42 protein-coding genes (1 of these 42 running past the window's edge) are annotated in these 57,671 nt (G+C 66.7%); 14 read left to right on the top strand and 28 right to left on the bottom strand.

Features of this window, described 5'->3' with window-relative positions:
• The 9 genes from atpA to ACIQ7H_RS05530 form a co-directional block, all read right to left on the bottom strand.
• Positions 1-726: the 5' portion of a F0F1 ATP synthase subunit alpha gene (gene atpA, locus ACIQ7H_RS05570; protein ID WP_395789230.1), read on the bottom strand. 822 nt of this gene lie to the left of the window's left edge; 726 of the gene's 1,548 nt are visible here — the first part of the coding sequence; it begins with the start codon at positions 724-726; its stop codon lies beyond the left edge, outside the window.
• A 249-nt stretch (positions 727-975) separates the two neighbouring features.
• Positions 976-1,503, bottom strand: a complete 528-nt coding sequence (locus ACIQ7H_RS05565; RefSeq protein ID WP_395789228.1) for a F0F1 ATP synthase subunit delta — start codon at positions 1,501-1,503, stop codon at positions 976-978.
• A 2-nt stretch (positions 1,504-1,505) separates the two neighbouring features.
• Positions 1,506-1,973 carry a F0F1 ATP synthase subunit B gene (locus ACIQ7H_RS05560; protein ID WP_395789226.1) on the bottom strand — a complete coding sequence of 156 codons (468 nt, stop codon included), beginning with the start codon at positions 1,971-1,973 and terminating at the stop codon, positions 1,506-1,508.
• A 99-nt stretch (positions 1,974-2,072) separates the two neighbouring features.
• The gene (atpE, locus tag ACIQ7H_RS05555) at positions 2,073-2,348 is read right to left on the bottom strand and encodes a F0F1 ATP synthase subunit C (protein ID WP_395789224.1); all 276 of its coding nucleotides are present in this window, start codon (positions 2,346-2,348) and stop codon (positions 2,073-2,075) included.
• A 106-nt stretch (positions 2,349-2,454) separates the two neighbouring features.
• Positions 2,455-3,252, bottom strand: coding sequence for a F0F1 ATP synthase subunit A (atpB, locus tag ACIQ7H_RS05550; RefSeq protein WP_395789222.1), 798 nt, complete (start codon positions 3,250-3,252; stop codon positions 2,455-2,457).
• Between the two features lie 93 nt (positions 3,253-3,345).
• The gene (locus ACIQ7H_RS05545) at positions 3,346-3,720 is read right to left on the bottom strand and encodes a hypothetical protein (protein WP_395789220.1); all 375 of its coding nucleotides are present in this window, start codon (positions 3,718-3,720) and stop codon (positions 3,346-3,348) included.
• A 148-nt stretch (positions 3,721-3,868) separates the two neighbouring features.
• Complete coding sequence (locus ACIQ7H_RS05540; RefSeq protein WP_395789219.1) at positions 3,869-4,780, bottom strand: ROK family protein; 912 nt, start codon at positions 4,778-4,780, stop codon at positions 3,869-3,871.
• A complete protein-coding gene (locus ACIQ7H_RS05535) occupies positions 4,777-6,594 on the bottom strand; it encodes an alpha-amylase family glycosyl hydrolase (protein WP_395789217.1) in 1,818 nt (605 codons plus the stop codon). The genes ACIQ7H_RS05540 and ACIQ7H_RS05535 overlap by 4 nt, the downstream gene beginning before the upstream one ends.
• On the bottom strand, positions 6,594-9,050 hold the full coding sequence (locus ACIQ7H_RS05530) for a TonB-dependent receptor (protein WP_395789274.1): 2,457 nt from the start codon (positions 9,048-9,050) through the stop codon (positions 6,594-6,596). Before ACIQ7H_RS05530 ends, ACIQ7H_RS05535 begins: the two co-directional genes overlap by 1 nt.
• 222 nt (positions 9,051-9,272) lie before the next feature.
• Between ACIQ7H_RS05530 and ACIQ7H_RS05525 the strand changes: the two genes are divergently transcribed.
• Complete coding sequence (locus ACIQ7H_RS05525; protein ID WP_395789215.1) at positions 9,273-10,868, top strand: sodium:solute symporter; 1,596 nt, start codon at positions 9,273-9,275, stop codon at positions 10,866-10,868.
• A gap of 13 nt (positions 10,869-10,881) precedes the next feature.
• Here the strand turns inward: ACIQ7H_RS05525 and ACIQ7H_RS05520 are convergent, their stop codons facing one another.
• The 9 genes from ACIQ7H_RS05520 to ACIQ7H_RS05480 all read right to left on the bottom strand — a co-directional run bounded on the left by ACIQ7H_RS05520 (position 10,882) and on the right by ACIQ7H_RS05480 (position 21,482).
• Positions 10,882-11,910, bottom strand: coding sequence for a LacI family DNA-binding transcriptional regulator (locus ACIQ7H_RS05520; RefSeq protein WP_395789213.1), 1,029 nt, complete (start codon positions 11,908-11,910; stop codon positions 10,882-10,884).
• 82 nt (positions 11,911-11,992) lie between these two features.
• Positions 11,993-13,312: a sensor histidine kinase gene (locus ACIQ7H_RS05515; RefSeq protein WP_395789272.1), complete on the bottom strand. Its 1,320-nt coding sequence runs from the start codon at positions 13,310-13,312 to the stop codon at positions 11,993-11,995.
• A gap of 1 nt (position 13,313) precedes the next feature.
• Positions 13,314-14,675, bottom strand: a complete 1,362-nt coding sequence (locus tag ACIQ7H_RS05510; protein ID WP_395789211.1) for a sigma-54-dependent transcriptional regulator — start codon at positions 14,673-14,675, stop codon at positions 13,314-13,316.
• A gap of 292 nt (positions 14,676-14,967) precedes the next feature.
• On the bottom strand, positions 14,968-16,194 hold the full coding sequence (locus ACIQ7H_RS05505; protein WP_395789209.1) for an ABC transporter permease: 1,227 nt from the start codon (positions 16,192-16,194) through the stop codon (positions 14,968-14,970).
• Positions 16,195-16,202: 8 nt separating this feature from the next.
• Positions 16,203-17,513 (bottom strand): ABC transporter permease, encoded by a 1,311-nt coding sequence (locus ACIQ7H_RS05500; protein ID WP_395789207.1) that lies wholly within the window; start codon positions 17,511-17,513, stop codon positions 16,203-16,205.
• A gap of 14 nt (positions 17,514-17,527) precedes the next feature.
• Positions 17,528-18,229 (bottom strand): ABC transporter ATP-binding protein, encoded by a 702-nt coding sequence (locus tag ACIQ7H_RS05495; RefSeq protein ID WP_395789205.1) that lies wholly within the window; start codon positions 18,227-18,229, stop codon positions 17,528-17,530.
• 206 nt (positions 18,230-18,435) lie between these two features.
• Positions 18,436-19,704, bottom strand: a complete 1,269-nt coding sequence (locus ACIQ7H_RS05490; RefSeq protein WP_395789203.1) for an efflux RND transporter periplasmic adaptor subunit — start codon at positions 19,702-19,704, stop codon at positions 18,436-18,438.
• A gap of 145 nt (positions 19,705-19,849) precedes the next feature.
• The gene (locus ACIQ7H_RS05485; RefSeq protein ID WP_395789201.1) at positions 19,850-20,884 is read right to left on the bottom strand and encodes a FecR domain-containing protein; all 1,035 of its coding nucleotides are present in this window, start codon (positions 20,882-20,884) and stop codon (positions 19,850-19,852) included.
• Positions 20,874-21,482, bottom strand: coding sequence for an RNA polymerase sigma factor (locus ACIQ7H_RS05480; RefSeq protein ID WP_395789199.1), 609 nt, complete (start codon positions 21,480-21,482; stop codon positions 20,874-20,876). The genes ACIQ7H_RS05485 and ACIQ7H_RS05480 overlap by 11 nt, the downstream gene beginning before the upstream one ends.
• Before the next feature lie 281 nt (positions 21,483-21,763).
• On the opposite strand from ACIQ7H_RS05480, the gene ACIQ7H_RS05475 reads away from it, so the two are divergent.
• From ACIQ7H_RS05475 to ACIQ7H_RS05445, 7 genes are all read left to right on the top strand, one after another.
• A complete protein-coding gene (locus tag ACIQ7H_RS05475) occupies positions 21,764-24,073 on the top strand; it encodes a TonB-dependent receptor domain-containing protein (RefSeq protein ID WP_395789197.1) in 2,310 nt (769 codons plus the stop codon).
• Positions 24,074-24,183: 110 nt separating this feature from the next.
• Positions 24,184-25,422, top strand: a complete 1,239-nt coding sequence (locus ACIQ7H_RS05470; RefSeq protein WP_395789195.1) for a serine hydrolase domain-containing protein — start codon at positions 24,184-24,186, stop codon at positions 25,420-25,422.
• Positions 25,419-25,646: a hypothetical protein gene (locus ACIQ7H_RS05465; RefSeq protein ID WP_395789193.1), complete on the top strand. Its 228-nt coding sequence runs from the start codon at positions 25,419-25,421 to the stop codon at positions 25,644-25,646. Before ACIQ7H_RS05470 ends, ACIQ7H_RS05465 begins: the two co-directional genes overlap by 4 nt.
• A gap of 500 nt (positions 25,647-26,146) precedes the next feature.
• Positions 26,147-29,221: a two-component regulator propeller domain-containing protein gene (locus ACIQ7H_RS05460; protein ID WP_395789191.1), complete on the top strand. Its 3,075-nt coding sequence runs from the start codon at positions 26,147-26,149 to the stop codon at positions 29,219-29,221.
• Between the two features lie 293 nt (positions 29,222-29,514).
• Entirely contained in the window at positions 29,515-30,219 is a 705-nt protein-coding gene (locus ACIQ7H_RS05455; protein WP_395789189.1) for a TMEM175 family protein, read from the top strand.
• Positions 30,216-30,791, top strand: a complete 576-nt coding sequence (locus ACIQ7H_RS05450) for a DUF1415 domain-containing protein (RefSeq protein ID WP_395789187.1) — start codon at positions 30,216-30,218, stop codon at positions 30,789-30,791. The genes ACIQ7H_RS05455 and ACIQ7H_RS05450 overlap by 4 nt, the downstream gene beginning before the upstream one ends.
• Positions 30,792-30,906: 115 nt before the next feature.
• Positions 30,907-31,200: a patatin-like phospholipase family protein gene (locus ACIQ7H_RS05445; protein ID WP_395789185.1), complete on the top strand. Its 294-nt coding sequence runs from the start codon at positions 30,907-30,909 to the stop codon at positions 31,198-31,200.
• Here ACIQ7H_RS05445 and ACIQ7H_RS05440 read toward each other — a convergent pair.
• The 4 genes from ACIQ7H_RS05440 to ACIQ7H_RS05425 all read right to left on the bottom strand — a co-directional run bounded on the left by ACIQ7H_RS05440 (position 31,188) and on the right by ACIQ7H_RS05425 (position 35,119).
• The gene (locus tag ACIQ7H_RS05440; protein WP_395789182.1) at positions 31,188-32,345 is read right to left on the bottom strand and encodes a DUF481 domain-containing protein; all 1,158 of its coding nucleotides are present in this window, start codon (positions 32,343-32,345) and stop codon (positions 31,188-31,190) included. The two genes, ACIQ7H_RS05445 and ACIQ7H_RS05440, sit on opposite strands and share 13 nt — an antisense overlap.
• A gap of 5 nt (positions 32,346-32,350) precedes the next feature.
• On the bottom strand, positions 32,351-34,018 hold the full coding sequence (locus ACIQ7H_RS05435) for a mechanosensitive ion channel family protein (RefSeq protein WP_395789180.1): 1,668 nt from the start codon (positions 34,016-34,018) through the stop codon (positions 32,351-32,353).
• 163 nt (positions 34,019-34,181) lie between these two features.
• Entirely contained in the window at positions 34,182-34,640 is a 459-nt protein-coding gene (locus ACIQ7H_RS05430; protein WP_395789178.1) for a TfoX/Sxy family protein, read from the bottom strand.
• Entirely contained in the window at positions 34,637-35,119 is a 483-nt protein-coding gene (locus tag ACIQ7H_RS05425) for a GAF domain-containing protein (RefSeq protein ID WP_395789176.1), read from the bottom strand. The genes ACIQ7H_RS05430 and ACIQ7H_RS05425 overlap by 4 nt, the downstream gene beginning before the upstream one ends.
• Positions 35,120-35,225: 106 nt before the next feature.
• On the opposite strand from ACIQ7H_RS05425, the gene bioD reads away from it, so the two are divergent.
• Positions 35,226-35,906 carry a dethiobiotin synthase gene (gene bioD / locus ACIQ7H_RS05420; protein ID WP_395789174.1) on the top strand — a complete coding sequence of 227 codons (681 nt, stop codon included), beginning with the start codon at positions 35,226-35,228 and terminating at the stop codon, positions 35,904-35,906.
• Positions 35,907-35,939: 33 nt separating this feature from the next.
• Here bioD and ACIQ7H_RS05415 read toward each other — a convergent pair whose 3' ends face one another.
• The 3 genes from ACIQ7H_RS05415 to ACIQ7H_RS05405 are packed head-to-tail and all read right to left on the bottom strand — an operon-like array spanning position 35,940 to position 37,882.
• Positions 35,940-36,083 (bottom strand): DUF3096 domain-containing protein, encoded by a 144-nt coding sequence (locus ACIQ7H_RS05415; protein ID WP_395789172.1) that lies wholly within the window; start codon positions 36,081-36,083, stop codon positions 35,940-35,942.
• 54 nt (positions 36,084-36,137) lie between these two features.
• Entirely contained in the window at positions 36,138-36,956 is an 819-nt protein-coding gene (locus ACIQ7H_RS05410) for an ABC transporter permease (RefSeq protein ID WP_395789170.1), read from the bottom strand.
• Entirely contained in the window at positions 36,953-37,882 is a 930-nt protein-coding gene (locus ACIQ7H_RS05405) for an ABC transporter ATP-binding protein (protein ID WP_395789168.1), read from the bottom strand. The genes ACIQ7H_RS05410 and ACIQ7H_RS05405 overlap by 4 nt, the downstream gene beginning before the upstream one ends.
• 145 nt (positions 37,883-38,027) lie before the next feature.
• Here ACIQ7H_RS05405 and ACIQ7H_RS05400 point away from each other — a divergent pair, with 145 nt between their 5' ends.
• Genes ACIQ7H_RS05400 through ACIQ7H_RS05385 form a run of 4 tightly spaced genes read left to right on the top strand, consistent with a single transcriptional unit; the run spans position 38,028 to position 42,260 of the window.
• Positions 38,028-38,819 carry a ferredoxin--NADP reductase gene (locus tag ACIQ7H_RS05400; protein ID WP_395789166.1) on the top strand — a complete coding sequence of 264 codons (792 nt, stop codon included), beginning with the start codon at positions 38,028-38,030 and terminating at the stop codon, positions 38,817-38,819.
• Positions 38,820-38,858: 39 nt separating this feature from the next.
• On the top strand, positions 38,859-40,340 hold the full coding sequence (locus tag ACIQ7H_RS05395; RefSeq protein ID WP_395789164.1) for an alpha/beta hydrolase: 1,482 nt from the start codon (positions 38,859-38,861) through the stop codon (positions 40,338-40,340).
• A 1-nt stretch (position 40,341) separates the two neighbouring features.
• Positions 40,342-41,088 carry an ATP-binding cassette domain-containing protein gene (locus ACIQ7H_RS05390; protein ID WP_395789162.1) on the top strand — a complete coding sequence of 249 codons (747 nt, stop codon included), beginning with the start codon at positions 40,342-40,344 and terminating at the stop codon, positions 41,086-41,088.
• Positions 41,085-42,260: an ABC transporter permease gene (locus ACIQ7H_RS05385; RefSeq protein WP_395789160.1), complete on the top strand. Its 1,176-nt coding sequence runs from the start codon at positions 41,085-41,087 to the stop codon at positions 42,258-42,260. The genes ACIQ7H_RS05390 and ACIQ7H_RS05385 overlap by 4 nt, the downstream gene beginning before the upstream one ends.
• Before the next feature lie 221 nt (positions 42,261-42,481).
• Here ACIQ7H_RS05385 and ACIQ7H_RS05380 read toward each other — a convergent pair whose 3' ends face one another.
• The 3 genes from ACIQ7H_RS05380 to ACIQ7H_RS05370 form a co-directional block, all read right to left on the bottom strand.
• Positions 42,482-43,426, bottom strand: a complete 945-nt coding sequence (locus ACIQ7H_RS05380; protein WP_395789158.1) for a hypothetical protein — start codon at positions 43,424-43,426, stop codon at positions 42,482-42,484.
• Between the two features lie 617 nt (positions 43,427-44,043).
• Positions 44,044-56,514: a putative Ig domain-containing protein gene (locus tag ACIQ7H_RS05375; protein ID WP_395789156.1), complete on the bottom strand. Its 12,471-nt coding sequence runs from the start codon at positions 56,512-56,514 to the stop codon at positions 44,044-44,046.
• A 412-nt stretch (positions 56,515-56,926) separates the two neighbouring features.
• Entirely contained in the window at positions 56,927-57,061 is a 135-nt protein-coding gene (locus tag ACIQ7H_RS05370; RefSeq protein WP_395789154.1) for a hypothetical protein, read from the bottom strand.
• 274 nt (positions 57,062-57,335) lie between these two features.
• Here ACIQ7H_RS05370 and ACIQ7H_RS05365 point away from each other — a divergent pair, with 274 nt between their 5' ends.
• Positions 57,336-57,578 (top strand): transposase, encoded by a 243-nt coding sequence (locus ACIQ7H_RS05365; RefSeq protein ID WP_395789270.1) that lies wholly within the window; start codon positions 57,336-57,338, stop codon positions 57,576-57,578.
• Positions 57,579-57,671 lie beyond the last annotated feature (93 nt).

Below are 57,671 nucleotides of genomic sequence, written 5' to 3'. Positions count from 1 at the left end.
GTACGGGGCGACGAACTGCATCGCGGCCGATTCCGACGCGGTGGCGGCGACCACGATGGTGTGCGCCAGCGCGCCGTACTCTTCGAGCTTGCGCACCACGTTGGCGACCGAGCTGGCCTTCTGGCCGATCGCGACGTAGATGCACTTAACGCCGGTGTTCTTCTGGTTGATGATCGCGTCGATCGCCAGTGCGGTCTTGCCGGTCTGGCGGTCGCCGATGATCAGCTCACGCTGGCCGCGGCCGACCGGAATCATCGCGTCAACCGACTTGTAACCGGTCTGCACCGGCTGGTCGACCGACTTGCGCCAGATCACGCCCGGGGCGACCTTCTCGATCGGCGCGCTCTCGGTGGCAGCGATCGGGCCCTTGCCGTCGATCGGGTTGCCCAGACCATCAACCACGCGACCCAGCAGGGCCTCGCCGACCGGCACTTCAAGGATGCGGCCGGTGGTCTTGACGGTGTCGCCTTCGCGGATGTGCTCGTAGTCACCGAGCACCACGGCGCCGACCGAGTCACGCTCGAGGTTCAGCGCCAACGCGAAGGTGTTGCCGGGCAGCTCGATCATTTCGCCGGCCATCACATCGACCAGGCCATGGATACGCACGATGCCGTCGGCGACCGAAGTGACGGTGCCTTCGTTGCGTGCTTCGGCAGCGAGCTTGACCTTCTCGATGCGGCCGCGGATCAGTTCACTGATTTCGGAGGGGTTGAGCTGGCTCTGCATGGGAGATCCCTGGAGATATCGAATTCGTGGATGGGGTGCCGGACCGGCGCCGTGCCGCCCAGCCCGCCGGCGCCGCGTCAGCCTGTGCAGGCGCGCGCGCATCGGACTGCGGTGACATCGGATCCGTGTCCGCTGGCGACCCTGCGGTCGCCGCGAACCGGCACATCCCTGCGCCCGGAAAGCTGCGTGCTTTCCGCGGGTGCGGCCGTAGACAACGGGCCGCGAAAATCAAAACAGCGCGGCTCGCGTCTACGACGCCAGCGCGCGCTCCATACGTTTCAGCTTGCCGCGGACCGAGCCATCGATAACGGAGTCACCGGCGCTGATCACCGCACCGCCGAGCAGATCCGCGTCGACTTCGAAAGTCATGCTGACATCGGCGCCGAAGCGCTTCTTCAGCGAGGCCTTGAGCGCCTCGACTTCGGCGTCGGACAGCGCGGCCGCGGAGCGAACCTGCACCGGCACCACGCGTTCGGCTTCAGCGCGCAGCACTTCGAACTGGGCGGCGATCTCGGTCAGCAGCGGCAGGCGGCCGTTCTCCGCCAAGACGGCCAGGAAGCGACTCTGCTCAGCGCTGGAGTCGGGCACCGCCAGCAGTTCGACCAGGCTTTCCGCCGATACCAGCGGGTGGCCAATGAATCCGGCCACGGCAGGCGTTGCGGCCGCCTGGGCGTTGAACTGCAGCGCAGCCGACCATGCCGGCAAGGCCTGCTGACCGCGCGCAACCTGGAAGGCAGCGCGAGCGTAGGGACGGGCGAGAGTGGCTGCAGTGCTCATGCTCAGATCTCAGCCGCAAGCTCGGAGAGCAGCGCCTTGTGGGTGTCGGCATTGATCTCGCGACGCAGCACGCGCTCGGCGCCGGCCACCGCCAGCGTTGCGACCTGCTGGCGCAGTTCTTCGCGGGCACGGTGTACCGAGGCTTCGATCTCCGCCTTGGCCGCCGCCAGCTGACGCTCGGCTTCAGCAATGGCGTCCTGCTTGGCCTTGTCGACAATCTGGTTGGCGCGGGCGTGAGCCTGCTCGATGATCTCGTTGCCCTTGCCGCGGGCTTCTTTCAGCAGGTCGTTGACGCGCGATTCGGCCTGCACCAGATCCCGCTGGCTGCGTTCGGCAGCGGCGAGACCTTCGGCGATTTTCTTCTGACGCTCTTCAATGGCGATCAGGAGCGGCGGCCAGATCTTGGTCGCGACAATCCAGATCAGGCCAGCAAAAGCCAGCGCCTGGGCGATGATGGTACCGAAGCTCATGGGGTGTTCTTCCGGTGCAATTGGTCCCGGCGGTCAGCCGGGAAAGACCTCATGCGTGCAGCGCCCGCTCGCAAGCGGGCGCGGCACGCATGTCCGGCATCAGCCCTGCAGCACGCTGACCAGCGGGTTGGCGAAGGCGAACAGCATGCCGATCGCGACGCTGATGATGAAGGCGGCGTCGATCAGGCCGGCGGTGATGAACATACGGACCTGCAGAACCGGGATCAGCTCGGGCTGGCGCGCAGCCGACTCCAGAAACTTGCCGGCCATCAGGGCCATACCCAGACCAGCGCCGAGCGCGGCCAGGCCAATCATGATGCCGATGGCCAGCGCGGTCGAGGACTGGACGGTGGCGAGGTGAAGGATGGCTTCCATGGTGTATCTCCGAGTGCGAAGGGCTTTGAGGTGGGTGCAGCGAAAGGGAGGTTGAGCTGCGCGGGGCAGATCGTTGGTGCGTGCTAACTAGACTGCGCGCGGCAGATCAGTGGTGCTCTTCCATGAGGCTCAGGTACACGACCGAGAGCATCATGAAGATGAAGGCCTGCAGCGGGATCACCAGCAGATGGAACAGCATCCAGCCGAGACCGAAGGCGCCGCCGAAGATCGCGCCAAACACGCCGGCACTGCCCAGCACCCAGATCAGCAGGAACACGATCTCGCCGCCGAACATGTTGCCGAACAGTCGCATCGCCAGTGAAACCGGCTTGCTGAGCAGCTCGACCGCGTTGAGCAGCAGGTTGAACGGGAACATCCACGGGCCGAACGGCGCCACGAACAGTTCCTTGATGAAGCCGCCCAAGCCCTTCGCGCGCAGCGCAAAGAAGATCATCAGGAAGAACACACTGATCGACATGCCCAAGGTGGCGTTGACGTCGGCGGTCGGCACCGGCTTCCAGTACTCAATGCCCATCGCATGCAGCGGGATCGCGAAGAAATCTGCCGGGATCATCTTCAGCAGGTTCATCAGCAGGATCCACACGAACAGGGTGATCGCGATCGGCGTCACCAGCCGGCTGCTGCCGTGGTAGGCATCCTTGGCCTGCTTGTCGATGAACTCCAGCACGATCTCGACAAAGGCCTGCCACTTGCCGGGTACGCCAGCGGTGGCTTTGCGTGTCGCCATCCACATCGCGAACACCGCGATCAGGCCCATCAACACGGCCGTGATAAAGGTGTCGAGATGCAGGGTCCAGAAGCTGCCTTCAGAGATCTGAACGCTCAGATTCTTCAGATGGTGCTGGATGTAGGTGGTTGGGGTTTGCTCGCCGTCAGCCGCCATTGCGTGAAATCCCGAAACGTTTGAATTGAGGTTCAACGGCGCCGAGGGCTGCCGCTGGCCGGTGATCGCGGGTGCTGGGCGCCGGACTGCGCTCTAGGCTTTGAACGCGGCGACGACCGGGAAGGTCACCAGACCAGCGAACAGACCGAGCAGCAATGGCAGGGGCGGCAGCTGCCACACCCCAAAACCCAGAAACAACACCACGAACACCAGCAGAATCTTGTAGATCAGGCCACTGACCAGACCCAGCAGCGCCTCGCTTGCGCTGGGTGCATGGTGTGGCAGGCCTCGCCACGCGACAAGCAAGGTGCCCAGCCCTAGAACACCGGCGCCGAGTGCCGCCGCCAGCGCCGCTGAAAGCGACAATGGCAGAAAGCACAGCGCGAGCACTCCCGCCACGGCCAACTGAGCAAGCGCACAGCGGCGCGCCAGACGTCGGCCCGAGGCCAAGGGTGGAGTCACGATCAAGCCTGTCTGCAGCCGGCCAGCCCAACCCGGCCGACCAATCCCGCGAAGTATAGCAGTGCCTTAAAAGCGCGAACAACTCGCCCAGAGTGCGGAGATGGTCATCGCGGTCGGGCTGTGGGTGCTGGCGGCAGGCCGTGCTTTCGGTCGCTCAGCCGCGATCAAGCGCCTGATCGGCCAGCAAGAATGCACCAGCCAGGCCGGAATACTCGGCCAAACCCGGGGCTCGGATCAGTGTTTCGAGGCGCGCGGTGTCCGCGCTCGGGCCCAGATAGCCGTTCAAGTACTGACCGCAACTTCGGCGTATCCGCGGCAGCAGGCGGGCGTCGCCCAGCACGCCGCCGCCCAGCACGATGCATTGGGTTGAGAGCACAAGTAGCAGATGCGCGCACAGTTGGGCCAAGCTGTCTGCAACGACATCGATCAGCGGGTGTGAGTCATCCAGCGCTGACAAGTTTGTGCCACAGCGGGCAGTGATCGCTGGGCCGCTGGCCACCCCTTCCAGACAATCGCCGTGGAAAGGGCATACGCCGTGGAAGCTGACATCCTGCGGATGCCTACGCAGCCGGAGATGCCCAAGCTCGGGGTGCAGGAGCCCGCGCAGACTGCGCCCACGCACGACAACGCCACCGCCGATGCCGGTACCAACGGTGACGTAGGCAGAAACATCGCAGCCCATTGCCGCACCCCAGCGGTGCTCGGCCAAGGCCGCTGCGTTGACGTCGGTATCGATTGCGAAGGCACAGCCGGGATGCTGCGCCAGCAGACTACGCCAGTCGGCGCCCGCCCAACCCGACTTGGGTGTCGCCAGTACACGCGCAAAGTTTGCTGCTGCAGTATCCAACTGCAGCGGGCCGAACGCCGCGACACCCAATCCTGCGAGCCGACCGAACTGCGCGACCCCCTGGGCAAGCACCGCCGAGATCTCGGCAAACGTGTGCGCTGGGTCCGTCGTTGGAACGCGCGCGATCAGCTGTGGCGCATCGTGCCCATACCCCATGGCGACCACACACTTGGTGCCGCCGGCCTCGATCGCCGCCAGTACGGGACGTGCTCCGCTCACGTGTCGCCCCCTCGCAGGCACCAATCGAAGCCCCACGGCCCCAGCCGCGTCGACGCAACCTGACCGCGGCGCAGCGAGTGCCAAGCCTCGCCACCGAGATCGAGCACAACATCGCGGCTTGAAAAATTGAACGCGGCGCGGAAGCGGTCGCCGCGCGCGAATTGCAGCAAGGCGGAATCCTCCGAAGGGATCAGTCGACACGCCACTGCAGGCGCCAACGCCGCGATCTCGCCGCGCAGACGCAGTAGTGCGCCCAGGTCCAAGCGCACACGCGCCGCGAGGGCGTCCGCCAGCATCGGGCTGCCGCCTATCGACCAGGGCATGCGCGGGCGATGCAGCCATCGACCCTCATGACCGCGCTCCGGGTCATCCCGAAAGTGGATGTCGTTGTCGAGCGCGATCTCGTCGCCCATGTAGACCATCGGTACGCCGGGCAGGGCAAACGCCAACCCGTAGAGCAGCAGAAAGCGGTCCAGCGCATGGCCTTGAGCGTCCGGGTCTGCGCAGGCGCGCGCCGCACTCAGTCCGCACAGCGCGGCGGTCATCCCGTTGGTGCCATGGGCAGTGCCTGCGCTGCCGGTTTGAAAGGCCTCGCCACGTGCATAGCTGCCGTTGTGACCGGCGAAGAACGCGGCCACGTGATCCAGATCCGTGCCTGCTGAAGCGGCCTCTTCGGCGAGCACCTGCCAACCGATGTCGTCATGGCAGCGTACGTAGTTGACCCAGGCGCAGCCCACCGGCAGCGACGGCATTGATGCCAGTACCGCGGCTGGAATACGAGCGCTCTCCGTGGCCAAGGCGGCCCAGGCAGCTGCCATCATGCTGCTGTTGTAGGCCAACTGACACTCACGGGTCGATGGCTGATCCTGCGCCAGGCCAAAGTACGGCGGCAACTCGCGGATCGGCACGATGGCTTCCGCCTTCAGCAATACGCCCGGGGCGACGCGGTCGAGTGCAGCGCGCAGTGCCTGCACGATCCAGTGCGTCTCGGGCTCGTTCATGCAGCGCGTACCCTGGCGTTTCCACAAGAACGCGGTGGAGTCGAGCCTGAACACTTCGATGCCGCGATTGGCCAGACGCGCCAGCGCGCACACAATCTCCTCGAACACCTCGGGGTTCGACCAGTCCAGGTCCCACTGGTAGGGGTAGAAGGTCGTCCAGGCCCAAGCATCCAGCTCGTCGACCCGGGTGAAGTTGCCGGGCGCGGTATCCGGGAAGACCTGCGGCAGGCTCTGCTCCCAAACCTCGACCTCACTACGAGTGTGAGCCAGCCGGTAGTAGCGCCTGTAGCGCGCGTCGCCCGCGCGCGCCGCATGCGCCCAAGGGTGATCGTCGGCAGTGTGGTTGAGCACCAGATCCGCACACAGCCGGATGTCCGCGTGGCGCAGGGCACGGGTCAGTTCGACCAGATCTTCGTCGGTGCCCAACCGCGGATCGACGCGCTCATAGTCGCGCACGGCAAAACCGCCATCGTTGTCGCCGATCCGCGCCTCGGTAAACGGCAGCAGGTGGAGGTAGCGCACACCCAACTCGCTCAGATGCGGCAGCCGCTGCAGCACGCCGGCCAGCCCCCCTGCCAAGCGGTCGGCGTAGGCGCAATAGCCCAGCACCTTGTGGTCCGGCATATGTTCATCCAGACGCCGCGCGTCAAGCGTACGCAGCTCATCGGGGCGGGCGGAGGCCAGCTGGTCGAGACGCTGCTGCAGGTGCGCAAACCAGACCTCGAACTGAGGCAGGCGACCGTAAAGCGCATGCAGACGGGCGTGCAACAGCGGCGCGTTGTCGTTACGCACGTGGGTGTCGGTTGCAGCCATCAGAAGCTGTAGCGCAGCACGAGGTTCGCGGTGCGACCGTTGATCGAACGCGCGCGCAGGATGTTGTCCTGGCCTTCGACGATCGCGCCCTCTTCGACTTCGGTCAGACCGAGGGTGTCGAACAGGTTGTTCACGCTCACACCAACGCTCAGCCCGTCGCGCAGCTCGTACTCGCCGAACAGGTTGACCTGGGTGTAACCGGGCATAACCAGAACGTTGTTGTCCTGCGCATAGGCGTCCGTCGTGCCGATCAGATTCAGCCCGGCCAACCAGCGTTCGCCGGCGTAACTTCCGGTGAACTGGTAGATCGCTCGCGCCTGCCGACGCGGCCGGTTGCCTTCGAACTGCGGCGTGATCGCATCGCGGCTGATCTCGGCGTCGGTCAGGGTCAGGCCGCCGCTCAGAGCGATCGGACCGCTGTACCAGGCGGCCTCGAACTCGACGCCGTTGGCGGTGTAGACGCGGTCGAGGAAACGCTGGCTGGTGGCCTCGAAGTTCTGCTCTTCGGTCTCGGCGCGGAACGCGGTGACGAACAGGTTGAGCGGGCCGCTGCGGTACTTCAGGCCGAACTCGAGCTGGTCAACCAGATCGATCGCGTCCTGGCTGCGCACCGAACCATCGGCGGCAACCACGCCGAACAGCAGACGATCAGCATTGGCGCGGCCACCGCGACTGATGCGGGCGAAACCGCCAAGGTCGTCGCTGAAGAGATAGTTGGCGCCCGCCGAATAGGAGGTGTAGCTCCAGTCGTAGTTGACCGGCTGACGCACGGCGCTGATGACCGACACGCTGCGCTCGTTGGGGCTGATCACGCCGTTGCCGTCGACGTCGAAGTTCTCGCGCTGCACGCTGCCCGCATAGCTGCCGCGGGCCTTGCCGCTGTCGCGGCGCAGGCTCAGGTCGAAGTCCCAGGCGCCGAGATTGTGGGTGAACGCCAGGTAGGGCGCCTCGACGCTGTAGTCGGTGTCGTAGCTGCGCGTACAGCAGTTGCCCCAGAACGGCACGCCATAGGCGTACTGCCCACCCTGCGAGAAGACCGTGCCATCGGCGCCGATGACGTTCAGCAGCGCGGCGTTGTCACCCTTGAGTTCGAGCGCATAGGAATTCCACAGCCAGTCCATGTCGATGCTCTGGCGCGACACGTACAGGCCGCCCTTGAGGCTGGCCTCGCCGCTGCCCAGCGCGAAGGCGCGGGTCAGCTGCAAATCGTTCTGGGCGTTGCCGAAGTCGTTGATCTCGACGTCGAACAGGTGGATGCGCAGGGCCTGGCCGCTGAAGGCCTGCCCGGCCTGCGGGCCATTGGCATAGACCAGCCGGGCGCCCGCGCCGCCTATCGATGCGGCGAGCCCTTCCCCGCCGCTGGCCTCGGCAGGGAAGGGCGAGATGAAGCGACCGCTGTTGTCGGCGATGCGGAAGCGGTTCAGCACCGACCAGTCGCCGCCGAGATCGAAGGCGAACTCGGCGCCGAAGGCGGTCGACTGCGGACGCATGCCGTCGGCGATGTCCGAACGACGACGGTTGTTCTCGCCGTCCAGACCGAGGTTCGAAAGGAAGAACGCGGAATGCGGGGTGTCACTGCGCGGATCGAAACCCGGCAGGCTGCCGAGATCGGGATCGCTGTTGCGGCCGCTCGCGCGCACCGGCATCGGCAGATAGCCGATCGCGCGGTCGTCCAGACGCTTGAAGTAGACCCGCGCATAGCCCTGCTCGAACTGCCGGGTCAGGTTGCCCTTGATCTGGCCGCCGGACTCGCCGTCGTAACCGGCGCGACGCACGCCCTCGCCCTGGCGCCAGAAGCCGCCGATGTGGAAGTTCCAGCCGTCACCGATCGGCGCGCCGTACTCGAAATCGGTGCGCAGGTTGTCGTAGCCCAGGCCGTAGTTCAGGGCCACCGAACCGCCGGCGAACTCACCGGTCTTGCTGATGAGGTTGATCACGCCACCGGGCGAGTTGCTGGCGAAGGTCGAGGCGCTGCCGCCGCGCACGGCTTCGATCCGGTCGAGCGTGGCGTCGGCGCGCAGGAAGATGTCGGCGTTGCCGAAGGCGATGTCGCCGAACTCCATCACCGGCAGACCGTCCTCATGCAGCTGCAGGAACTTGGCGCCGCCGGCGGCCACCGGCAGGCCGCGCACGGCGATGTTGGCATTGCCTTCGCCGCCCGTGCTTTCCGAACGCACGCCCGGCAAGTTGCGGAAGATCTCGGCGGTGCTGCGCGGTGCCGACTCGGCCACCTGCTCGACTCCCAACGTGCTGACCGAGCTGCTGGCTCGCATTTTCGACACCGGAATCGCGCTGGCAGTCACCACCACAGCATCCAGCGCCAGACCACGGCCGGACTCTTCCGGCGCTCCGTCGTCGGTTTCGATGGGTGCCTGCGCCGCCACCTGCAGGCTGAAGCACAGCATGCCAATGGCCAGGACCAGTGGACGTCGGCGCGGCGCGTGGCGCGCGCAGATGGATGATCGAATCGGGCAGCGTGCCGCCGGCTTTTGGATGTTCATGGTGTTCCCTCCCCAGGGATTAGGTGAACGCTGTCGCCTCGACGTTCGGGCGATCTTTGGTGGACTTGCCAGACGCGTTGTACGCGTCAATGCAATCGATTGCAATACGCGCTGCAGAATGCGCTGATGGTCATCCGGACCTAGCATCTGCCGGGTCAATATCTGGAGCTTCCGCCCATGCAGAGTCCACTTTCCGCCAGCCTTTCGGGGCTGGACCTCGCGATCATCGCGGCCTATTTGCTGGGGGTTGTCGCGCTGGGGCTGGCGGTCTCGCGCAGGCGCAGCTCCACCGATGATTTTTTCCTGGCCTCGCGCGATTCGACATGGCCGGTGATCGGCTTCGCCCTGCTGGCTTCGAACATCTCTTCGACGACCTTGGTCGGCCTGGCCGGGGCGGCCTACGCGATTGGTATTTCGGTGTACAACTATGAGTGGATGGCCAGCGTGGTCCTGGCCTTCTTCTGCGTGTTCCTGTTGCCCTTTCTGCTGCGCTCACAGGTGTTCACCATGCCCGAGTACCTCGAGCGCCGATACGACCGCCGCGCTCGCCTGTGCTTCTCCGGCCTGACCATCTTTCTCAACGTGATCGTCGACACCGCAGGCTCACTGTACGGCGGCGCGCTGCTGTTCAAGCTGGCGTTCCCGGAGCTGCCGCTCTGGCAGATCGTAGCGGTGCTGGCAACTTCGGCCGGCATCTACACCGTCGTCGGCGGATTGCGCGCAGTGATGATCACTGAAACGCTGCAGGCGGTGCTGTTGCTGGCGGCCTCGATAGTGATCAGTTGGTATGCGTTCGAACGGGTTGGGGGCTGGGACAGCCTCATGGCCCAGGTCGACCCGGCCAAGCTGTCGTTGATCCGACCCATGCACGATCCGGGCGTGCCCTGGCATGGACTGCTGCTGGGCGTGCCTTTGCTTGGCTTCTATTTCTGGTGCACGAATCAGTTCATGGTCCAGCGCATCCTGTCGGCCCGAAATCTCAACCATGGTCGCTGGGGCAGCCTTTTTGCCGGCTTGCTGAAGCTGCCGGTGCTGTACTTGATGGTGCTGCCGGGGACCTGCGCGATCCTGCTGTATCCGCAGCTGTCGTCACCCGATCTGGTCTATCCGACCCTGCTGTTCGATCTGTTGCCGACCGGTCTGCTCGGCTTGGTGGTGGCAGGCTTTCTGGCCGCGATCATGTCCTCGATTGCCTCAACCTTCAACTCGGCCGCAACCCTGGTGACCATGGACTTCATCCGCCCGCTGCGGCCGACGTCCACCGACACCGGCCTGGTCCGCACCGGCCGCATCACGACCCTGGTGTTCATGCTGGTCGCGGTGGCCTGGGCACCTCAGATCGAGCGCTTTGGCTCGCTGTGGCAATACCTGCAGGCGGTGCTGGCCTACGCGGTGCCGCCGATCGTGGCCCTGTTCATCGTCGGAATGTTCTCGCGCCGAGCCAATGCGACGGGTGCGCTCGCCACCCTGTTGATGGGGGCAGCCGGCGGCGGTGTGCTGTTCTACCTCAACGTGCTGGCCAGTCAGCCGCTGGGCCTGCACTTCCTGCTGGTAGCACCGATCCTGTTCGGACTCTGCAGCGCCACCCACCTGCTGGCGAGCCGATGGGCGCCGGCGCCGTCGCCCACTGCATTGGCGCCGCTGCTGTGGACTCCAGCGGCGTTTCGCGCCGAGACCGACGAGCTGCGCGCGCTTCCGCTGTGGCAGAACTATCGGGTGCAGGCGGTGCTGCTGCTGATACTGACCGCAGCGATCGTGTGGAGCTTCCGCTGATCGACCTCGGTCCTCAGGCCGAAGCGCGCCGGACCAGCACTGGCGCCATTTGTACCGAGTCTTCGCATGCACAGCGTCCGTCCAGCAGCATTTCGACCAACAGGCGCGCGCCACGCTCGACGTCCTGGTGGACGGTAGTCAATGGCGGCAGCGTGTAGCGGGCCAGCTCGACATCATCGAAGCCGACCACGGCGACGTCGTCGGGCACTCGCCGCCCGGCTTCGGCCAGTGCGCGCAACGCGCTGGTCGCGATAACGTCGGACGCCGCCACCACACCATCGAACTGGATGCCATTGGCCAATGCCCTGCTGACCCCCCCATAGGCATCGTCGGCGTTGAAACGGGTACGGATGCGCAGCGCGGGCTCGGCGCGCAGGCCGGCCTCTTTCAGTGCTTGGCGATAGCCGGCGTAGCGGAAGCCGATCTCCGGCAGACGCTCATCGCCAAGGAAGGCCAGACGTCGGCGTCCCTGCTGCAGCAGATGGCGGGTAGCGATGGCACCACCGATGGCGTTGTCGGTGCCAACACAGGCGTAGCGCTGGTCAGGCAACCGGGCACCCCACACGACCAGCGGACGGCCGCGCTGTGCCGCCAAGTTGATGGTGCTGTGTTCGTGGCTCTGTCCAATCAGGATCACCCCATCAGCGCGGCCAGGCTGCAGAAATCGATCGATCCAGTCGTCGTCGTGTGCCGGCACCTTCGAAAGCAGCATGCTGTAGCCGCGCTCGGCCAAGGCATCCGCGATCTGCGCCAACATGCTCATCAGAAAAGGGTCAGACAGCGGCTGCCGGGCTTCGTGAACCAAGGGCACAGCTACCGCGATCGTGCGCGAGCGCTGCACGCGCAGGCTCTGCGCCACCGGATTGATGGAATAACCAAGCTGCTTGGCCAGTGCCTGTATGCGCCGACGGGTGGGCTCGGACACCAGCGGGTTGTCCGCCAAGGCGCGTGAGACGGTGGATTCGGCCACGCCGGCACGCCGCGCAACCTCGGCCATGGTGAGTGGGTTTGCGGTAGCAAGATCGGGTTTGGGCGACTTCATGCGCCGAGCATGCCGCCCCCAACGGCGACGTGCCAGTGACTCAAGTCGAGTTGCTACACGACGCATCGTAGAACACGCCTGCTCAGCCGCCGCGGCGATCCTGCGGCAGCCGCAGCACCACGCTGGTGCCGCCGCCCTCGCGCATGCTCAGCCGCACCTGCCCGCCGTGCGCTTCAACGATCTCGCGGACCAGGGCCAGGCCAAGGCCGGTGCCGCTGCGCTTGGTCGAATAGAAGGGCAGTAGCGCCCGCTCCAGCACCGCCGCGCCCATGCCCGCACCGCGATCGAGCACTTCGATGCGCAGCGACTCCGCCTCAAGCCGCACGGCCAGCTGGATATCCGCGGGCGCTGAGCCGGATTCGTGGGCGTTCTTCAGCAGATTCAGCAGGGCCTGGCTCATTTGCGCGGGGTCGAACTGCACGGGCTGGGCCGGCAGCGCGCCCTCAATGGCGAAGCTGCGCTCCGCCGCCAGCGTCTGCAGAAAACCTTCCAGCTGCACCGGCTCAGGCGCCGGTGTCGGCAGCTTGGCGAAGCGGGCATAGCCGCGGATGAACTCGTTCAAATGCCGCGCCCGCTCCTCGATGGTGCCGAATACCGGCGCCAGCCGCTCGTGCTGGCCGCGCCGCAGCAGTTCCGCACCGGAGTGCGCCAAGGACGCGATCGGCGCCAATGAGTTGTTGAGTTCATGGCTGATGACCCGGATCACCTTCTTCCAGGTGCGCACTTCGGCGCGACGCAGCTCAAGCGTCAGCTGACGCATCAGCAGCAGCCGCTGGGCGCGCCCGTTGAGCCGGAAATCGCGCTGCGACAGATGCCAGGCATCGTCGTCCTCACCTTCGCCCAGACTGACCAGACCGTCGCGACCGCCGGCAATCGCCTCGCGCAGTGCGCTGGGCTGATCCTCCAGCAGGCTGTCGAGGGTTTGCCCATTGATCACCCGGCCCGCATGTAGCAGCCGGCGCGCCGCGAGGTTGGCAAACACCACGCGCCCGGCCGGGTCGATCAGCAGCATCGCCACCGGCGTGTTCTGCAGCATGGTGTCGAGCAGCAGCTCGCGCTGCACCAGCGCCTGGCGCTGCTCGCGCAGCACGCTGCCGAGCTGGTTGTGTGCATCGACCAAGGCAGCCAGCTCGTCGTCGCCGCGCCAGGCCACGCCGAAACTGAAATCGCCATCGCGGTAACTGCCGACGGTGCCGATCAAGGCGCGAAACAGCGACAGCACCGGTTGCAGTACACGCCGCGCCAGCAGCATGGCCACCGGCACACCGGCCAGCAAGGTGATCACCACCGCGAGCAGGGGCGATTCGAGCACGCTCGACAGCCAGGCTGACAGCGCTGCGCTGCTCAGCAGCAACAGGCCCAGCGCGGCCAACAGGCGTCCGGCCAGCGAGCGGCGGCGCAGCTCAGGCACGGGCGATGCCCAGCCGCTCCATGCGCCGATACAGCGCCTGCCGGCTCAGTCCGAGCTCAGACGCTGCCTGCGCCACCACCCCAGCGGCACGCGCAAGCGCGGCTTCGATCTCGGCGCGATCGGGCTCGTTCTCCACAGTGGGCGGGACGCTCGGCGCCGCGCTCACAGCCCCACGCACCTGCGCAGCCAAACCGAGATCGCCAGGCTCGATCAACTCGCCGCGCGCCAACAGCCCAGCGCGCTGCATCACATTGCGCAGCTCGCGCACATTGCCCGGCCAGGTGTGCCGACGCAGCGCGTCGCGAGCGGCATTCGACAGCCGCCGCTGCGGGCCGAGGAAGTGCTCGGCCAAAGGCAGGATGTCGCCCGGCCGCGCCGCCAAAGGCGGCAGCGCGATCTCGATCAGGTTGAGCCGGTAGTAGAGGTCTTCGCGGAATGTTCCGGCGCGGATCATTGCGCCCAGATCCGCATTGGTTGCGCTGAGCACCCGTACGCGCACCTGTCGCTCGCGGTTCGAACCCAGGCGCTCGAAGCGTCCGGTTTCCAGTACCCGCAGCAGCTTCATCTGTCCGGCTGGCGGCAGGTTGCCGATTTCATCCAGGAACAAGGTGCCACCGTCGGCGGCTTCGAACTTGCCTTCGCGCGCCTTGGCCGCGCCGGTATAGGCACCGACCTCGGCGCCGAACAGCTCGGCCTCGATCAGCTCAGACGGCAGCGCGCCGCAGTTCAAGGTGACGAACGGGCCGTCGCGCACCTGCGAGTTGGCCTGCAGGATCTCGGCGATGCGCTCCTTGCCGGCGCCGTTGGGGCCGGTGATCAACACCGGCACATCGGCGCGCGCGACCTGAGATACCAGCTGCAACAGCTCGGCCATGGCCGGGTCGGCGAACACCAGGCCGCGCAGGTCGAGCTTGCGCTGCAGGTCTTCGACACGACGACGCTGGCCCGACTTCAGCTGACGCAGCTCGCGGCTGGCCTCGCTGAGTTCGAGCAGGTTCTGCACACAGGCGACCAGGCGCGCATCGTCCCAGGGCTTGGCCAGATAGTCGGCCGCGCCGGCCTTGATCAGATCGACCGCGGCTTCCAGATGCGTCCAGGCGGTCAGCAAGATCACCGGCAGATCCGGATGCGCCGCGCGAATCGCCCGGAACAGCGCGACGCCCTCCTCGCCCGAGGTGGTGTCGAGGCTGAAATTCATGTCCTGGATCACCAGATCGAACTCCGCCTCAGCCAGCCTCTGCAGCCCGGCCGCCGGGTCCGCCGCATGCGCGCTGTCGATGTCGTGCAGTGACAGCAGCACCGACAGCGCGGTGGCGATGGCTGGGTTGTCGTCGATGATCAGGACGTTGGGCATGGGAGCCGGGATTCGGGAGTGGGGATTCGTGATTCGTTGAAGCGGGGTGCTGCGAGCTTGGAGGTCGCGAGGTTAGCAGTCGCCTGATGGAGCCGGGAGCCGGGATTCGGGAGTCGGGATTGGGGATTCGCAGAAGCGTGGTGCCGCGGGAGTCGAGATAGAGCGATCAGTTGAGGTGTTTCTCGTGGCCTTCATCGACGCGCCTACGGTAAGCACGCAGTGCGGCCAAACGAAGCACCACGAATCCCGAATCCCCAATCCCGCCCTCAGCACCGCCAGGTGCTGAGGGTCGTCAGCCGCTCCGCGTCGCCACCGCCGGCGGAATCCTCGATGCCCGCCAGGCCGGGCCATACGCCGCCAGCAGGCCCAGCGCCCACAGCGCGAGCATGCCGTAAGGCAGGTAGTGCAATGGCAGGCGTTCGACGCTGAGCTGGCTCACCAGCAGGCGATTCAGGCCGAGCGCAAGCGCGGTGCCGACGGCGATGCCGGCGCTGGTGACCATGAAGTTCTCGATCAGGAAGTAGCGCAGGATGTCGCGGCGACGGGCGCCGATCGCGCGCCGCACGCCAATCTGCTTGCGCCGCTGGTTGACCCACAGCGAGGCCATGCCGACGATGCCGGAGGCCGTGACCAGCAATAGCAGGCCCATCACCGTCAGCAGCATCGTCGCCAGCGACTGGTCGGCGCGGTAGCGCGTGGCGCGCGCCTCCAGCAGGCTGGTGGTGCCGAGGTGCACCCGATCATCACGCAGCGCAGTCAGCGCGTCCTCGACTTCGCGCATGACCTTGTCGAGCTCGCCGGGCTGGCTGCGCACGATGAAGCTGGCACCCGGGTCCAACTGGCGCAGCGGAACGATCATCGACAGCTCGGCGGCCACGCTGGTCTGCGCCCACGGCGACTGCATGCGCTCGACGATGCCCACCACCTCGAACTGCGAGGCATCTGCGCCATCACCCAGAAACGCCTTGCGGCCGACGAACTGGGTCTGGCCGGGAAACATCCGCTCCGCCAGCGCGCGGGTCAGGATCGCGTGTTTGGGCTGGATGTTCGCCAGCGAGGGCTCGATCACCTGCACCTCCTCGGGGGTGAAGTCGCGGCCCTCGATGATGTTGAGGCCAAGGGCATCGACCAGGCTCTCGGAGCTGAAGTAGAACGCCGTATAGCTGGTGATCGCAGCGGGGTCGTCGATGCGGTCGCTGATGCTCAGGTTCCAGCCCGACTGGTTCAGCGGCGCCATATTGGCGGTCGCCACTGCCGCCACGCCAGGCATCGCCCGCATCAGCGCCAGGTCGGCGTCCAGCATCGCGGGGACGTCGATGCCTTCGCGAAAGCCGTAATAGCGAATGTAGAAGGTGTTGGCTTCATCGGCGCCGGTGGGGCGCGCGGCGATGGTCAGCCGGTCCTGCACGATATAGAGCGCATTGCCGAGGATGGCCAGGGTCAATGCGACCTGGGCCGCGATCAGGAAGGCACCGGTCTTGGAGCGCAGCAGCGCGGAGAAAATGGGACGGATTTCCATGGCGGGCCTCACTGGGTTTTGAGCTGGATGGCGGGAACAACCTGACAGGCGCGCCAGGTTGGCAACAGGCCGGCCAGCACGGCGGCGCCGATGGCAGTGCCGACGGTGGCGAGCAGCATCATCGGGCTCATGTGCGCAACCGCGGCCACCTCAGCCGACTGCCGCGCCAGCAGCCACAGGCCGCCGAAGGTCAGGCCGAGGCCGATCACGCCGCCTGCGATGCCAACCACCGCGGCCTGCACCAGGTATTGCTGGAAGATCTGGCGGCGGGTTGCACCGAGCGCGCGACGCACACCGATCTCACCGGAGTTGGCGGTGAACTTGGCCAGCAGCAGGCCGACCGTATTGACCACGCAGACCAGCAGAAAGCCGGCCGCGAGCAAGGTCTGCAGGATGGTGTCGTCGCCGAGCACGTCCTGATCGTCCATCCATTCGCGCACATCAAGCAGGCGGGAACGCTCGCCCAGCGGCAGTCGCCCCAGCGCCTTCTGCGCTTCGATATGTCCGCCCAGCTTTTCGCGGTAGGCCGCGCGCTCCGCAGCCGACGCCAGCTCGACCCAGTACTGCATGAACACGCACTCGGAGTTCAACAAGCCGGTGTAACCCGGCTCGGGGCCGTCGCCGGAACAGTTGACCCTACCGTTGGGGCCCGATTCGTTGGCGATCGCGCTGCGCAGCGGGATGAAAACTTCATCGGTTTCCCGGAAGCGATTCGAGCCACCGACCAGCCAATAGAACTTGGGCAGCGGACGCCAAGGCGCCAGCACGCCGGTGATCAGGTATTCGCGATCAAACATGCGTAGGCGCTGGCCGGTCGGATCGGTGTTACCGAACAGGCGCTGGGCGAACTCCGACGACAGCACCGCCTCGGCCGCGCCGCGCGCGTCGGATTCGGCACTCCAACTGCTGCCGTGCTTGAACGGCACGTCGAACATGGCGAAGAAGTCGCCGCCCACAGCCATGCCGCCGATCAACAGATTGCCGTGCTCGTCGCCGGCTTCGGCAACGCCACCGACCGCATACATCGCGCTCTGGCGCAGGCCGTTCGCCGACTCCAGCAGCTCGCGCGCGTCCAGCCAGCTCACGTGCGGCTGCGGCTCATCGTTCTCTTCGCCTTCATCGGCGGGGGTGTTGTCGACCTGCACCACGAACAGGCGGTCGCTCTTGCCTGGGATCGGATCGCCCGACATCGCCCGCATCACGGTCAGGGTCGACATGCTGGTCGCCACACCCACCGCCAGCGTCAGCACCATCAGTGCGGTCAACACCGGATTGCGCCGCAGGCTGCGCAGGCCCAACTTCAGATAGTAGGAAAACATGCTGGTCTCCAGGCTCAGGCGTGAACGCTGCGTAGCGCGACATGGCCGTGGTCGAGGTCGCTGACCTGGCCATCGACGATGTGCACATTGCGCTGGGCGCGCGCGGCCAGCTCGGCATCGTGGGTCACCATCACGATGGTGGTGCCCTCGGTATTGATCTGCTCCAGCAGCTCCATCACCCCGCGCGCCATCTGCGAATCGAGGTTGCCGGTCGGCTCATCGGCCAGCAGCAGACGCGGCTGGCCGGCCAACGCGCGTGCGATGGCCACGCGCTGCTGCTGTCCGCCTGAAAGTTCGGCCGGGTAATGTTTCATCCGCGAGGCAAGACCGACTTTGCCCAGCGCCTCTTCGATCCGGCGCTTGCGCTCGGCAGCGTTGAAGCCGCGGTAGCGCAGCGGCACATCGACGTTGTCGAACAGGTTCAGATCGGCGATCAGGTTGAAGCCCTGGAAGATGAAGCCGATCTTCTGGTTGCGCAGCGTTGATCGCGCATCGTCGTTCAAGCCCTGCACCGGCGTACCGTCCAGCAGGTACTCACCGCCGGTAAATTCCTCCAGCAGGCCGGCGATGTTGAGGAAGGTGGTCTTGCCCGAGCCCGACGGCCCGGTCACCGCCACGAATTCGCCCTCGCGCACTTCGATGTCGATACCGCGCAGCGCGTGGGTTTCGATCATGTGGGTGCGATAGACCTTGCTGAGTTTGCGCATGGTGAGCATGGGGCTTTTCCTTGTTTGAGGAGGGCGCAGTGCGCCTTTTCTTGCGTCGGGATTCGGGATTCGGGATTGGGAATTCGTAGGAGCAGGTTGCTGCGAGATTTGAGTTGGCGGCTCTGGATGGGTGGTATTTGGAGCGACACCTGGGCAGTGGCGATGGACTTACTACGTTCGGCCCATCCCCAATCCCAACTCCCCAATCCCGGCTCCTAATGCACCTCCACCCGCTCCGCTTCCTCGAACAGGTCGGAGCCCGCGATGACCACGCGCTCGCCCGGCTGCAGGCCTTCGAGGATTTCGACGGCGGCGAGGCTGCTGGCGCCGAGGCGGATCGAGCGGCGCACCGCGATGTCGCCGTCCATCACCCAGACGCTGCGTCCGCCATGGTTCTCGATGAAGGCGCCGCGCTGCAGCATCAGCACATCGGGGCGCTCCTCGAACAGGATGCGGCCGGTCAGGCGCTGGTTCTGACGCAGGCCGGCCGGCTGGCCCTGCTCGAAGTCGGCGCGCACGCGAACCCGATTGGCGACCACTTCGGGCGAGATCGCGACCACCTTGGCCTGTGTCTCCACCGCGCCGAGGCGCACCGCCACCGTCATGCCGAGGCCGACTTCATCGGCATAGGTTTCGGGCACTTCCAGCTCGGCCTGCAGGCGCGACAGATCGACCACGGTCACCAGCGGCGCGTTGACGATCACCACCGCGCGGTCGACCACCGCCACCGTGCCGACCTGGCCGTCGATGGGTGCACGGATGTTCAACGCGTCGACCCGTCGCTCCAGCTCGCTGACCGCCAGCCGCTGCCGCTGCAGGGCCTGTTCGCGGGTGGCGAGGTCGAAGCCGACGCTGCGGCTCTCCAGATCGACCGAAGCATTGGCATGCTGACGACCGATCTCGGCGCTCTTGACCGCATCCTCGGCGCGCAGCAGATCGATCTGCGCCAGCGCGCCAAGCCGATGCGCGCGCTCGGTACGCTCGAAATCTCGCCGCCGCGCATTCAGTTCGATGTCGGCTTCGTCCAGGGTGCGCCGGGCCAGCAGGCGCTGCTTCTCGGCCTCGATGCGCTGACGGCCGACTTCCGCCTCCAGGCTGGCCAGAGTGGCCTGCTCGCGCGAGAGTTCGTTGGCGAGCTCGGGCGAATCGATCTGCACCAGCAGTTCGCCGGACTTCACCACCGCGCCGGGCTGCACCTTCAGGCTGACCGTACCGCCACTCGGCGCATAGAGAGTCGGGCTGACCGCCGCAACCACGCGGCCATCGACCGCGGCATCGCGCACCAAGGTGCCGCGGCTGACCTCGGCGAAGCGCAGGCGATCCATGCTGATGCTGCGTTCGGCCGAGAGCCAGCCCGCCACCACCCATGCCAACGCCAGCGCGGGCAGCGCGAGCAGGGCCGCGCGGCGCAGGGCGGGACGACGCCACAGCGGCGGTGCAGCGGAAGGGACAGCACGGTCTTGAGCAGCGGTGTCGCGAATCATGCGGCGTTCTCCGGGACGGACATCGAAGCCTTAGCAGACATCGTGCCAATACCTAAGCGCATGATTTTCAGGTTTTTTTGGGCTCCGCTACAGATGTCCAACCGGTCGGACGGACGTCCGCGCGGACACCCGCACGCGGGTGGCTTCAGCCGCAATCGCGACGATCCACGCACTCCACACTGATGCCGGCTGCGGTTTCGCGCATGGTCAGCCCAGACGCTGCCAGCAAGGCTTGCACCCGCAGCCGCGGCTCGGGCGCTTGGCTGACCCCCTCGATGCGCTGAGATAGCAGGCGATCCACCCCAGGCGCCAGCAGAAGCGCTTGCCCGGTTTCGTCGGCATACCACGCCAGCACCTCGGCCATCGCCGTTCCTGGCGGTGGAAAAGCAGCCGCCGCTAGAGTCCAAGCAAACTCAGCGTCCAGATCCTCGAGCTGGGTCCTCGCAATCACCCGACCGGCTGCGATCTGCAGGTGCTCGCGGGCCTGCACCGTGGCGCGATCCCGCCCCTCAGCCCAACTCACGCTGCCGCTGCGGACGGCGATCGCCAGCGCTGTGCCCTGAACGCTGACGCTGAATCGGGTGCCCTGGTTCTCGATCTGCGCATCACCAACGCGGAGAAGTACATGCTTTTCCGCGGGTGTTCGCGCGGCATCGGTGTCCAGATAGACACGGCCCTGCTCCAAGGCGAATGCGCCATCGTTCCGGAAACGCAGCTCCGAGCCACCCGACAGCCGGACTCGCAGCCCATCTGCACTCCGCAGGGACACGCTGGCCGAGGGCGCACTGTGGATCCGCTGGCCTGCGCGGATGCGCGTCCCGGCCTCAGCAATCTGCGGCTCATTTGCCTCGGAATCCACCACCAGTACCTCGCCGTGCAGGGCATCGACTGTGAATTGACGCGCGACGGCTGACGGTGCCAGCGGGCGCGACAAGATTCCTTCGAGCAGCGCGGCCGAGGTCACGCACAGGGCTACGGCAGCCGCCATGGCGAATCCGAGGCGACGGCTACGCTGCCGGCGCGCGCGCAGTTGGGCTTCGAAGGCTGCCTGCACGCGCAGCAGGACTCGGGCTCGCGCCTGTGCGTCGGGGTCGAGCCGGGGCTGCGCGCGACGCAGCTGCGCGAGCGCCACATCCGAGTACTCAGCGAGCGGATCGGGGTCTTTGCCCTCATTGCGCATCAGCAGCGCTCCATTCGATATCGGGCTCTGGACGGTGGAGCACGAACAGCGCGCGGAACTCCGCACGGGCCCGGCTCAACAGCCCTTCGACGGCCTTCTCGGTGCGACCGAGGCGCTCGGCAATCTCCTGCACGCTGAAACCCAGGACGTACTTGAGCTCGAGGCATTCGGCGTGGACCGGCAACAGCTGGTCCAGCACCGCGTGCACACCCGCGCTGAGCTCGGCTTCTGCCAGCGTCCGCATCGGTTCGTGCGGTGCCCCCGGTGACAACGAGGATGGCAGGTCACAGCCCGGCATTTCGGTGTCTTCGAGCGGAGGCTGCAGCCGCTGCAGTCGGCGATGCTCTCGTGCCAGTTCATTGCGCGCGATGGTGCACAGCCAGGTCAGCAGGCTCGCCTCACCGCGGTACTTCGGCAGCGCCTCCAGAGCAACCACCAACGCCGCCTGGGTCAGCTCTTCGGCCAGGATGCGGTCGGCGTCGCAGGTGCGCAGAAGAAAGCGATACAGCCGCGGAAAATAGAGATCGAAGAAGCACGCGAACGCGCTCGAATCGCCCTGGGCGACCGCTTTGGCCAGCTGCAGATCTTGCGGGTGCATTGCCATGGGAGTGCTTGAAGCTGAAGGGAAGACGTGTCGGCGCCGTCGATTCGGCGATGCGATAGGCACTGAGAGCAACCCAGGCGGGAAATCCCTCGTGAGGGATCTGGCACCGCCCCGACTCTATCCTCGGCCGACCCGCAGCGGTCGGTGCCTTTCCTCACTTCGAGCACATTGCCGCCATGAGCGTTTCCGACAGCAAATGCGCCGCCCACAAGACACGAACGCTTGCAGCATCGCAGCATCGCACTTCGCCACGATGCCGCACTTCGCGGGCCTGTGTGCTGGGCTTCTTGATCGCCCTGTGCGCCTTCGCGCTGGCGGCAACGGCGGCAGCGACCCAACCGCTCGCCCAGGCCGGCGAACGCGTCGCCGACGTGCTGCGTCGGCTCGGTCAGGCCCACGGTCTGCCGATCCTGTTCAGCAGTCGAATCGTGGACAACACAATGCGGGTGCACCGCACAACGGACGCCATGACCGCAGAGGCGGTGCTGACGCAGGTGTTGAGCGAACAGGGGCTCGTCTGCAACTGGATCGGCCGCGATTGCGTGGTCGTCTCGATCGAACCCTCGGAGGGCCTGCGCGTCGGCGCAGACTCTGCGCCACCGTCCGCGCCTGCGACTCCGCCCGTTCGACTGCCGGGGCTCGAGGTGCTGCCGGGCAGCTATCCTCTCGTCGCGGGGTCGGGCACCTACCTCGATCGTGACGAGATCACAGCCGTGCCGCATTTCTCGGATGACGTCTATCGCATGCTGAGATCTCTGCCCGGCGTGGCGGCAGCGGACTTCTCAGCCCCCCTGCATGTCCGCGGCGGCCGCACCGATGAACTGCTGGTGCTATTGGACGGCATGGAACTGCGACGTCCCTATCACTTGCCGAACCTGCAGAACCCGCTGACCGTGCTCGACCCCAACCTGATCGGAAGCATTGACTTCCATTCCGCCAGCTGGCCCGCGCGATTCGGCGGACGCAGCAGTGCGGTGATGGACATCGAGTCGCTGCAGCCCGAGGGCGCAGCCTCGCGCGCGCTCGGCATCAGCGGCTTTAACGCCTTCGCCAACCTCGGCTGGGCAGACACACAACAGCGTCGATCTTTGCTGACGGGCGTCCGGCCAGGCTATCTGAATCTGGCGCTCGATTTCGCCGAGCCTGAAGCGGCCATCGATGCCACCTACTTCGACACCTACAGCGTCTATCGACAGGCCGTGGGCGAAGACCACCAGCTGTCGGCACACCTGCTGCATGCGGAGAACGATGTCCGCATCGAAGGGGAGGATCGCCGCGATGCGAGCGATGCTCGCACCCGTAGCAGTGCGCTCTGGCTTCGCTGGACCGGCGACTACAACAACGGCTGGAACAGCTCCGTGCAGGCCAGCCATGAGGCCGATCGGTTGCGTCGCGAAGCGATCGAAGTCGATCTCGATGGCCGCAGTGGACAGGCGGATGAGGCCCGCCGGCTGCGCAGCTGGCAGCTGAAGGGCTGGGTCCGCCGCGAAGATGGGCGCGGAAGCTGGGAGTTCGGCGCCGACGCGCGCGATGAGCGAACCCGCTTTGACTATCGAAGCGTAGACGCCCGCTTCCGTCCGTTCGCCGAGCCCACCTTGCCGCCGCTCATTCGCAACATCGATTTGAGCTCCAGTCAGCGGCGCACCAGCCTGTGGGTCGAGCGCGAGCAGCAAATCGGCCAACGCTGGGCAGCTCGCGCTTCGCTTAGACACGAGGATCTTCAAGAGCCCGGCCAGCTTCCGCAACTCGATCTGATGCCGGCAGCAAGTCTCGGTCTGCAGCTGAGCGAACGCGCCAGCCTGGGCATGAGCCTGGGCTGGCACTGGCAAGGTCAGCGCAGCGACGAGATCAGCGTGCAGGACGGCCAACAGGGGCCATTCGAGCCGGAGATCGCGCGCCATCTGGCGCTTTCCTATCGCTACGCGTATGGCCCCTGGAGTTGGCGGGCCGAACTGTTCGACAAACGCTACCAAGACCCCCGCAGCTACTTCGAGAATCTGCTGAGCCCCTACGAGCTGCTGCCCGAGAACCAAGGCGACCGGGTGCGCGTCGAGCCCGAACGCGCCTTCGCTCGAGGCCTGGAGCTGGGCGTCTCAAAGACCCTCGCTGAAGGCCGCATCTACGCGAGCTATGTTTTCACGCGCGCAAGGGAGCGCATCGACAGCGCCTGGTTCGCGCGCAGCTGGGAGCAGCCACACGCGCTGCACATCGGTCTGGACCACGCACTGTTCGAAAACTGGCGTTTTGGGCTGAGCCTGCTGGCCCGCAGCGGCTGGGCATACACGCAGCCGCGTGTAGAAGGCCTGGACGCGAGCGGACGCCCGCAGCTCGCCTTCGGCCCCCGCAACAGCGCGCGCTATTCGCCCTACGTGAACGTATCCGCCCGGCTGGCACGCCTGTACCGACTCCAGGAATCGACCCTTGAGGTGTACTTCGAGGTCTTGAACCTGCTCAATCGCGACAACCCCTGCTGCATCGAACGGATCCTCGTGCAGGTCAACGCCGACGGCAACGCCGAGCTGCGCGAGGAGTCGCGGCAGGGACTGCCGCTGCTGCCATCGCTGGGGCTCACATGGCGCTTCTAGCCTTGCACGCGTCAGCACCACTCAACACCCGGAGGCGCGCGCTTGCTGAGCCTGCCGTGTCCGTACGGGCACCAGCACCACTACCACGGCTCTACCAACGAGGCTGTCTCATGCGCAAAGCACTGACCCGTTTCCCGAACTCGCTTCGGCTCGCTGCCGCATTGATGGCGCTGGTCGTGCTGTCACCTGCGTGGGCCCTCGATCCCTGCGAGGAGCAGGTTGAACAAGCGATCGAGGAACGACGTGCTCCACTGTCACCGGAGGACTTTCCAAGGCTTGCTCCTGAGTTCAGCGAGCGACCGATTCTGAAGGCCCAAGCCGATGCCATGGACGCGCTGGTGGAGGAGTTCATTCGCGTGACAGGCACGCCCGCCCTGGACGTCTTCCTGCTGCTCGAAGACGGCCGGGCCTGGTCTCGTCATGTCTCGTCCAGCGACGCGAGCGCCCCGCCAGAATCAGAACAGCCACTGTTCTACTGGGCCAGCGTCGGCAAGACCTGGGTGGCGCTGGTCGCGCTGCAGCTGGTCCAGGAAGGCAAGTTGACCCTCGATGCTCGTCTGGCCGACTGGGCACCGGAGTTTCCGGGAGCCGCTGAGATCCGCATCGAGGATCTGCTGCGACACACAAGCGGGCTGTACAGCTTCCAGGAAGACCCTGCGCTGCGCGCCCGCCCTGGCTACAAGCCGCCGGCCGAGCTGCTCGCGGTTGCCCGCGCGCGGCCGCTACTGTTCTGCCCCGGCTCACGCTGGGCGTACTCGAACACCGGCTATGTGCTTCTCGGTCAGATCATCGAGGCGGTCGAAGGTCGCCCGCTGGCTGCCGTGCTGGAGTCGCGCATCGCCGCTCCGCTGGGTCTACAGCACGTGCGCGCCCTGGGTCCGGACAGCCCGATCGAGGACCTCGTGCCGCCAGCACCGAAGGCGCCCGCCGGGGGCACGGCCGACGATCTACGAACACCGGGCGCAGCCGGTCCCATCGCCGCTTCTGCCGCGGACATGGCGCGCTTCTGGCTGGCCAGTTTCAGCGATGCACTGCTGACCCCCGCTATGCGCCGTCTGCGATTCGAGGGTCTGCGCCCCGGGCTCGGCCAGCATTTCGGATTGGGCGCGATGGTCTACGATTTGCCGGCAAGCCCGAACACGCCGCCCGACGTGTGGCTCGGACATTCCGGCGGCCTTCCGGGTGCCAAGGCGGTGGTTGCCTGGTCGACACGACAGCGCGCGGTGGCCGCGGTGGCACTGAGCGGCGATGCACCAGCGGAGGCACTGGCCAATCGCTTGCTTGCACTGCTCGAAATCGAACGCTCGCCGCGGGACGCGGAAACGACTGCAGCGGAGACCCATCGATGAGACCACTGCCCACGCTCACCTTCACGCTGGTCACGCTGGTCTCGCTCGCGGGCTGCACGAGTCAGCAGTGGTACAGCGCATCGCGCCCAGCGCTGCAGGAGCGCTGCCTGCGCCACACGATCGAAGCCCAGTATCGCGCCTGCATGGCCTCGGCTTCGCTCGACTACACGAGCTACCGGCGCCGCCAGACAAACGTCGACACCCCGACCAATCTGCGCGACTGACCGCGGCAACGCGCAGGCCATCAACACTCACACTGGGTTCGGCCGACTGAAAGTCCGCTACCGCCCATGCCAGCGCGAGCAGGGCGGCCGAGCGGCACAGGGCGGAGCGCAGACACAGCGGCAGCGCAGCGGAGGAAACGGCGCGGTCTTGGCCAGCGGTGTCACCCGTCATGATTAGCTCACGGACGTTCGATCAGAACGACTCACAGGTATCCCTGGAACACGTAAAATATTGATTTTATTAATTTATTGAGTTTTCTCCCGCGTCCATGCACGACTGCCAGACGGGCGGCGCAGCGGACAGATGAAGCGCCGGGACTGCGAGCAGCCGGCGCGACCCGCTAAAGTCCTGCTCCCCAACAGCGGCGCGCTCTTCAAGCCGCGCAGGATTGAGCACCGTGCAGCCGCCCGTCTACGTGCGCCTTGTCTCCCTACCGCGCAGCGATTGCAGACGCCTCTCGATACGAACGAGCGGCTGTTCTGCGCTCTGGCGGGTACTGGTGTTTGCGTGGGCGGTTGCAGTCTCCAGCACCGCGTTTGCGCAGCCATCGATCTCGCCTCCCGAGGCGACGCCGACCAAGCGACTCAGCCAGTTCGTGCTGGAAAGCTGGGGCGCCGATGCCGGCCTGCCGCAGAACTCGGTGAATGCGCTGGAACAGACCGATGACGGCTTTCTGTGGATCGGCACCTTCGAGGGCCTTGCGCGTTTTGATGGCCTGCGCATCCAGCCGGTCGAGCCGGCGCTGACACGAATCACCGGCAGCGCGGTGGTGCGCCTGTCACGCGCGCCCGACGACGCGCTGTGGGTAGCAACACTCGACCGCGGCATCACCCGGATTGCCGCCGACGGTATCCAGCACTGGGGCCTGGCCGAGGGCCTGCCCAGCGAAACCGCGGTCAGCGTGCACGCGCGCAGCGCCAGCGATGTCTGGGTCGGCACCACCTCGGGCGTGGCGCGGATCGTCGACGGCCGGGTCGAATCCGTGCCCGGCCTGCCGCCGGTGGCGATCCGCGATGTCGAGTTTGCCGCGGATGGCGCGGTGTGGGTGCTGACCCGCAGCGCCGGCCTGTTCCGAGTGGATGCGGTGGGCGCGCAGAGGATCGAGCTACCTGGCGACGCCACGCCGGTCGGCGCCGGGCTCGCCGTCGGTATCGACAACTCGGTCTGGATTGGCACTTCTCGCGGATTGCATCAGTACACGCCCAACGGGCGCTGGCTACGCCGGCTCGGGCGCGAGGATGGCCTCGCCAGCGATTTCATCAACAAGCTTGCGGCCGGCCGCGACGGCTCGCTGTGGCTGGGCTACGAGGGCGACGGCGTGCAGCGCCTGGACGGCGATTCACTGGATGGTGTGGGGGTCGCGGCCGGCCTGCCCAACGGTTTCATTTCGGCGCTGTTCGAGGATCGCCACGGCAACTTCTGGATCGGCACCAATTTTGGCCTGGCGCGGCTGCGCGACGGCCCCTTTCTCAATATCGGCCGGCGCGAAGGCCTGCCCGGCGAGTACGCGCGGGTGGTGATCGAAACCCCGGACGGCTCGATCTGGGTCGGCCTGGACGATGGCGGGCTGGCCCGCCTGCACGGTGGTGCCGTGGTCGAGACGCTGGGGCCGAAGCAGGGACTGCTCGGCAGCACCGTGCGTGCGCTCGCACTCGGACCCGACGGCAGCCTGTGGATCGCGGTGTATGGCTCGGGCCTGCAGCGGCGGCTGCCGGATGCAAGCCTGCAGACCTACGGTAGTGACGAAGGCCTGCCCAGCAATCTGATCCGTGCGCTGGCCACCGATCCCGACGGCAGCCTGTGGATAGGCACCGAAGACCGCGGCCTGGTGCGTCTACGCGAGGGTGAGTTCGAGCGCATCCGCTGGTCGGGCGGCCTGCCCCATCGCGATGCGCGCACCCTGCTGCGGCGGCGTGACGGCAGTCTCTTGATCGGCACCTACGGACACGGCCTTGGCGTGGTGCCGGTCGGCGCGGACCAGATCGAACCGCTGGACATCGACAAGCTCCACCCGCGTGTGCTGGCGCTGTTCGAGGACGCCGGGCAGCGGCTGTGGATCGGCGGCCAGGGCGGTCTGCAGATGTTGGAGAACGGCGTGCTGCGCGATCTATCCGGACTCGGGCTGAGCTTCGAGCGTGCGGTGTTCTTCATCGATATCGATGCCCGCGGCGACCTGTGGATGTCGGGCAATCTCGGCCTGACTCACCTGCCCGCGGACAGCATCGACCGGCTGCTGCGCGGGCTGCCGCCGCCCTACCCCAGCACCCTGTACGACCGCCTGGATGGCCTGCGCAGCAGCCAGCTGAACGGTGCCAGCCAGCCCGCCGGCTGGCGTGACCACGATGGCCACCTGTGGTTACCGAGCCCGCGCGGGGTGGCGATGATCGACAGTGAACGACTGCTGCGCAGCGATACCGAGCCGACCGTGGTGATCGAATCGGCCTGGGTCGATGGTCAGCCGGTGGACCTGCGCGCGAACTCCAACATCGTTCTGCCGAATGCCGGAGGCCGGGTCGAGCTGCGCTTCGGCGGCGTCAATGCCCTGCTGCCGCGGGCGCCCTTGTTCGAAACCCGGCTGCACGGCATCGACAGCGACTGGAGCGCACCCGACCCGCGCCAGAGCATCAGCTATGCGGCCTTGCCGCCGGGCGAGTACCGCTTCGAAGTGCGGGCCATCGGCCCGCGTGGTGCGCCCAGCCGCGGCAGCGCGACGGTCCAACTCAGCGTCCCGCCGGGACCGTGGCAGCGCCTGTGGGTGCAGGTGCTGGTCGCGCTGATCCTGCTGCTGAGCGTGGCTGGCCTGCTGCGCCTGCGCGAGCTGCGCCTGCGCCGCGCCAATCAGCGGCTGGAGGCCGAGATCGCCGCGCGCACGCACGAGCTGGTCGAAAAGAATCGCGCGCTGGAACAGGCGGTCTCGAAGGTGCAGCGATTGAGTCGCACCGACGCCCTGACCGGCCTGGCCAACCGGCGCTTTCTGCACGATGAGATCGATTCCGAAATCGCGCTGACCGCACGGCGCTGGCGCGAGATGGCTGAGCTGCCGCCCGAACAGCGCGAGTGCCTGCTGCTGGTGCTGGTCGATCTCGACCACTTCAAGCGGATCAATGATGTGTACGGTCACAGCGTCGGCGATCGCGTGCTGGTCGCCACCGCACAGACCCTGCGCGAGTGTCTGCGCGGCAGCGATCACGCGGTCCGCTGGGGCGGCGAGGAATTCCTGCTGATGCTGCGCCTGACCCGCCGCGGCGAGGCCACCCAGCACGCCGCACGCGTGCTGACCGCGCTGCGGCGGATGCGGATCACGCTGGAGAACGGCGGCAGCCTGCGCTTGACCGGCTCGGTCGGCATCGCCGCCTGGCCGGTCGGCACCACGATCGATCAGGAAGGCCGCTGGGAACACAGCCTGCAGCTGGCGGATGCGGCACTGTATCTGGCCAAGGCGCGCGGACGTGATCGCGGCTGCCTGCTGCAGCTGGACACCGCTCCGGCCAGCGACGCCGAGCTGATCGAGCTGCTGTCCGATCCCGAGCCTGCGATTCTCGCCGGCCGCCTGCGCGCCACGCCGATCCAGTAGCCATGCACAGCGAGACCAGCCACAGCGGCACCGAGAGAGCCGTGCCCACCGGCGCCAAGACCGAAACCTGATCCGGCGCACGGCCGACTTCGCATGGGTAGAGCGGGGTCAGCCGCACCGGCTCGCCGCCGTGCTCGCTGATGAAGCGGACCGTCGAGCGCATGCTGACCCGGTCGGCAGGCAGTTGGGCCGTCGCTACCACACCGCTCGGACGTCCGCGCGGATACGGCGCCCCGAGCGATCGGCCACCGGGCTGCTAGAGTCCGCGCCCGGCCGATGTGCGAGTTCGCCCCATGCCTCCCTTCAAGGAACGCGGCACCCAGGTGACCCGCGGCGAAGCCTTCGTCGATGCAGCCTTCGCGTTTGCCATCACCCTGATGGCGGTGGCTGGCGAATCGATCCCGGACAGCGTCGAGTCGCTGAGCAATGCGATGAAGGGTATTCCGGCCTTCGCCCTGGCCTTCGCGCTGATCCTGCGGTTCTGGGCGTCGCATGCGGACTGGAGTCGCGCCTACGGGCTGGACGATGCCGGATCGGTGCGCTTGAGTCTGCTGCTGGTGATGCTGCTGCTGGTCTTCGTCTACCCGGTGCGGATGGTGTTCGCCGCCCTGTTCAACTCGCTCAGCGGTGGCTGGTTGCCGGCGGGCTTCACCATCACCGAGCTGTCGGATCTGCCGGTGCTGTTCATCACCTTCGCGGTGGCGTTCGGCTCGATGGGTGCGGTGATGTGGGGCCTGTATCTGCGCGCCTGGCGGTTCCGCGAGCGGCTTCAGCTCGATGCCCGCGAGCGTCTGTGGACGCGCCTCTGCCTGTGGAACTGGGGCCTGGTGCCGGTAGTGGCGATGGTGTCGATCACCCTCGCGCTCACCATTCCCGCCACGCGCGAATCGGGCTGGCTGCTGGGCCTGCCGGGCTTCGTGTTCTTCGTGCTGCACTTGAGCGAGCTGATCCTGCGACGCCGGCTGGGCAAACAACTGAAGGCGCTGGAGGCCCAATGAGCGCGGTGAACCCGCACCGCCGCGCGCACACGCCCGGCGACCCGGCACTGGCGCGGTGCCAGGCCTGGCTGGAGCGCGCGGTGATCGGTCTGAACCTCTGCCCGTACGCGCGCGCGCCGCATGTCGGCGGACGCATCCGCTGGGTGCTGAGCGAAGCCGCCAACAGCGATGCGCTGGTCGAGGAGCTGCTGCGCGAGCTGGAGCACCTGCGCCAGCACGACACCGCCGAGGTCGAGACCACCCTGCTGGTCATTCCCCGCCTGCTCGCCGACTTCGAGGACTATCTCGATTTGCTGCATGCGGCCGAGGCGCTGCTGCAGGCGCTGGGCTATGCCGGCGAGTTCCAGCTGGCGAGCTTCCACCCGGACTACCGCTTCGAGGGCGCCGACGCCGACGCGGTCGAGAACTGCAGCAACCGCTCGCCCCTGCCGATGCTGCATGTGCTGCGCGAGGACAGCATCAGCCGCATCGTCGACGCGGGTGCCGATGTCGAAGCGATCCCCGAGCGCAACCAGCAGCGCCTGCGCGAGCTGGGGCACGAGGGTTGGCGGCGGCTGTTCGACGCGGATTGATCTGCGCGGCATGGTCTGCGCGAGTCACGATCGAATCCGCTGGTGCGCGGGCCCAAAGTCCTCCGCACTCCCTGCTCGGCCGCAGGCGCCTGCGCATGCTGTGCGGCAGCTCCGAGTGGAATCGCCCCATGCACCGCCTTTCCTCGCCCGACGTGCGCCGCGCCCAGTCGCGCCTGCTGATGCGGCTGCGTCGGCAAACGCCGGACGTGGCCGCCATCGACGACCTCAGCCGGCTGCCCCGCCCTTCGACGCGGTCGCCGCCGATACCGTCAACGGCGAGCGCGCGGCAACGCGCGGCGGCGACCTCGCGCTGGCGAAGCGCGCGAGCATGGCTGTGCCCGGCGTGTTCGCACCGATTCGTGTCGACGGTCGGCTGGTGGTCGACGGCGGCCCGGCTCAGAACCGGTAGCGCAGAAACAGTTCGACGTCGTCTTCGTCGGCGCGATTGAGCGAGGCGGTGTTGCGGTTGATCTCGCGACGCAGGCCCAGCCCGGTCGTGCGGCTGAGATCGAACAGCAGCTCGGCGTTGAGATCGAGGCCGTCGCTGCCGTCCGGCCAGCGCGCAAGGCGCGCGTCCGCGCTCAAGGACAGCCGCGGCAGCGGTCGCCAGTGAGCCTGGGCAAAGGCCGCCGGGCCATCCGCGTACACGCTTGCGCCAAGGTCGAGCAGGCTGAGACGCAGGCGATACCACTGCGCCGCCAGGCGCAGTTCCAACGACGGATGCGGCCGCCAGCGCGGTCCGACGCCGCTGGCCACCTGGGTCAGCAGATAGTCCAGGCTGTAGCTCTCGATGTTGACGCGGTCGCGCTCCAGCTGCAGCTCGGTCTGGACGAACCAGTGCTGACCGAAATCCGCGTTCCAGCTCAGGCTGCCGAGCTGCTGGTTCTTGCGCAGCGCACCGTCGCGTCGACGCTGCTGATGCTCCAGCTCGAGTTCGATGCGATGCGGCCCGCCCTGCCAGTGCGCCTTGCCGCGCAGGTGCAGCTCGGAATCGGACCGGTTGCCGGCGCGATCGCGATCCCAGGCGCCGTCGATGCGCAGGCCGTCGGGCTGCAGCCGGTCGCGCAGGGCGTGCCAACGCGCCAGCGGATCGATGCGCTGCACCGGTGCGGCGGCATCCACGGCGCTGTTCGACCCTGCGCTGTGCACAGGCGCGGGCGCCTTTGCCGCTGCATCGCAGCCCTGCGCCAACAGCTGCGGCGTCTGCGCCTCGTCCACGCTGAGGCTGAAGCCGGTGGCGCAGCCCAACTGCGCCGCGCGCTCGGCCGATTCGCGCAGGGCATCCAGATGCGCGGCCAGCGCGTCCGCCACGATCGGGGCACCGTCGACGTCCTGGCAGCCATGGTGCGGACGACGCACGCCCACCCGATAGTGGGGCTCGCGCAGCGCCGCGGCGCGCAGGCGCCCGGCGCCGTCGCGCTCGGGCGCGATGCGCAAGCACAGCGCACCGTCTTCGATCCAGTCGCCGCCGCCCGCCGCGTCCTTGCCAGCGGCAGGCGCCGCCGCCAGCACCGCCAACAGCCCGCCGAAGGCCGCGGCAACCCGCGCCTGCATCGCTCTCAGCGCCCTTCGCCGGGTGCCGGCGCGGCGTGCCACTGCTCGCGCGCCACCCACTTGGCCTGGGCAGGGTCACCCTCGTAGTGCGGCGACATGATCTGCACGCCGTGGCTATTGAAGGCATCGAGGATGGCGGCGTGCAGCTGGCTCAGCACCTGCGCGCGCGGCAGCGCGCCGCCGCCCTCAACCTGGGCCACCAGGCGGTACTCGACGTAGAAGTCGGACAGCGCGGTCTGGATGACGTAGGGCGCCGGCTCGCGCAGCAGCGCGGGCACCTCGGCGGCCGCCGACTGCAGCAGGGCATGCACCTGCCGCCAGGGCGTGTCGTAGCCGATGGTGACGCCGGTCTCCAGCACCGAGCCGCCGGCGCTGGCCGCATGCCGCGAGAGGTTGCGCGTCACCTGGCCGATCACCAGCGAGTTCGGCAAGGCGATCTCCTCGCCCTTGCCGTTCTTGAGCCGGGTCAGGCACAGGCCGATTTCGGTGACCGTGCCCTCGTGCTCCTGGATGCGCACGTATTCGCCCACCAGCAGGGCGCGGGTGAACACCAGGATCAGGCCCGCCGCGACCTGCCCAACCAGACCGGAGGCGCCAATCGACACCATCAGGCCGAGCAGGACCGACAGGCCCTTGAAGGCTTCGGTCTGTGAGCCAGGCAGGTAGGGATAGGCCATCGCCAGGGCGAACAGCCAGATGCCGAGGTTGATCAGCCCGCGCGTGGCGGGCGCGGTGTGCGCGTCGAGCGCGCCGAGCTGCACGCTGCCTTCGTTGATGCGGTCGAACAGGCTGCGCGTCACCTGGGTCAGCAGGCGCGCCAGCAGAAAGATCATCAGCGCCACGAACAGCCCCGGCAGCGCCGCCGCGCTGGCCGTTGCGGCCTGGCCCAGCGAGCCCAGCAGGGAGTCGAGCAGACGCTCCGCGGCCGGACGGGTCAGCGCGAACAGGCCCAGCGCGTAGACGAGAAAGGCCACCAGCACGGCCAGCGCGAGCAGCCAGACCAGCACCACGCTGACCCGCACCACCAGGGTGACCAGCAGGCTGTGCAGATGCGGCCGCACCGCGCCTGGCAGCAACTGCTGCATCTGTTGCGACAGGCGCGCGCTGAGTCGCCGCTGCAGCACGCGCGACAGCTTCAGCAGCACGACCAGAGCCAGCGTGAGCAGCAGCAAGGCGATCGCAAGCTTGCCCAGCGCCAGCAGATTCAGGCGCGGATCGCGATGCTCACGGTGCTCTGCCCAGACCTGCTGCAGCACGCGCGCCGAACGGTTCGCCAGGGCATGCGGAGTTTCGCCGCGGTCGCTGCGCGCATCCCCGGGCAGAACAACGAACAGACTGGTTTCGTCGAGTTGCACCGCCACGCCTTCGGCCAGCGGCAGCACCGAGGTCCAGCCGGCCCCGCCTTTCTCCAGAGCTTCGCGGACGTGCCGCTCGGCAAGCTCAGCGCGCTCTTCCGCCGACAGCGCCCCCAGCGGTGCGCGGAACACATGCAGCTGACGTCCACCGACGACCAGTTCAACGCCCTCCCCGGCCACCGACGAGGGCTCAGCGGCCGCCGCAGCCCACAGGGGCGGCGCCGCGAGCGCGAGCGCGAGCGCGAGCGGGACCAGTAGGCGCGCGCGCCCGCGCAGCCTCAGCGCGAAGCCGGGCAACACCGTTCGCCAGTTCGACATACGACCCCCACGGCGCGCCGCGCGCCACTGCGCCTCAGTATGCCCGCAGGGTGTGAGCGGACGCTTGGGGTTCGCGCTCCCTGCAGGTCAGCACCCGCGTGCCGATTGGGCACAGGACGTATCGGCACGGCGCCATCGCCGTCGTGCCGGAGGAAGCCCGCTGTCAGTCGCTGCCGTGGCCGCTGCCGTGGCCGCCGTCATGGCCACCGCCACTGTCGCCGCCGTCATTGCCGCCGTAGGGATCATCCAAGCCAAAGCTCAGCTCAGGGCCGACTCCGTCGGCATCGCCCTCGCGGTTCATCGCCGGGCCTTCGCTGTAGGTGATCGGGCCGCCCGGGCGCTTCTTCTTCGGATCCGGCAGCAGCGCGCTCAAGGCCTCGACCTCGGCCGACATTACCGCGCGGCGTTCTTCGGGGACCTGCTGCCAGTGGCAGCCCAGCAGTGCGCCTTCCAGTGAGTACAGCAGATTCAAGCTCGGCCGGAAGCCGGCGCGCTTGACCTTCATGAAGGCGCCAACCGCGCCATGAGTGACCAGGTCTTCGGGTGTGCGGATGCCGACCTGGCGCAGCCAGGCGGCGGACTTCGGCCCGACATTGCGCAGGCGATCACCGGGGCTGCTCATGCCAACGACTCCACGAAAACCTGCGCCAAGGCTTCCAGACCGCGCACGTCATCAGCATCGAATCGCGCCAGCGCGGGGCTGTCGATGTCGAACACGCCGATCAACTGCTCGCCGCGGAACAGCGGCACAACTACTTCGGAACGCGAGGCCGCGTCGCAGGGGATATGGCCCGGAAACGCCTCGACGTCGTCGACCCGCTGGGTCTGCCGGCTGACCGCCGCGGTGCCGCACACGCCGCGCCCGAGCGCGATCCGCACACAGGCAGGCTTGCCCTGGAACGGCCCAACTACCAGTTCCTTACCGTCGAAGAAATAGAAGCCAAGCCAGTTCACATCGGGCAGCGCGTGATAGGCCAGCGCCGACAGGTTCGCTGCGTTGGCGATGCGATCTGGCTCACCAGCCAACAGACCTCGGGCCTGCTGCACAAGCTCGGAATACTGTTCCGGTTTGGAACCGGTCAGGGCGGCGGCTACGAACATGGTTCCAACCTCGCGTGGACAGCGCCCGAGTGTAGCAGCCGCCTTGCTTGGCGCGAATCGCAGGGGCAACGGTATGCTTGCGCGAAACTCCAACGAGCATCCTGCGATGCAGTTCAGCTGTTATGTCACCGGCACCGATACCGGCGCCGGCAAAACCCACGCCTCGATCGCCCTGCTGCATGGACTGCAGCGGCTAGGACGGCGTGCCGTCGGCATGAAACCGGTGGCGAGTGGCGCGCGCGAGAACCGCCACGGCTGGAGCAACGAGGATGCCGTCGGTCTGCTGCAGGCCAGCGCTTTCCAGCCGGACTACGCCCTGGTCAACCCGGTCTGTCTGAAGGATGCCACCGCGCCGGAAATTGCCGCTGCGCACGAAAGCCGACAGTTCGGGCTTGCCGAGCTCGAAACCGCGTTCAGCGCGCTGCGCGCGCAGGCTGATGATGTCGTGGTCGAGGGCGTCGGTGGATGGTGTGCTCCGCTGAGCGATCGCTTGATGCAGGCGGATCTGGTACGCGCGCTCGAACTGCCGGTGGTGCTGGTGGTCGGCATGCGGCTGGGCTGCATCAATCATGCGCTGATGACTCTGGCCGCCCTGCAGGCCGACGGTATGCGGATCGCCGGCTGGATCGCCAATTCCGTCGATCCGGAGCTGGAATTCGCCGACGAGTACTTCGCCTGTCTGCACCGCCGAATGCCGGTGCCCTGCCTGGCGCAGCTCGCCTGGCGCAGCCCTGCTGCGCTGGCGCAGATCGATCTCGGTCCGCTGGGAAAGTCCAACCTGCGCTAGCCCGCGCGCAGATCAGACCGCCGCGGCGCTGACTCAGAATCGCAGGTGAGGCAGCAGGCCCAGCACGCCGACAATGATCAGATAGATCGCCACGATGAAGGCCAGCAGCTTGGGCCGCACCAGGATCAGGATGCCAGCCAGGAGTGCGATCAGCGGTTGAAGAGGGATGCCGCCCATGGGATATCTCCGAAACGAGGATGACCATCGAGCTTACGCGGTTTGCGGTCGCGCCTAACTGCGCAGCCCTACGCCCTTGCGCAGCAGGTGCAAGGACAGCCAGACCAGAGCCACGGTGAATCCGAGCATTACCGCATACGACACGCCGAGGTGGATCCCGCTGCTGCCGAGCAGACCGTGGCGGAAGGCGCTGACCATGTACACGATCGGGTTGGCCAGGGTCAGGGTCTGGGCGAACGGCGGCAGGGCCTCGACCGCGTAGAACACTCCGCCGAGATAGGTCAGCGGGGTCAGCACGAAGGTCGGGATGATCGCGATATCGTCGAATTTCTTGGCGTACACCGCATTGACGAATCCCGCCAGCGAGAACACCACCGCCGCCAGCAGGACGCTGGAAAGCGTGACCAGCGGATGCGGGATCGAAACCTTGGTGAACAGCATCGCGATGGCAAGCACGATCGCACCCACCATCAGCCCGCGCAGCACGCCGCCGGCCACGTAGCCGCCGAGGATCACCCAATTCGGCATCGGGCTGACCAGCAGCTCCTCGACATGGCGACCGAACCTGGCGCCGAAGAAGCTTGAGGAAATATTGCCGTAGGCGTTCTGGATCACGCTCATCATCACCAGCCCCGGGACGATGAACTCCATGTAGCTGAAGCCGCCCATCTGGCCGATCCGGCTGCCGATCAGGTTGCCGAAGATCAGGAAGTACAGGGTCATGGTGATCGCGGGCGGCACCAGGGTCTGGCCCCAGATGCGCAGGATGCGGTGAACCTCGCGGCGCACGATCGTGCCGAGCGCGATCAGGTTGGCCTGCATGGGGGTCTGCGCTGTCGCAGCGGGAGTGGCGATCGGCGTCGGCGTGCTCATGCGGCCTCCTGCCCGGTCAGACGGACGAAGAGTTCTTCCAGGCGGTTGGCGCGATTGCGCATGCTGCGTACCTTTATTCCCGCAATGCTGAGTGCGGCGAACACCGCATTGAGATCGGCTGCGCGAGGGGTTTCGAGCTGCAACGTGTTCTCGTCGCTCTGCTCGAACTTCACGCCCTCCATCACCGGCAGGCTGCCGTGGAAGGGTTCGGCGAGATCCAGCACGAAGCCTTCGACATCGAGCTTGGCCAGCAGCGCGCGCATGCTGGTGTTCTCGACGATGCGACCGCGATCAATGATCGCGATGTTGCGGCAGAGGTTCTCGGCCTCTTCCAGATAGTGCGTGGTCAGAATGACCGTGGTGCCGCGGGCGTTGACCTCCTTCAGGGTCTTCCACATGCCGCGGCGGATCTCGATATCGACGCCGGCGGTGGGCTCATCGAGGATCAACAGGCGCGGCCGGGTGATCATCGCGCGGGCGATCATCAGCCGACGCTTCATGCCGCCGGACAAGGTCCGCGACATCACGTGCGCTTTTTCCCAGAGCTGGGCGGCGCGCAGCTCTGCCTCGGCGCGCTCGGCGGCTTCGGCACGCGGCACGCCGTAGAAGCCGGCGTAGTTGACGCAGATGTCGAAGGGCTGTTCGAACATGTTGAAGTTGATCTCCTGCGGCACCAGCCCCACCTGGCGCATGGCCAGGGAGCGGTCCTTCAGCAGATCGACTCCGCAGACCCGCACGCTGCCCGCACTGGGATTCACCAGCGAGCTGACGATGCCGATCAGGGTTGATTTGCCGGCGCCATTGGGGCCGAGCAGGGCGAAGAAGTCGCCCTCCTGCACGGCCAGCGAAACACCTTTGAGGGCTTCGACGCCGTTGGAATAGGTCTTGCGCAGATCGTGAACTTCGAGCGCGGCGGGCGCGGTCATACAGGCACGGCCTTCAAGGGCTGATCGGCCCTTATTGAAATGAGGGGAGGTGTCGCAGAGGCCACGCGGTATCGCGCCGTCGGGCCTTTCGCGAGCGCCGGCTAATATACACCCCCGCTCCGCGCCACCCGAGGCCAACTCCACCGTGTTTGCGCCCCCACCGACCTTTCCGTTGCGCCTGCTCGACAGCCACTGGCTCACCCCCGGCGTTCGCCATTTCGTGTTCGAGCGCAGCGACGGCAGCCCGCTCGTGTTTCTGCCGGGCCAGTTCCTGCGCGTGCAAGTGGCCGGCACCGACACCCCCGTGTTCCGCAGTTACTCGATCGCCAACCCGAACGACCTCGGCCGCAGCGATGCGCAGCGGATCGAGCTGGTGATCAGCATGGTCGAAGGTGGCCTCGGCAGCGCACGCATGACGGCGCTCGGGCACGGCGAAGAAATACCGGTGACCGCGCCCAACGGCCGCTTCTGTCTCCTGCCGGACGACGCGGCGCGACGCTACCTGCTGCTCGGCACCGGCACCGGCGTGGCGCCGTATCGCGGCATGCTGCCGCAGCTGGAAGCGGCCGCCGCGAATGGCGTGTCGACCGTGCTGCTGCTGGGCGCGCGCACGCCGGAGGATCAACTGTTCGCCGACGAATTCCGTGCGGCGGCGGCGCGCATTCCGAACTTCGAGCTGCGTTTCTGCCACTCGCGCCGATTGCCCGAAGACCCCGGCCCGCAGGACGTCAACGCCTACGTGCAGGATGCGCTGGCGGGATTCGAGATCGACCCCGAAGGCGATCTCGCCTATCTGTGCGGCAACCCGAACATGGTCGACGCGGGCTTCGAGCGACTGAAGGCCGCTGGACTGCATCTGAAGCGAATCCGCCGCGAGAAGTACGTCACCCCGAGCCTGCCCGGCGCGGTCACACCCGCCAAACCGGCCAGTCTGTAGCCGCACTCGGGGTCGCCAACGGCCCCCCAGGGAGAGTCCATGCAACGTCTTTTGATCTGTATCGCTGCGTCCGCCGGCCTGGCGCTGGCGGCACCCGCCGAAGCCCAGCGTCGCCTCGGCACGCTCAACTTCGAGCCCTGCGTGCTCAGCGCACCGCTGTCGGTGCTCAATGTGGAAGCGCAGTGCACGCGCTTCGAAGTGCCCGAGAACCCGGCCGAGCCCGCCGGCCGCAAGATCGAACTGGCAATCGCCTGGGTGCCGACCGAGAACTCCGCCGGAGCCGACGATCCACTGTTCATGATCGCCGGTGGCCCGGGCCAGTCAGCGCTGGAGAGCTATCCCGGCCTGCACGGCGCGTTTCGCGAGATCCGCAAGAACCGCCACGTGATCCTGGTCGACCAGCGCGGCACCGGCGATTCCAACCGCCTGGTCTGTAAGGACGCCGAGGGCGATTCCGCCCTGATGGAGACCGAGTCCGACATCGATCCGGCGCAGTGGCGACAGTTCGCCGAGCGCTGCCGCGATGAGCTCAAGGACAGCGCCGATCTGCGCTACTACAGCACCACCGAGGCGATCGCCGATCTCGACGCCGTGCGGCAGGCGATTGGCGTGCAGCAGATCAATCTGCTCGGGGTCAGCTACGGCACCCGCGTCGCCCAGCAGTACATGCGCCGCTACCCGCAGCACACCCGCAGCGTGGTGCTCGACAGCGTGGTACCGAACACCCTGGCCTTGGGGTCGGAGCACGCGCGCAATCTGGAGGACGCGCTCGACCTGCACTTCGGCCAGTGCACCGACAGCGCCACCTGCAACGAGCGTTTCGGCAGCCCGCGCGAGAGCCTGAACGCGCTGCTGGCCGAACTTCGCGCGAACCCGCGGCCGGTGCGCTTTCGAGACCCGGTCAGCGGTGAGGAACTTGAAAAGGACCTCACCGTCGGCCACGTCGCCACCGTCGCGCGGATGTACTCCTATGCGCCGGCCGTGGCGGCAATGCTGCCGCTGTCCCTGCACGAGGCCGCACAGGGCCGCGCCAGCGCGTTGATGGCGCAGGCCGAGATGATCACCGGCTCGCTGTCGGAGCAGATCATGCACGGCATGCAGCTGTCGGTGATCTGCACCGAAGACGCCCACCGGATGCGCCCCGACCCGATCGACGCCACCCGCTTGCTCGGCGAGATGATGGTCAAATTCACCCTCGAACAGTGCGCCGTCTGGCCCAAGGGCACGGCTCCCGCCGACTTCAACGCGCCGGTGGAAAGCGCCATCCCGACCCTGCTGCTGTCGGGCGAGTTCGACCCGGTGACCCCGCCGCGCTACGGCGATGAAGTGGCGAAGACCCTTTCCAACAGCCGTCATCTGATCCTGCGCGGACAGGGCCACAGCCTGGCCGCGGTCGGCTGCATGCCGCGCCTGCTGGGAGAGTTCATCGAAACCAATAAGCCCGCCGAGTTGAAGGCCGAATGCCTCGACACTCTGAAGCCCAATCCACCGTTTGCCGGCTTCTACGGCTGGGAGCCCTGAGATGATCATCTGCGACAACCTGCACAAGCAGTTCAAGACCAAGACCGGCCTGGTGAAAGCGGTCGACGGCGTCAGCTTCCGCGCTGAAGACGGCCAGATCACCGGCCTGCTCGGCCCCAATGGCGCCGGCAAAACCACCACCCTGCGCATGCTCTACACCCTGATGCGCCCGGACACCGGCACCGTCAGCGTGGACGGCATCGACATCTTCAAGCACGCCGAAGACGCGCGTCGCCGGCTCGGCGTGTTGCCCGATGCCCGCGGCGTCTACAAGCGCCTGACCGCACGCGAAAACATCGCCTACTTCGGCCGCCTGCACGGGCTGGACGAGAAAACCATCGCCGAACGCAGCGCGCGCCTGATCGAAGCCCTCGGCATGCAGGAGATTGCCGACCGCCAGGCCGAAGGGTTCTCACAGGGCCAGCGCACCAAGACCGCGATCGCGCGTGCCCTGGTACATGACCCGAAGAATGTGATTCTCGACGAGCCCACCAACGGCCTCGACGTGATGACCACCCGCGGCCTGCGTGGCTTCCTGCAGCAGCTGCGCGCGGAAGGCCGCTGCGTGGTGTTCTCCAGCCACATCATGCAGGAGGTCGCGGCCCTGTGTGACCGCATCGTCATCGTCGCCAAGGGCCGCGTGGTGGCCCAGGGCACGCCGGACGAACTGCGCGCGCAGACCGGTGAAAGCAATCTCGAAGACGCCTTCGTCAGGGCGATCGGCTCGGAAGAAGGACTGTTCGCATGAAAGCCGCCTGGATCGTCCTGAAGAAGGAACTGTTGGACCTTATCCGCGACCGCCGCACCCTGGTGATCAGCCTGCTGATGGGCCCGCTGCTGGGCCCGGCGCTGATGGTCGGCCTGATCACCCTGATGGCCAGCAAGGAAATGGACCGCGCCGAGAAGCCGCTGGAGCTGGCGGTGGTCGGCGCCGAACACGCGCCCAATCTGGTCGACTGGCTCAGCACCATGAACGTCGAGATCAAACCGGCCCCAGCCGACCCCGACGCCGCCATCCGCGACCAGGATGAGGACGTGATCCTGCGCATCACCGCGGAGTTCGGCGAGGAATGGCGCAAGAGCCGGCCGGCCCCGATCGAGCTGATCCACGATTCGACCCGGCAGGATGCACGCACCCCGGTGCGGCGTCTGGAAGGTCTGCTGCAGACCTATGACCGCCAGATGGGCGCCCTGCGAATGGTCGCGCGCGGCATCAGCCCGGTGGTGGGCACGCCGATGCAGATCAACCGTCGCGATCTCTCCACCCCGGAGAGCCGCGCCGGCATGCTGCTGGCCTTCCTGCCCTACCTGCTGATCCTCGGTGGCTTCCTCGGCGGCGCCTATCTGGCGATGGACGCCACCGCCGGTGAACGCGAGCGCCAGTCGCTGGAGCCGCTGCTGGCCACCCCGGCCTCGCGCGAAGCGATCATGAGCGGCAAGCTGCTGGCGGCCTCGGTGTTCGCCCTGCTCACCTCCCTGCTGACCCTGCTCGCGTTCAAGCTGTGCTTCGCCTTTCTCCCCGCCTCGATGCTCGGCTTCAAAATCGACATCAGCACCCTGGCGATTGCCAAGATGTTCGTGCTGATCGTGCCGATCGCGGTGTTCGGCTCCTGCCTGGTGACGCTGTTGGCGGCCACTGCAAAGAGCATGAAAGAAGCCCAGAGCTACATGACCCTGCTGATGCTGCTGCCGATGCTGCCGACCCTGGTGCTGATGGTGTCGCCGGTGAAGAACCAGCTGTGGATGGCGGCGGTGCCCCTGCTCAGCCAGAACCAGCTGATCCTGAAAGTGGTCCGCGCCGAAACCATCTCCACCAGCGAATGGGCACTCGCACTCGGCGCCGGCCTCGCCCTGGCCGGCGTGGTCTGGTTCATCGCCTCGCGCCTGTACCACCGTGAGCAGCTGGCGATTTCGGCGTGAGTACTTGATCGCTCCCGACGCCAGTGCTCCGGCGCTGGCGTCGGCGGGGCGGTATCGCAGGCGTACAGCGCGCTTTTGCGCAACGTGAGAGCGAGTGCGACGCACCCGGCCGGGGCGTGCGATAGCAGGCGGTAGAGAGCGTCGAAAAGTGTCAGATCGGACGATTGACACGACGCAATGGTGCGGTTGGAGTCGGGTGCGCTACACCAGCGCCGATCGCGCTATTCGATCTCGATAAACAGCATGCGCACTCCTCTCGCACCGGCAGGATCGAAGGTTCGGAACCGACGCTTCGCTGGGAGCTGTTGTTCCATCTCTAATCGCTCGATCACAGCGGGGTCCCACGGCGCAAACACTTTCACAAGCCGGGGGAGCGTAAGGAGAGTGCCCCAATCGACCGCGCCGAACTCCTTGCCTCCAAGGTGGACGACCTCTAGCGCTTTCAAGTCGCTCAGACATGGATGTCGAGCACCTTTGGCTACTGCGACAAGCCGCAGCGATCTGAGGCTCAAAACCAAGTGCAGCGGCACTAGGTCCGTCAGGCGCTTCGCCGTCTCGACCACAAGATGCTCAAGCGGCAGCGCCTCAATCCCATTCAACGAGAGCAGATGGGAGCCATGCGACACGTTGAGCGTATTCAGTGAGTCGAACCCCGCCAACGGCCGCAGATCGGCAAGCTTTGGACGAATGAGGCTCAGGCTACTGAGCTTAGGCCTGTTCTGGGCAGTTTCGAGTAACGCTCCATCGGCCGCCACCAAACTCAGCTGGCGAATGTTGCTGCGGGAAAGGCAGTCCATGAGACCGGGCTGGGCCGTTGCATAGAGTGATTCGAGCGGAACCGCGGCCAGATTTTCCAAGCCATTCTCAACTCGATTGGCCAGGCTCAACGACCTCAAGCCCACAAAGCAATCCAGCCCCGCGAGTGAGCGCACCCTGCCATCCGATTCAGCACCAGACAGACGCAAACTGCGCACCGAATCCACCACGCCCGCGAATGCCGAAAGATCGTCCCATTGGCCGACCAGCTCCAGTGATTCAGGCTGTTGTAGTTCAAGGGCCAAAGCGAGGCCATCGGACCATGAGGTCGCGACGGCGGATTTGGCGTCTACTCTGAAGGTATCTGGCATGCTGCCCTTTTTTTGGGCATGTTTGGTGCCCGGGGACATTGCGCCCAATTCAACCCAGCTAAGCATGCACAAGTACCGCTCCTGCCCGGTAAAACCCCGGCGGCCCACGTCAAAGCCGGGCCGGAGCGAAGTGTTTGGGCTCCCGTGGAGGCTTAGCTTGGGTGGGTTGGGTGACCATGGTGTTCCCACTGGAAACGCGATGGACCCGCCAAAAGGGCGTCAAAAGCGCCTTAGAAGAACTGGCTCGACCTGAGCATTTATGACTTGACTTATGGAGTCTGCCAACTCATCGACGACGGTGCCTTCGCATGTTTCGACGGGGAGGCGCCACCAGAATTCCCGGCCGTGGACAGATCGCCTCGGTCTAAATACATACTCAGGGTAGTACATTTCGGGATCCGGATCCGCAGAACAAGGCCTTGGACTAACTCTTGGAAAGCGATTTTGATTCGACCAGCCTGCTTCCAGAGTAATAGATTCTTCACTTTTGTGCTTCACGAGAACTACAAAGTGGCAGAAATTTTCTGAAAGCCGCACCAGAGCGAAATCGCGACCCCTAATTAGCGAAGGATCGGGCAAATTCGGAGTGTATTTCTGAAAGCCTTCAAGCCTGCTAGAGACTGCGGCTAACACAACCCCCATGATTTTTGTTTTGCTCATACTGCTAGAACGAAAAAGTTTCGGAGGTAGTGCACGAGATTCAGTGCGCCAGATACCATCTGGACGTTTGATGCGGTTGGACCCAGCGCAGTCAGTACCGCGGCCTGCTGAGCCGCAGTAGGGGCCTGCCATGTAAAGAGCACGACTCGGTACTCGCCAGCAACCACCTGTGTTGTTGCAGTGCGCATCTGACCAACAAGCCGAGCCATTGCAGCACTGCCCTGAGACGGCAATTTGTACTTCACCTCCAGCGCCAAAACCCGATGCTGGACTGCGATCCAAAAATCAATTATGCGCCTCCCACCCTGACCTACCAGAAGCACATCCTGAGAGACTCCCGCCCTAGGCACAGTCCTAGCCAGTATTGATGCCACCGCTCGCTGAGTCGCTACTCCAACGGTCCTCAATGCGGCCCCGCCCAATGCTGAGGACGTAGCAAACGCGGAGCCTACCCTCGCAACTGAGCTGGTGACGACGCTGACCCCGGCTTGGATAACGTATCCCAGGCTAATCATGCCAGAGGGATCGACGCGATTTATTGGATCCTGATGGTTGACGACATACTTGTGGAGAGATCTCGGATCTACCGAGAACCCCCAAAATGGATCCATCTGCGTAAACCTTCCCACCCGCGGATCCATCCAGCGCGCGCGCAGGTAGTAGAAGCCGACGTTCGGGTCGAAGGCTTCGCCGCGGTACAGGTGCTCTACTTCAGTCGTGCCGCTGCGCCCGATCTCGTTGCCGAAGGCGTCGTAGTCGACCGCATCCGTAATCACCCCCGCCGCATTCGTCAGCCAGCGCGTCGACCCAAAACCATCGGCCTGTACATAGGACGTGGTTGGCACGCCTGCTGCGTCGTAACGCGTCTGGCTGATCAGATCATCTGCAAAGCTGTACACCGCGCTGCGCTGTCTCGGGCCGCTGCCGGTGCTGGTCCAGCGCTCGATCTCCTGGGCGTAGGTGTAGTTCGGATCCTGCAGTGACCACGTGGTGGTCGACTGCTCCGGAGTCGCGCCCGCCGGGGTCTGGGTGTGCCGCACCCGCAGTCCGTCCGCGTTGTACACATACGCATTCACCTCGCCCGCGCTGCGCGCCTCGCGCATGCGGCCGGCGTCGTTGTAGACGTACTCGGTGATGCCCGCCGGTGTGCCGTGGCTCAGCAGGTTGCCGGCGGGGTCGTAGGTGTAGTCGGCGATGCTCGCGCCGCGCTCGCTCTGCAGGCGGTCGTTGGCATCGTAGACGTAGTCGATGACTTCGGCCGCGGCGCCGGCTTCGCTGACGCTCTGCCGCAGGCGGTTGCCGACGCGGTCGTAGCTCCAGCTGGCGTTTCGATCCTGCAGGTTGATGCGGTGATCGATGCGCTCGGCGACCAGGCGCCTCACCGCGTCGTAGTCGTACTGCACCGTGCGCACCACGCCGCTGGAATCCGACTCGCTGATCTGCGTGCGCAGGCCGTCGGCGTCGACCTGGTAGGCCATGCTCATCAGCAGGGCGCCCAACGCGCTGCGTTTCACCAGGCTGCGCAGGCGGTGGCGGCTGTCATAGCCGTACTGGGTGCGGGTGCCGTCGCCGCCTTCCATGCTGCTGCGGCGGCCAGCGGCGTCGTAGGTGTAGCGCGTCAGCGCCGGCGCCTCGCCCTGCACGCGGCGTTCGACTTCGATCAGGCGATTGCGGGTGTCGTAGCGGTAGGCCAGGGTCTGGCTCGGGCTGCGGCGCTCCAGCAGGTTGCCGACTGCATCAAAGCGGTACTCGATCACGCCGCCGTCGGCGTCCTGCTGGCGCAGCAGGCGACCGCGGGCGTCGAACTGGCTGCCGCTGGTCCCGCGTTCGTCCACCGCCTCGATGCGCTCGCCGGCGGCGTTGTAGACGAAGCTGTGGTCGGCATCGCTCGGGTGGTCGATGCCCTGCGTGCGACCGGCGGCGTCGTAGGTGTAGCGGGTCACGCGGCCGCGGAAGTCGGTGTGCTCGATCAGCTCACCGGCGGCGTTGTAGCGCTTGGTCTCACGCTCACCACCGGGCAGGATGCGCGCGGTTTCGCGACCCATCGCGTCGTATTCCCAACGCGTCTCGCGGCCTTCGGCATCGGTCTGGCGGATCTTGTTGCCGACCTCATCAAAGGCATAGCGCGTGGTCAGCGTGCCCGCATCCGGGCTGCTGCCATTGACCAGGGCCGGGTTCGCGCCGGTCACCGGGTTCGGCACCACCACCACGATCAGCCGGCCAAGGCCGTCGTAGCCGAAGCGGGTGGTGCGGCCGCTGGCATCGGTTTCGACGGTCTTGCGGCCGACCGCGTCGTACTCGGTGCGCACGATCGCGTTCGGCTCGCCGGACACCGCGGGCACCTCGGTGCTGAGCAGGCGCCCGGCGGCGTCGTAGCTGTAGCGCGTGACCGCGCCCAGCGGATCGGTCTCGCGGGTCTTGCGACCCGCAAGGTCGTACTCGACCACGATCTCGGCGACCTGGCCGCCGACGGGCGGCAGCAGGGTGCGTACCACGCGCCCGGCCGCGTCGTAGCGGTACTCGGTGGTGTGGCCGTTCTCGTCGGTGTCGGCGATCAGCTGGCCGGCATCATCGTAGGCCTTGCGCGAGCGCGGATTGTCGCTGTCGTCGGCGGGCGTGGCGTCCGGATGGATGACCTCGATCAGGCGATTGGCCTCGTCATACACGTGCCGCGTGGTGCGACCGCCGCGATCGGTTTTGGCGACCAGGTTGCCATTCGGGTCGAAGCGGCTGGCCTCGTGGGTGCCGTCCGGATAGTTGATGCGCGCGACGTTGCCGCGGGCGTCGTAGGTGGTCAGCGTGCAGCGGTTGAGGGCGTCGCAGCTCTCGGTCGGCTTGCCATTGGCGTCATAGACGGTGGTGCTGATGCTGCCGTCCGGGTGCTCGGTGGCGACCACGTTGCCGTTGGCATCCAGCGTATAGCGGGTGACCAGCGCTTCGGTGCTGCCGTCGGCGCGGGTGCGGCTGCGACGCTCTTCCAGCAGGCGGCCCTGGGCGTCGTTGACGTAGGTGGTGCGACGTCCAAGTGCGTCGACTTCGGCGGTCTTGAAGCCATGGGCGTCGTACTCGTAGCGAGTGATCGCACCGCTGGCATCGGTCAGGCTGGTGAGCTCGCCGCTGTTCGGGTCATAGCCCATGCCGGTCGCGCCACCGGTGGCGTCGGTCAGGCTGACCAGCGGGCCCGGGTAGATCGGAATGCCCTGCACCGTGGTGTTGCGGTAGGTCTGACGCAGGCTGACCACGTTCAGCGGGTCGGTGACGGTCTGCAGCTGGTTGAATACACCGAAGACGCTGCGGGTGACGCCACCCAGCGGGTCCGTATCGGTCAGCACATTGCCGAGGTTGTCGTAAGTCCAGCGCTGCGTGCGGCCGAGGGCATCGGTTTCGCTGAGGGTGTTGCCGGCGTCGTCATAGGTGCGGGTGACGGTTTCGCCGGCCGCATTGGTTTCGCTGAGGACGTCGCCGCGCGTGTTGTACAGATACACCGTGTTGCGTCCATTGCGGTCGCGGCGCTGCTCGACCCGGCCATTGATGTCGCGGCTGAACTCGACCCGGTGGCCGTCAGCATCGATTACCGCGACCAGACGGCCGTCGGCGTCGTACTCGTTGCGGCTGACGCGCACGCCACGCGGATCGATGATGTCGCGCAGGTAGTGGCCTGTCTGGTACTCGAAGCGGGTCAGGTTGTCTTCCGCGTCCTCGACGCTCGCAAGATCGCCCTCGCTGCTGTAGGCGTAGCTGAGGTCGATGCCGCCGGGCCCGGTGATGCGGGTGATGCGGTCCTGCGCGTCGCGGGTGAACTGCAGGGCGAAACCGTTCGAGTGGGTGATGCCATTGCGATCGAAGGTCACCCGGTTGCCGCCCTCGCGCTCGAAGATCTCGCGCAGGCCGAAGCCCTGGTCGACCCGGTACTCGCGGCCCTGCGGATCGATGTAGCGATAGTTGTCGGGGTCGGCGATCAGGCCGGGATCGGACAGATCGGCGATGCTGCCGTTGATCAGGCGGCCGCCCACCGGGACGATCGTTTCCAGCCGGCCGCGGGCACCGTCGGTCGGCTCGAACACGAAGTTGATGTCCAGCAGCGGGATCGCCTGGTTGCAGGCCGGGCTGGCCTTGACCTTGAACTTCTCGACGCGGCCATCGCCCAAGACGATGCTGACTACGTTGCCCAGAGCGGACTCGACGCAATAGCGCGGGATCAGCCCCAGCGGGCCGGACGGATAGGTGTTCAGGCTCCAGCCGAAGCCGGGACGACGGCTCTCCTGCACGCGCACGTTCTGGTAGTCCAGCGACCAGCCGTGGCCGAAGTCCTGGCGCTTGTGGCGGACGCGGGTGTCGTAGGTGCGGGTGACGCTGACCGGGATGCCAGCCACCGGCACCGACACATCCTCGAAGCTGATCGAGAAGTGGCCGATCTTCATGTCGCCTTCGACCGACAGCGCGACCGAATCGCTGACCGTGTTGCCGGACAGGTCTTCGGCCTGCAGCAGCAGGGCGTACTGGCCGTTCTGCAGGAGGGTCGGATCGAGCGTGCCGATCGCGGTGTCGGTGAAGGTGTTGCTGCCATTGGCGACGGCGATGAACTCGCCGTTGCGGGCGCCGCGCTCCACCAGCACCAGCCGCCAGCTGCGCAGGTTGTCGTCATTGACCGAGGCACGCACAGGCAGGCGCTGGGTCACCCGCAGCAGATCGGCATTGGCGGGCTCCCGCGGGCTCAGCAGGCTGACGGTCGGCGGCGCGCTGCCGCCGGCATTGGCGACGCTGACGGTGGCACTGCTCTGCACCGTGTCGTAACCATCGCTGACGGTCACCACCAGCGTGTAGTTGCCGGGCTGACTGGGCGCATTGATGGTCGTGCTGCCGTCGGGGTCGAGCGGCAGCGGCTGGCCGTTCAAGGTCGCGCTGGCGGTGATCGCCGCCGCCGCGCCGCTGGTGCTGACGTCGATCGTGATCGGCGCCCCGGCCTGGGCCGGATTGGGGCTGACGGTCACCTGCGCCTGCAGCTGCACATCGGCCGCGACCACTTCGATGGTCCAGCTCTGTTCGACCCAGGCCAGCGCATCCTGCACGCGCACGCGCACCGGCACGCTGCCGGCGGCAGCGGGGGTCCAGGTGATGCGGCCGGCGCTGCTGATCTGCATGCCGGCGGGGGCCTGTTGCAGGCTGTAGCTCAGCGCATCGCCGTCGGCATCGGTGGCAACAAGCGCATAGCGGTACTCGCGTCCTGCCTTGCCCTGGGTGCCGGGCAGGCTGGTGATGACGGGGGCGGCATTGTTGCTGGGCTGAACGGTGACGCTGAAGTTCTGGCTGGCCCAGCCGCCACGGCCGTCATCGACGCGCAGCACAAAGGCTTGCGGCCCGAGCTGCTCGGCGCGCGGCGTCCAGTTCATGGCGCCGCTGCTCGCATTGATGCGCGCCCCGGCAGGCGCCGTGGTCAGCGAGAACTGCAGGCTGTCGCCATCAGGATCGGTGGCCGCGGGCTGGTAGGCATAGGTGGCTCCGACCCTGGCGGTGGCGGCCGGGCTGCCGCTCAGGTTCGGCGGCCGGTTGCCGGGCAGCACCTGCACCACCGGCAGCTGGATGCGCTGCACGCTGCTGCCGCCACGGCCATCACTGGCTTCCAGTTCAATGAACTGGGTGCCGATGTCCGCTGCTGCGGGCGTGTAGCGCAGCGCACGCAGGGCCGGGTCGAACTGCAGTGAGGATGGCGCGGCGTTGAGACGCAGCTGCACCGCGTCGCCGTCCGGATCGGACACCTGCACGGCGTAGGTCCAGAGCTCGCCGACATAGGCGATGCCCTGCGGCGCCGAGTCGAACACCGGAGCGCGATTGGGTGTGCTGATCACGCTGATCTGGAAGCTCTGGGTGGTGCTGGCGCCGCGCTCGTCGGTGACGCGGACTTCCACGCTGGCGGTGCCGGCTGCGCCCGGCGTCCAGCGCGCATAGCCCACGGTGGCATCGAAGCTCATGCCGGCCGGGCCGCTCAGCAGGGCATAGCTGAGCGCGTGACCCTCGGCATCCCGGGCCTCGATCAGGTAGGCCCAGGGCTCACCGAGGCTGGCCTGCAGGGCCGGGCTGGAGGTGATGACCGGGGCCGTGTTCGGCGCGGTCGCCGCAGCCACGAGCACGTTCCAGGTTTGAGATCCGCTGCGTCCCGTGAGGCTGCGAGCCGTGATCGTGAAGCGGAAGCTGCCGGTCTGGGTCCAACCCGGTCGCCATTCGATCTGGCCACTGATCGGATCGATCCGCGCGCCGGCAGGCGCTGTGCCAAGCGCGTAGACCAGACTGTCACCGATGTGATTGGAGGCCGCCTGCGCTCGGTAGCGGTAGGGCTCACCGGCGATACCTGCGGTTGGCGCGGCGCTGGTGAAACGCGGCGAATCTTGCGTCTCCAGCACGCCTGCAGCCCAGGCGCGCTGCGCCTCAAGACCGCCGTAGTCGACCACGGCGATTTCGAACACACGCGCCGAGGCGCGGTTGTTGCGGGTTTCGCATTCGAGTTCAGCGGAGTCGGTCGCGAGCTCAGCGAAGAACTCCTCGCGGCCCAGTGCGTCGAGGCTGATGTCATTGACGGTGATCGCCACATTGGCGCCCGGCGCAAGCGGACCCTGCTCGACTCGGCCCAGCAGCGCTCCGGGTGCGCTGGGGCTGCCGCGCCGGAACTCGACCGCAAAGCCGCGGCTGGTCAGCGTGCCGCGATTGGTGATGGTGCTGCGCAACTGCAGACCTGCGCCTTGCGGCACCGCCGACGGCGCCAGCAGATGCAGGTCGGACAGCAGGCCGGCATCGCCGGTCGTCGCCGCCGGTGCCAACAGCTGGATCGGCGCATGCGCGCGTCCGGCCAGTGCGGGCGGAATCGACAGCTGTGGGGTGACCCGATCCGCCGCCCAAGCCTGCTGATGGAAAACCTGCGCCTGCGTGCGCCAGCGGCCGCTGAGCGGGCGATAGCTGCGCAGGCCACCGGCACCGGCCGCCAGCAGGCGTGCATCACCGTCGCCGCGCACATCGAGCAGGCTCGGCACCAGGTGATAGCTGGCGGTGTCGGTCCAAGTGCTGTCGTTGGCGAGCACAGCGCCACTGGCCCCGCTGAGAACAACCAGGCCGGTGTCATTGAAGCCGAGGATTTCGAGCGCGCCATCACCATCGAAATCGCCGGCCACCGCCGCGCGGAAGGCGCGCTGCGTCCACGCCGTGCCGCCTGCGGTCCAGCGACGCTGGCCGTCCGCGCCATACAGCAGACCGTTCGAAGGCAGGAAGATCTCCTGCGCGCCGTCTCCATTGAAGTCCGCCACCACGGGAGTCGCAGCTTGTCCAGCATCGGCGCCATCGCGGCGCCAGACCTGGCTGCCGTCGGCGCGCAGCAGGGACAGACGCGCACCGGCATTGGTCTGCTCGCTGGCGACGATGCCCAGGCTGCCATCGGCCAAGGTGATCGGTGCGAACAGGCTGTACTGCACCGTGGTGTTGCCGCCGCTGGGCGTAGTCCAGAGCAGCTGTCCGCTGTGGCTGCGGGCCTGATGACGGTGCAGCACTTCCATCCGGCCGTCGCCATTCAGATCGATCGCCAGCGGCGTGCTCTGCGAAGAGGAGAACGCCGGGAACTGCCAGAGCAGGCGACCGTCGGCATCGAACACCGAAGGCCCAACCAGAATCTCGGCCTGACGATCGCCGTCCAGGTCGGCCAGGCTGATTGATACGTGGCGCAGCGAGCCCGCACCCACCGGCACTTCACTGACCCAACGCAGACCGCCCTCGCCATTCAGCGCGACCAGACGCGCCTGGCTGTCGACGAACAGGATGCTGACCTGATCGTCGCCCTTCAGATCGCCCATGGCCGGCGCGACGAACCAATCCGGTACCCGCGCGTTGTAGCTCCAGCGACGGCTCAGCGTTTCGTAGTCGAACGCATGGATGCGCGCAGTGGTGACCTCGGTGTCGCGCTGTGAGATCGCCACCACCGCTACGCCATCACGATGGTCCAGAACGCCGTTGCGATTGCGGTCGACCAACGGCCCTACGAGCGGCTGCGCGACGCTGGTGGCAAAACCGGCGGTCTGCAGCGGCACCAGCGACAGGCTGGCTGCCTGCGGATCGGCGGCCCGGCACTGGGCGTTGTACGCACTGATCTCCGCGCCGGGGCTGGCTGCCGCAACGGAAGCCGCGGGCCACTGCACGACACCTGTGCTCGCGTTGATGGCGGCGCCAGTGGGCAGGCTGAGGCCGCGCCAGGTGTGTGATTCGAGAATGTTCGGATCGGTGAGATTGAAGTCCAGACTGAAGCCCACGCCGATCTGCGTCACGGCGGGAGGCGTGCCGGTGATGACCGGTGCGACGTTCGGCACGTCGCCCTGCAGCATGTAGATCTGCAGGTCGTAGTTGTCGAACTGGTCGACCACAGCCAAGGAAACCTGTCGGCGCTGGCCGGCAAAGCCAAGCGGCACGGCCCATGTGACCTCACCGGTACCGGCGTTCACCGTGAGGCCCGGCGGCCCGGTGAGCACTTCAAACTGGAGGTCGGCGCGCGGATCTGCACTCACGGTGGCCTGATAGCGGTACGGCTGGCCCTGAATCGCGCGCACCGGTGGCGTCGAGGTCAGCCTTGGCGGCTGGTAGTCGCGGTCCACAGTCAGGGTAAACGTTTGGCGGGCCTGCGCCCCTGCAAGGTCGGTGACTCGCAGCTCGATCGGATGCTGGCCAACGCTCAGCTCGAGTTCGTTGTAGCGGAAGCGTCCACTGAACGGGTCCAGGCTCAAGCCGACCGGCGCCGTCACCAGCTCAAAGCGATGGCCATCGCCGAGGTCTGGATCGTCGACCACGACCTGGTAGTCGTAGGGGAAGCCCAAGGTCAGCCAGTTCGGCGGTGTGGACGTGATGGTCGGCGGCGCATTCACGTTATTGACGTTCAGCAGATAGCGCTGCTGATCCCGCAGGTTGAACGGGTCAGCGGCTTCAACAACGATCAAGCGCGCATCAGCAAACTGATTGTTGTCGACGCATTCCTGTTGCCCCGGCTGAAGGCGAATCTCCACCCGGACATCAGCGCTGAGGGCAGCGCTGGCGAGTTCGAGCGTGACCTGCTCGGTGACGCCCTGCGTCAGCGATGCAAGCGTACGCACGCCCAGCAGTCGCGGCGCGCCATCCAGCCCTTCGTAGAAGCGCACTTCGATGGGTTGGCGATAGTCAGCCAAGCCGCGATTGCGAACCTCGGCGCTGACGCGGGCAAGGCCTGCCGACTCGGTCAGCCGCAGCTGCCCCACGGTGAGATCGGCGGCGGGCTCCGGCGGCAGCTGGATGCCCTCGCCAAGGAAGTCGAGCGCGATCGGCAGGTAGGCCATCACCAGACTGGTGGTGGCGAAATGGGTGGAGAACAGCCCCGTCGTGGTGACCCAGGTGCCGTCTTCGCGCTGGTTGATCAGCAGATTTTCGATGGCTGCCCGCACCACCGGGTCGTCGATGGAAGGCTGCTTGGCATCCAAGGCAAAGCCAACCCACGCGGTGACAAGAGCATCGCCGCGCGGGCCAACTCCGGCACGCAGCCAACCCCCATCCTGCGCTTGTCGACTGCGCAGGCGCGCATCGACTGAATCAATCGCGGTGCGCACGCGCGCCTGCAACGCCGCGTCATCGATATGCGGCAGCACTTCCGCCAGGCCGAGCATGCGGAACGCGAGCAGAAGATTGTCGTTCTCCGTGGCGATGTTGCGCTGCAGGAAGAACTCGGCCATGGCCGGCATCGCAGCGTCGAAACTCTGCACAACCTGCTGTTCGGAGGGGCTCAACTGGGTCCTTTGCGCCGCATCGGCCAGGAAGCGATTGGCCGAGAGCGCCACCAGTGCGGACATCGAGTCCCAGTCGCTCAGCCAGCCGCTGCCATGGTCATGGGTCCAGTACACGCTACCTGTACCGGTCTGACGAACGCTCCACATGTAGTCGAGCGCACGCGCGCGCACCTGGAAGGTGCGTGCGCGGTCAGGCACGTAGCTCAAGGACCACAGAGCGAACGCCGTCTGGTTGCGCGAGTGCTCGGGGTGGGAGCGGCGGATCGATCCGTTTGCCTGTTGGCTGGCCAGAATTTCGGCCAACAGATACTCGGCCACTCGCTCATCCACCCGAGCCTTGCTGCGCGAGGCTTGCAGGCCGAGCACAGCCTGGGTCTGCACGTGACAACCCAGACAGGTGTTTCGTCGGTGCCAGCTTTCGGCCTCGGGTGCAACGAAGGTGCTACCGCTCTGGATCGCCGCGCGCGTGCGCCAGATGAGACGCTTCAGCGCTTCGTTCGGCTGCGGATTGACCGGCTGCTCGGCCTCGATGTAGCAGGCGGTGTGTGCGCTCTGCAGGGATTGCGGTGCGATGCCGCCCAGCGTCCCGCCGAGCAGACCGGAGTTGGCGCCGATTTGCAGGCCCGAGGGGCCGCGTTCGAGCCGGTAGCGCAGCACATCGCCATCCGGATCGATCGCATCCACGTCGTAGGCATAGGCACTGCCTTCATTCGCCGCGGTCACCGGCGTACTCACGATCCGCGGCGGTTCATTGCCGCCGACCACCTCGATGCGGACAGGTCCCGGCGCCGAATCCAGCTGGCCGTCGTTGGCGACGAAGTTGAAGCCATCAGCACCACGGAAGCCCGCCCGAGGCGTGTAGACCAGGGCCGCGCCGCTGCCACTGAGGCTGCCATTGGCAGGCGCCTGCACCACGCGGAAGCTGAGTGCATCGCCGTCGGGATCGGTGCCGCTCAGCGTGATCGGCAGGGCCACGCCTGCCGGCGTGCTGAGCTGCTGCGGCTGCGCGACCGGTGCATCGTTGACCGGGGTGATCACAATCCGGACACGCGCCGGCTCGGAAACCTCGATGCCGTCGGACACGCTGAACTGGAAGCTGTCCTCACCGCTGAAACCGGCGACCGGCACATAGGTCAGGTTTGGCGCTGTGCCTTCCAATCGGCCATGTGCCGGCTGGGTCAGTACGCCAAAGATCAGGCTCTGGCCGTCTTCATCGCTGCCCTGCAAGGTGACTGGAAGCGCGACATCCTCGGGCGTGGTCAGGCTCTGCGGCAGCGCTTCCGGCGCGGCGTTGTAGCAGTTCGCTTCGCCCTTGTACTCGAAGCTGAGCCAGCCGGTGCCGGTCAACAGGTAGTCGCGCAGCCGCACGCTGACGAAGCGCTGCACGCGATAGTCGAAGCTGCCGCCCTTGCCGCGATTGGTATCCCACACCGGCAGGATGATGTCGCGCGTTTTGAGTGCGTCCAGCGCGCTGCGCACCTCAGCCGAGTTCATTGAACCCGTTGCGCCTTGGGCGAAGTCGCGGATGTTCAGCACCTGATCGCCGGCGACATCCGGGTTGCGATAGCTGTAGCTGTCGCCGGGCGGCAGCAGGCTGTAGGCCAGGGTCGGCGCACTCTGGCTGCCGCCCCAGGTCAACCAGCTGAAATTGCCGGCGCCGGTGCCGCGTGGCAGCTGGCTGACCAATGCACCCGGCGAGAGCCCGACCAGCGCCGTACTCGGCAGCACAATGGGGTAAATCGGGCAGAAGCCCTGCACCACTCGCACGCTGTAGTTCTGCTGGCTGCTGGCACCCCGCGGGTCGGCCGCGCGCAGAGAAACCGGGTGAATTCCGATATCCGCCGCTGTGGGCGTCCAGCGCAGGCGGCCCGTGCCAGCATCGAAGGCCAGCGCAGCCGGTGCGGCCAGTCGGCTCAAGCTGACCGGATCGGCATCGGGGTCGACCGCGGTCGCTTGGTAGCGATAGCTGCGACCGACGCTCGCGAACAGGGGCGGCACCGAGGTGAACACCGGCGGGCGATTGGCGCAGCTCGCCTCGCGCAGGTAGGTGAACTCGATCCAGGGCGTGCCAGACAAATTGAAGTTGTTAAGCCGCACCCACACAAAGCGCGCGACCTGCACCTGGCGCTCGCCTGCGCTGTCGCGGCTCGCCGACCACACCGGCACGATGCCGTCCACATAGCGCAGTGCATCCAGCTTGGTCTGCACCAGCGGGTCATTCATGTTGCTGCCCAGCACCCGCGCCCAGTCGCCAGCGTCCAGCTTGCGGTCGGTGAGGTCGTCCGGGCTGATGTAGGTGTGGCTGTCACCCGGCGGGCGCAGTCCATACGCGAACAGCGTGGTATCGGTACTTCCGGTCCAGCTCAGCCAGTTGAAGTTCTCTGGCGCGCTGCCGCGCTGCAGCCGCGGCAGCGCTTGCCCGGGCTGCAGGCCCTTCAGCGCAGCGTTGGGCAGCGCGACCGGCAACAACGGGCACTCACTGACGACGGTGATCGGCTGCTCGTTCTTCGCCGGCTGCACGGCGACACTGAAACCTTGCGAGAGGGCCCTGAAGTTCGGCAGCTGACCACTCGGCGCGGGCGCATTGGACTCGGACGGCGCCGCGTGTGCGGGCGCGAGCAGCGCGCCTGAGGACATCAGGCCCACGCCCACGAGAAAGCCGCCCAGGACGCGCCTGGCGATCATCATGCAGTTCATTGAAACCCCATCTAGAGAGCTGGAAGTAGCCGCGACAGTTCGAGCGAACAGAGTGTTCTGAGCGCCTAAAATGTGGCCCGCATCATAGTTTCAATGTGCTGGATGTCAATCTCGTGACCCGAACGTAAGGGTGCGCGCGCAGAGCGCCAGGATTCCGATCGAGTGGGATTTCCGGTGCACCAGTCTCAACGCGGCCGAAGCAGCCTCGGGCTGAACGCTCCTTGGCCGGCGATCTTGCTCCTGTTTCCCCAGGCCAACCGCACGATCCCGCTGTTCTCAGCCACGTGGCCCGCCAGCACCTACTGGGTCGCGGCAGTGTTCGGCAGCGGCGCTGCTCACCGCTTGGCGGTCGGTGGATACAAACTCCCCGCCAAGGCCTCCTCGTCGAGGTCGACCGGCCAGCTCAGGCCAGAGAGGTAACAAAGCGCCGCAGGCAGTCCTGCACGGTGGCGAGCATGACGCATGCCGCGCGGGCAATCGCCCGGCCGCTGGCGCCGTGTTCAAAGTGAAGCCTGAGAATCTCAAGAATCCTGTGCATGGGTAACCTCGCCTGATCCACCGTCGAGCTCCGCTGTAACTGGGAGGGGGCCGACGGTAGCGGGTTACCCGCCTACACCCCAACCGGCATGCCGTGGAATACGCAGCTGGCGCAAAACGGGCGCTGAGCGTAAAGCGCGCAGGGCGACGGCGCACAAGCCCAGCGCTGGAACTCGGTCGCAGAAACAGCAAAGCCCGCCGGGTGGCGGGCTTTGCTGTGGGTGGCCGAGAGCGGCTCAACTGCGGGGTGACTTCCAGCACCGGGTGCTACGAAGATAGACCTGACCCCGTCACTCGCAATCCTGCTGGAAACGGGCGAGATCTCACGCTTCGAGAGCGTCGGCGACTACGCCTCATACTGCCGCATGGTCGAGAGCACGCGGCTCTCCAACGGCAAGAAGAAGGGCAGCGGCAACGCCAAGTGCGGCAACCGCTACCTGAGCTGGGCGTGGATCGAAGCCGCGAACTTCGCGATCCGTTTCAGCGTAAGCGTCCGCCCACCTCACCTACCTTCCTGACCTGATTCTCCCGACCGTCTCCGGTTTCCCCAACGGAGGATCGGTCGATGGCCTGTTCGGAGGTGCGGCGGTGGCGTGCGCATGTGCGCTCGC

Origin of the sequence: Aquimonas sp., from assembly GCF_044377145.1 — a bacterium.
Classification (GTDB): Bacteria; Pseudomonadota; Gammaproteobacteria; order Xanthomonadales; family Xanthomonadaceae; genus Aquimonas.
Note: the sequence above shows the minus strand (reverse complement) of the source record. Positions and strands in the feature narration are given on the sequence as shown.

Coding starts and splice junctions, on each gene's coding strand:
- ACIQ7H_RS05565 (WP_395789228.1), bottom strand. CDS start 1,503: ATGAGCACTGCAGCCACTCTCGCCCGTCCCTACGCTCGCGCTGCCTTC.
- ACIQ7H_RS05560 (WP_395789226.1), bottom strand. CDS start 1,973: ATGAGCTTCGGTACCATCATCGCCCAGGCGCTGGCTTTTGCTGGCCTG.
- atpE (WP_395789224.1), bottom strand. CDS start 2,348: ATGGAAGCCATCCTTCACCTCGCCACCGTCCAGTCCTCGACCGCGCTG.
- atpB (WP_395789222.1), bottom strand. CDS start 3,252: ATGGCGGCTGACGGCGAGCAAACCCCAACCACCTACATCCAGCACCAT.
- ACIQ7H_RS05535 (WP_395789217.1), bottom strand. CDS start 6,594: ATGGCTGCAACCGACACCCACGTGCGTAACGACAACGCGCCGCTGTTG.
- ACIQ7H_RS05525 (WP_395789215.1), top strand. CDS start 9,273: ATGCAGAGTCCACTTTCCGCCAGCCTTTCGGGGCTGGACCTCGCGATC.
- ACIQ7H_RS05520 (WP_395789213.1), bottom strand. CDS start 11,910: ATGAAGTCGCCCAAACCCGATCTTGCTACCGCAAACCCACTCACCATG.
- ACIQ7H_RS05510 (WP_395789211.1), bottom strand. CDS start 14,675: ATGCCCAACGTCCTGATCATCGACGACAACCCAGCCATCGCCACCGCG.
- ACIQ7H_RS05505 (WP_395789209.1), bottom strand. CDS start 16,194: ATGGAAATCCGTCCCATTTTCTCCGCGCTGCTGCGCTCCAAGACCGGT.
- ACIQ7H_RS05500 (WP_395789207.1), bottom strand. CDS start 17,513: ATGTTTTCCTACTATCTGAAGTTGGGCCTGCGCAGCCTGCGGCGCAAT.
- ACIQ7H_RS05495 (WP_395789205.1), bottom strand. CDS start 18,229: ATGCTCACCATGCGCAAACTCAGCAAGGTCTATCGCACCCACATGATC.
- ACIQ7H_RS05490 (WP_395789203.1), bottom strand. CDS start 19,704: ATGATTCGCGACACCGCTGCTCAAGACCGTGCTGTCCCTTCCGCTGCA.
- ACIQ7H_RS05485 (WP_395789201.1), bottom strand. CDS start 20,884: ATGCGCAATGAGGGCAAAGACCCCGATCCGCTCGCTGAGTACTCGGAT.
- ACIQ7H_RS05480 (WP_395789199.1), bottom strand. CDS start 21,482: ATGCACCCGCAAGATCTGCAGCTGGCCAAAGCGGTCGCCCAGGGCGAT.
- ACIQ7H_RS05470 (WP_395789195.1), top strand. CDS start 24,184: ATGCGCAAAGCACTGACCCGTTTCCCGAACTCGCTTCGGCTCGCTGCC.
- ACIQ7H_RS05465 (WP_395789193.1), top strand. CDS start 25,419: ATGAGACCACTGCCCACGCTCACCTTCACGCTGGTCACGCTGGTCTCG.
- ACIQ7H_RS05455 (WP_395789189.1), top strand. CDS start 29,515: ATGCCTCCCTTCAAGGAACGCGGCACCCAGGTGACCCGCGGCGAAGCC.
- ACIQ7H_RS05450 (WP_395789187.1), top strand. CDS start 30,216: ATGAGCGCGGTGAACCCGCACCGCCGCGCGCACACGCCCGGCGACCCG.
- ACIQ7H_RS05440 (WP_395789182.1), bottom strand. CDS start 32,345: ATGCAGGCGCGGGTTGCCGCGGCCTTCGGCGGGCTGTTGGCGGTGCTG.
- ACIQ7H_RS05435 (WP_395789180.1), bottom strand. CDS start 34,018: ATGTCGAACTGGCGAACGGTGTTGCCCGGCTTCGCGCTGAGGCTGCGC.
- ACIQ7H_RS05430 (WP_395789178.1), bottom strand. CDS start 34,640: ATGAGCAGCCCCGGTGATCGCCTGCGCAATGTCGGGCCGAAGTCCGCC.
- ACIQ7H_RS05425 (WP_395789176.1), bottom strand. CDS start 35,119: ATGTTCGTAGCCGCCGCCCTGACCGGTTCCAAACCGGAACAGTATTCC.
- bioD (WP_395789174.1), top strand. CDS start 35,226: ATGCAGTTCAGCTGTTATGTCACCGGCACCGATACCGGCGCCGGCAAA.
- ACIQ7H_RS05415 (WP_395789172.1), bottom strand. CDS start 36,083: ATGGGCGGCATCCCTCTTCAACCGCTGATCGCACTCCTGGCTGGCATC.
- ACIQ7H_RS05410 (WP_395789170.1), bottom strand. CDS start 36,956: ATGAGCACGCCGACGCCGATCGCCACTCCCGCTGCGACAGCGCAGACC.
- ACIQ7H_RS05405 (WP_395789168.1), bottom strand. CDS start 37,882: ATGACCGCGCCCGCCGCGCTCGAAGTTCACGATCTGCGCAAGACCTAT.
- ACIQ7H_RS05395 (WP_395789164.1), top strand. CDS start 38,859: ATGCAACGTCTTTTGATCTGTATCGCTGCGTCCGCCGGCCTGGCGCTG.
- ACIQ7H_RS05390 (WP_395789162.1), top strand. CDS start 40,342: ATGATCATCTGCGACAACCTGCACAAGCAGTTCAAGACCAAGACCGGC.
- ACIQ7H_RS05385 (WP_395789160.1), top strand. CDS start 41,085: ATGAAAGCCGCCTGGATCGTCCTGAAGAAGGAACTGTTGGACCTTATC.
- ACIQ7H_RS05380 (WP_395789158.1), bottom strand. CDS start 43,426: ATGTCCCCGGGCACCAAACATGCCCAAAAAAAGGGCAGCATGCCAGAT.
- ACIQ7H_RS05375 (WP_395789156.1), bottom strand. CDS start 56,514: ATGATGATCGCCAGGCGCGTCCTGGGCGGCTTTCTCGTGGGCGTGGGC.
- ACIQ7H_RS05370 (WP_395789154.1), bottom strand. CDS start 57,061: ATGCACAGGATTCTTGAGATTCTCAGGCTTCACTTTGAACACGGCGCC.